This is a genomic window from Brevibacillus sp. FIR094 (genome assembly GCF_050477165.1).
Classification (GTDB): Bacteria; Bacillota; Bacilli; order Brevibacillales; family Brevibacillaceae; genus Brevibacillus.
The window spans coordinates 1-57671 of the sequence record NZ_JBEAES010000018.1; the positions used below are offsets into that span (position 1 = coordinate 1).

The 57671-nt window shown below is 47.1% G+C and carries 54 protein-coding genes (1 of these 54 running past the window's edge); 1 reads left to right on the top strand and 53 read right to left on the bottom strand.

What is annotated here, in order from left to right:
* Nucleotides 1-95: 95 nt before the first annotated feature.
* From ACQ5DJ_RS17160 to ACQ5DJ_RS17170, 3 genes are all read right to left on the bottom strand, one after another.
* Nucleotides 96-1196 (bottom strand): YheC/YheD family protein, encoded by a 1101-nt coding sequence (locus tag ACQ5DJ_RS17160; protein WP_429843550.1) that lies wholly within the window; start codon nucleotides 1194-1196, stop codon nucleotides 96-98.
* A 165-nt stretch (nucleotides 1197-1361) separates the two neighbouring features.
* Nucleotides 1362-1922, bottom strand: coding sequence for a class I SAM-dependent methyltransferase (locus ACQ5DJ_RS17165; RefSeq protein WP_429843551.1), 561 nt, complete (start codon nucleotides 1920-1922; stop codon nucleotides 1362-1364).
* A gap of 33 nt (nucleotides 1923-1955) precedes the next feature.
* Nucleotides 1956-2705, bottom strand: coding sequence for an MBL fold metallo-hydrolase (locus ACQ5DJ_RS17170; RefSeq protein WP_429843552.1), 750 nt, complete (start codon nucleotides 2703-2705; stop codon nucleotides 1956-1958).
* 53 nt (nucleotides 2706-2758) lie between these two features.
* Between ACQ5DJ_RS17170 and ACQ5DJ_RS17175 the strand changes: the two genes are divergently transcribed.
* On the top strand, nucleotides 2759-3793 hold the full coding sequence (locus ACQ5DJ_RS17175; RefSeq protein WP_429843553.1) for a YkvI family membrane protein: 1035 nt from the start codon (nucleotides 2759-2761) through the stop codon (nucleotides 3791-3793).
* Between the two features lie 46 nt (nucleotides 3794-3839).
* Here the strand turns inward: ACQ5DJ_RS17175 and ACQ5DJ_RS17180 are convergent, their stop codons facing one another.
* The 50 genes from ACQ5DJ_RS17180 to ACQ5DJ_RS17425 form a co-directional block, all read right to left on the bottom strand.
* Nucleotides 3840-4706 carry a 2-oxoacid:ferredoxin oxidoreductase subunit beta gene (locus ACQ5DJ_RS17180; protein WP_392427139.1) on the bottom strand — a complete coding sequence of 289 codons (867 nt, stop codon included), beginning with the start codon at nucleotides 4704-4706 and terminating at the stop codon, nucleotides 3840-3842.
* Nucleotides 4678-6456 carry a 2-oxoacid:acceptor oxidoreductase subunit alpha gene (locus ACQ5DJ_RS17185; RefSeq protein ID WP_429843554.1) on the bottom strand — a complete coding sequence of 593 codons (1779 nt, stop codon included), beginning with the start codon at nucleotides 6454-6456 and terminating at the stop codon, nucleotides 4678-4680. The genes ACQ5DJ_RS17180 and ACQ5DJ_RS17185 overlap by 29 nt, the downstream gene beginning before the upstream one ends.
* A gap of 193 nt (nucleotides 6457-6649) precedes the next feature.
* The gene (locus ACQ5DJ_RS17190) at nucleotides 6650-7588 is read right to left on the bottom strand and encodes a dipeptidase (RefSeq protein ID WP_429843555.1); all 939 of its coding nucleotides are present in this window, start codon (nucleotides 7586-7588) and stop codon (nucleotides 6650-6652) included.
* 108 nt (nucleotides 7589-7696) lie between these two features.
* Nucleotides 7697-7957, bottom strand: a complete 261-nt coding sequence (gene spoVS / locus ACQ5DJ_RS17195) for a stage V sporulation protein SpoVS (RefSeq protein ID WP_003385776.1) — start codon at nucleotides 7955-7957, stop codon at nucleotides 7697-7699.
* A 118-nt stretch (nucleotides 7958-8075) separates the two neighbouring features.
* On the bottom strand, nucleotides 8076-8870 hold the full coding sequence (locus ACQ5DJ_RS17200; RefSeq protein WP_429843556.1) for a TIGR00282 family metallophosphoesterase: 795 nt from the start codon (nucleotides 8868-8870) through the stop codon (nucleotides 8076-8078).
* Nucleotides 8871-8991: 121 nt separating this feature from the next.
* A complete protein-coding gene (gene rny, locus ACQ5DJ_RS17205) occupies nucleotides 8992-10533 on the bottom strand; it encodes a ribonuclease Y (RefSeq protein ID WP_409174269.1) in 1542 nt (513 codons plus the stop codon).
* 273 nt (nucleotides 10534-10806) lie between these two features.
* On the bottom strand, nucleotides 10807-11448 hold the full coding sequence (locus ACQ5DJ_RS17210) for a RecX family transcriptional regulator (protein WP_429843633.1): 642 nt from the start codon (nucleotides 11446-11448) through the stop codon (nucleotides 10807-10809).
* 71 nt (nucleotides 11449-11519) lie between these two features.
* Nucleotides 11520-12578, bottom strand: coding sequence for a recombinase RecA (gene recA, locus ACQ5DJ_RS17215; RefSeq protein ID WP_007719158.1), 1059 nt, complete (start codon nucleotides 12576-12578; stop codon nucleotides 11520-11522).
* Nucleotides 12579-12743: 165 nt separating this feature from the next.
* Nucleotides 12744-14333, bottom strand: coding sequence for a DEAD/DEAH box helicase (locus tag ACQ5DJ_RS17220; protein WP_429843557.1), 1590 nt, complete (start codon nucleotides 14331-14333; stop codon nucleotides 12744-12746).
* Between the two features lie 8 nt (nucleotides 14334-14341).
* A complete protein-coding gene (locus ACQ5DJ_RS17225) occupies nucleotides 14342-15586 on the bottom strand; it encodes a competence/damage-inducible protein A (protein WP_429843558.1) in 1245 nt (414 codons plus the stop codon).
* A gap of 107 nt (nucleotides 15587-15693) precedes the next feature.
* The gene (gene pgsA, locus ACQ5DJ_RS17230) at nucleotides 15694-16269 is read right to left on the bottom strand and encodes a CDP-diacylglycerol--glycerol-3-phosphate 3-phosphatidyltransferase (protein ID WP_017249262.1); all 576 of its coding nucleotides are present in this window, start codon (nucleotides 16267-16269) and stop codon (nucleotides 15694-15696) included.
* Nucleotides 16270-17616 (bottom strand): 30S ribosomal protein S12 methylthiotransferase RimO, encoded by a 1347-nt coding sequence (gene rimO / locus ACQ5DJ_RS17235; protein ID WP_429843559.1) that lies wholly within the window; start codon nucleotides 17614-17616, stop codon nucleotides 16270-16272.
* A 111-nt stretch (nucleotides 17617-17727) separates the two neighbouring features.
* Complete coding sequence (locus tag ACQ5DJ_RS17240) at nucleotides 17728-18627, bottom strand: RodZ domain-containing protein (RefSeq protein ID WP_429843560.1); 900 nt, start codon at nucleotides 18625-18627, stop codon at nucleotides 17728-17730.
* A 12-nt stretch (nucleotides 18628-18639) separates the two neighbouring features.
* Complete coding sequence (locus ACQ5DJ_RS17245) at nucleotides 18640-19419, bottom strand: YmfK family protein (RefSeq protein WP_016743377.1); 780 nt, start codon at nucleotides 19417-19419, stop codon at nucleotides 18640-18642.
* Between the two features lie 108 nt (nucleotides 19420-19527).
* Nucleotides 19528-19797, bottom strand: a complete 270-nt coding sequence (locus ACQ5DJ_RS17250; protein ID WP_429843561.1) for a DUF3243 domain-containing protein — start codon at nucleotides 19795-19797, stop codon at nucleotides 19528-19530.
* Nucleotides 19798-19897: 100 nt separating this feature from the next.
* Nucleotides 19898-20635, bottom strand: a complete 738-nt coding sequence (gene ymfI, locus ACQ5DJ_RS17255) for an elongation factor P 5-aminopentanone reductase (RefSeq protein WP_429843562.1) — start codon at nucleotides 20633-20635, stop codon at nucleotides 19898-19900.
* A gap of 7 nt (nucleotides 20636-20642) precedes the next feature.
* Entirely contained in the window at nucleotides 20643-21935 is a 1293-nt protein-coding gene (gene yfmH / locus ACQ5DJ_RS17260) for an EF-P 5-aminopentanol modification-associated protein YfmH (RefSeq protein WP_429843563.1), read from the bottom strand.
* Nucleotide 21936: 1 nt separating this feature from the next.
* Entirely contained in the window at nucleotides 21937-23232 is a 1296-nt protein-coding gene (gene yfmF / locus ACQ5DJ_RS17265; protein WP_429843564.1) for an EF-P 5-aminopentanol modification-associated protein YfmF, read from the bottom strand.
* A gap of 208 nt (nucleotides 23233-23440) precedes the next feature.
* A complete protein-coding gene (locus tag ACQ5DJ_RS17270; RefSeq protein ID WP_007719195.1) occupies nucleotides 23441-23596 on the bottom strand; it encodes a hypothetical protein in 156 nt (51 codons plus the stop codon).
* A gap of 53 nt (nucleotides 23597-23649) precedes the next feature.
* Nucleotides 23650-24828: a stalk domain-containing protein gene (locus ACQ5DJ_RS17275; protein WP_429843565.1), complete on the bottom strand. Its 1179-nt coding sequence runs from the start codon at nucleotides 24826-24828 to the stop codon at nucleotides 23650-23652.
* A 128-nt stretch (nucleotides 24829-24956) separates the two neighbouring features.
* Nucleotides 24957-25916, bottom strand: a complete 960-nt coding sequence (locus ACQ5DJ_RS17280; protein WP_429843566.1) for an ABC transporter permease — start codon at nucleotides 25914-25916, stop codon at nucleotides 24957-24959.
* Nucleotides 25916-26989 (bottom strand): ABC transporter permease, encoded by a 1074-nt coding sequence (locus ACQ5DJ_RS17285; RefSeq protein ID WP_429843567.1) that lies wholly within the window; start codon nucleotides 26987-26989, stop codon nucleotides 25916-25918. The genes ACQ5DJ_RS17280 and ACQ5DJ_RS17285 overlap by 1 nt, the downstream gene beginning before the upstream one ends.
* Nucleotides 26982-28523 carry an ABC transporter ATP-binding protein gene (locus ACQ5DJ_RS17290; RefSeq protein WP_429843568.1) on the bottom strand — a complete coding sequence of 514 codons (1542 nt, stop codon included), beginning with the start codon at nucleotides 28521-28523 and terminating at the stop codon, nucleotides 26982-26984. Before ACQ5DJ_RS17290 ends, ACQ5DJ_RS17285 begins: the two co-directional genes overlap by 8 nt.
* 93 nt (nucleotides 28524-28616) lie before the next feature.
* Nucleotides 28617-29663: a BMP family ABC transporter substrate-binding protein gene (locus tag ACQ5DJ_RS17295; protein WP_429843569.1), complete on the bottom strand. Its 1047-nt coding sequence runs from the start codon at nucleotides 29661-29663 to the stop codon at nucleotides 28617-28619.
* Between the two features lie 57 nt (nucleotides 29664-29720).
* Entirely contained in the window at nucleotides 29721-30446 is a 726-nt protein-coding gene (locus ACQ5DJ_RS17300) for a GntR family transcriptional regulator (RefSeq protein ID WP_017249274.1), read from the bottom strand.
* A gap of 239 nt (nucleotides 30447-30685) precedes the next feature.
* Nucleotides 30686-33064 carry a DNA translocase FtsK gene (locus tag ACQ5DJ_RS17305; protein ID WP_429843570.1) on the bottom strand — a complete coding sequence of 793 codons (2379 nt, stop codon included), beginning with the start codon at nucleotides 33062-33064 and terminating at the stop codon, nucleotides 30686-30688.
* Between the two features lie 123 nt (nucleotides 33065-33187).
* Nucleotides 33188-33418: a YlzJ-like family protein gene (locus ACQ5DJ_RS17310; RefSeq protein WP_429843571.1), complete on the bottom strand. Its 231-nt coding sequence runs from the start codon at nucleotides 33416-33418 to the stop codon at nucleotides 33188-33190.
* Entirely contained in the window at nucleotides 33415-34224 is an 810-nt protein-coding gene (locus ACQ5DJ_RS17315) for a ClpP family protease (protein ID WP_429843572.1), read from the bottom strand. Before ACQ5DJ_RS17315 ends, ACQ5DJ_RS17310 begins: the two co-directional genes overlap by 4 nt.
* Nucleotides 34225-34347: 123 nt before the next feature.
* Nucleotides 34348-36024: a ribonuclease J gene (locus ACQ5DJ_RS17320; protein WP_429843573.1), complete on the bottom strand. Its 1677-nt coding sequence runs from the start codon at nucleotides 36022-36024 to the stop codon at nucleotides 34348-34350.
* A gap of 145 nt (nucleotides 36025-36169) precedes the next feature.
* The gene (gene dapA / locus ACQ5DJ_RS17325) at nucleotides 36170-37036 is read right to left on the bottom strand and encodes a 4-hydroxy-tetrahydrodipicolinate synthase (protein WP_429843574.1); all 867 of its coding nucleotides are present in this window, start codon (nucleotides 37034-37036) and stop codon (nucleotides 36170-36172) included.
* Between the two features lie 55 nt (nucleotides 37037-37091).
* Nucleotides 37092-38318 carry an aspartate kinase gene (gene dapG / locus ACQ5DJ_RS17330; RefSeq protein ID WP_144614614.1) on the bottom strand — a complete coding sequence of 409 codons (1227 nt, stop codon included), beginning with the start codon at nucleotides 38316-38318 and terminating at the stop codon, nucleotides 37092-37094.
* Nucleotides 38319-38329: 11 nt separating this feature from the next.
* Nucleotides 38330-39370 (bottom strand): aspartate-semialdehyde dehydrogenase, encoded by a 1041-nt coding sequence (locus ACQ5DJ_RS17335; protein WP_429843575.1) that lies wholly within the window; start codon nucleotides 39368-39370, stop codon nucleotides 38330-38332.
* 57 nt (nucleotides 39371-39427) lie between these two features.
* The gene (locus tag ACQ5DJ_RS17340; RefSeq protein ID WP_007719213.1) at nucleotides 39428-40024 is read right to left on the bottom strand and encodes a dipicolinate synthase subunit B; all 597 of its coding nucleotides are present in this window, start codon (nucleotides 40022-40024) and stop codon (nucleotides 39428-39430) included.
* Nucleotides 40021-40923 (bottom strand): dipicolinate synthase subunit DpsA, encoded by a 903-nt coding sequence (gene dpsA / locus ACQ5DJ_RS17345; RefSeq protein WP_429843576.1) that lies wholly within the window; start codon nucleotides 40921-40923, stop codon nucleotides 40021-40023. The genes ACQ5DJ_RS17340 and dpsA overlap by 4 nt, the downstream gene beginning before the upstream one ends.
* Before the next feature lie 137 nt (nucleotides 40924-41060).
* Nucleotides 41061-41321, bottom strand: a complete 261-nt coding sequence (locus ACQ5DJ_RS17350) for a YlmC/YmxH family sporulation protein (RefSeq protein WP_429843577.1) — start codon at nucleotides 41319-41321, stop codon at nucleotides 41061-41063.
* A gap of 72 nt (nucleotides 41322-41393) precedes the next feature.
* Nucleotides 41394-42647: a M16 family metallopeptidase gene (locus ACQ5DJ_RS17355; protein WP_429843578.1), complete on the bottom strand. Its 1254-nt coding sequence runs from the start codon at nucleotides 42645-42647 to the stop codon at nucleotides 41394-41396.
* 112 nt (nucleotides 42648-42759) lie between these two features.
* Nucleotides 42760-43737 carry a polysaccharide deacetylase family protein gene (locus ACQ5DJ_RS17360; RefSeq protein WP_429843579.1) on the bottom strand — a complete coding sequence of 326 codons (978 nt, stop codon included), beginning with the start codon at nucleotides 43735-43737 and terminating at the stop codon, nucleotides 42760-42762.
* 158 nt (nucleotides 43738-43895) lie between these two features.
* The gene (pnp, locus tag ACQ5DJ_RS17365) at nucleotides 43896-46043 is read right to left on the bottom strand and encodes a polyribonucleotide nucleotidyltransferase (protein ID WP_429843580.1); all 2148 of its coding nucleotides are present in this window, start codon (nucleotides 46041-46043) and stop codon (nucleotides 43896-43898) included.
* A gap of 266 nt (nucleotides 46044-46309) precedes the next feature.
* Nucleotides 46310-46579 carry a 30S ribosomal protein S15 gene (gene rpsO / locus ACQ5DJ_RS17370; RefSeq protein WP_015891708.1) on the bottom strand — a complete coding sequence of 90 codons (270 nt, stop codon included), beginning with the start codon at nucleotides 46577-46579 and terminating at the stop codon, nucleotides 46310-46312.
* A 133-nt stretch (nucleotides 46580-46712) separates the two neighbouring features.
* Nucleotides 46713-47654, bottom strand: coding sequence for a bifunctional riboflavin kinase/FAD synthetase (locus ACQ5DJ_RS17375; RefSeq protein ID WP_429843581.1), 942 nt, complete (start codon nucleotides 47652-47654; stop codon nucleotides 46713-46715).
* Nucleotides 47655-47657: 3 nt separating this feature from the next.
* Nucleotides 47658-48584, bottom strand: coding sequence for a tRNA pseudouridine(55) synthase TruB (gene truB / locus ACQ5DJ_RS17380; protein WP_429843582.1), 927 nt, complete (start codon nucleotides 48582-48584; stop codon nucleotides 47658-47660).
* Complete coding sequence (locus ACQ5DJ_RS17385) at nucleotides 48577-49572, bottom strand: DHH family phosphoesterase (protein ID WP_429843583.1); 996 nt, start codon at nucleotides 49570-49572, stop codon at nucleotides 48577-48579. The genes truB and ACQ5DJ_RS17385 overlap by 8 nt, the downstream gene beginning before the upstream one ends.
* Nucleotides 49562-49927 (bottom strand): 30S ribosome-binding factor RbfA, encoded by a 366-nt coding sequence (gene rbfA / locus ACQ5DJ_RS17390; protein WP_007719226.1) that lies wholly within the window; start codon nucleotides 49925-49927, stop codon nucleotides 49562-49564. Before rbfA ends, ACQ5DJ_RS17385 begins: the two co-directional genes overlap by 11 nt.
* Before the next feature lie 26 nt (nucleotides 49928-49953).
* Nucleotides 49954-50235, bottom strand: a complete 282-nt coding sequence (locus ACQ5DJ_RS17395) for a DUF503 domain-containing protein (protein WP_007719228.1) — start codon at nucleotides 50233-50235, stop codon at nucleotides 49954-49956.
* Complete coding sequence (infB, locus tag ACQ5DJ_RS17400; protein WP_429843584.1) at nucleotides 50235-52844, bottom strand: translation initiation factor IF-2; 2610 nt, start codon at nucleotides 52842-52844, stop codon at nucleotides 50235-50237. The genes ACQ5DJ_RS17395 and infB overlap by 1 nt, the downstream gene beginning before the upstream one ends.
* Before the next feature lie 21 nt (nucleotides 52845-52865).
* Nucleotides 52866-53165 (bottom strand): YlxQ family RNA-binding protein, encoded by a 300-nt coding sequence (locus ACQ5DJ_RS17405; protein WP_007719232.1) that lies wholly within the window; start codon nucleotides 53163-53165, stop codon nucleotides 52866-52868.
* Nucleotides 53162-53452 carry an RNase P modulator RnpM gene (rnpM, locus tag ACQ5DJ_RS17410; RefSeq protein WP_429843585.1) on the bottom strand — a complete coding sequence of 97 codons (291 nt, stop codon included), beginning with the start codon at nucleotides 53450-53452 and terminating at the stop codon, nucleotides 53162-53164. Before rnpM ends, ACQ5DJ_RS17405 begins: the two co-directional genes overlap by 4 nt.
* Nucleotides 53453-53454: 2 nt before the next feature.
* Nucleotides 53455-54546: a transcription termination factor NusA gene (gene nusA / locus ACQ5DJ_RS17415; RefSeq protein WP_017249293.1), complete on the bottom strand. Its 1092-nt coding sequence runs from the start codon at nucleotides 54544-54546 to the stop codon at nucleotides 53455-53457.
* A gap of 54 nt (nucleotides 54547-54600) precedes the next feature.
* Nucleotides 54601-55059 carry a ribosome maturation factor RimP gene (gene rimP / locus ACQ5DJ_RS17420; protein ID WP_429843586.1) on the bottom strand — a complete coding sequence of 153 codons (459 nt, stop codon included), beginning with the start codon at nucleotides 55057-55059 and terminating at the stop codon, nucleotides 54601-54603.
* Between the two features lie 167 nt (nucleotides 55060-55226).
* A protein-coding gene (locus ACQ5DJ_RS17425) for a PolC-type DNA polymerase III (protein WP_429843587.1) crosses the window boundary here: on the bottom strand, nucleotides 55227-57671 show its 3' portion. 1860 nt of this gene lie beyond the right edge of the window; the window shows 2445 of its 4305 coding nt (coding positions 1861-4305); its start codon lies off the right edge, out of view — the gene reads right to left on this strand; the stop codon is at nucleotides 55227-55229.

The following is a 57671-nucleotide window of genomic DNA, read 5'->3' on the forward strand; positions in this document are numbered from 1 at the left end:
TTCTTAACGTTGCCTAGACTTTTTTAAAAGTGTCCTTTACAAAGGGGACAGTTTAAAATGCCACCGTCTTTTTCATATTCTTCTACGTTACTTCTTTAGAGTAAATTGCTTGGCGATAGAAGATGCTGCTTCCGTTTCTTTTTTTCAGCGAGTAATGTCTGCGCATATTCTAGTGGATGACGGTACGTTTGTTTAAACATCGCCTTCTCTCCAGCCTTGAAAAAAGAATAGCGTTGATCACGCACATTGACTTCAATTAAATACGGATTGCCTCTCTCGTCAATTCCCATATCCATGCCTAAATCTGCTAATGATGAAAAATGCCGACCATACTGCTTCGCAATTTCCACCGCCGCTATGCCAACTCTTTCGATGACCGCTTGTTGTTGTATCACCTCAGGAAAGATGGGTACCAAAGCTTCCGAAAACGGCACTGCTGTCCCTCCTCGAGAGAGATTGCTCAGCTTGTTCTTCTGATTGGCGACCTTGGCAACCATTCCGCTGACAGTCCACTGTTTTTCTTTGTTTTTCTGCACCGAAACACGAATATCAAACGTTTTGCCTCCATAGCGCGCCAAAGGAATTCCTCGCTGGATCAAAAATCTTTTGTTACCGACCCAACGTCGCACCGTGGAGAGTATCTTCGAATGAGATAAAATTTGCCGTTTTTTCGATGCAATGAAGTGATACTTGCCTCCGTGCCGTTCAATACGTGCTACCCCAATTCCGACTGATCCAATAGAAGGCTTGACGTACACCACCTGGTACTTATCCAAGAACTGCCGCAACTGCTCTATGGAATAAGGAACTGTATGTGGCAGATAGCTACGGATGTGTTCGTTTTTCCAGAGCATCTGGTGTACTCTTCTCTTATCCCGTACAACCAAGCCATTGAACACCGTCTTCTTTTGGCTCAATCTTCGAATCACATTCCTTGCTTTTGTATCCCCTGTCAACACACGATTGTGGATGACGCGCGGGACTGAAACCAGCTGTGAGACGAGTCGGTTTCCGTTCCAAAAATATCCCTTGACCCTTTCATCTCCCGGCTTCACATGCATCGGATGGAAAAAAACAGGCTCCAATCCAAGCTCTTTTCCGATTTCGACATAATAAGGCAAACGCTCATATGACTTGAGGCCATGAATTCCTTTCTCCATAAGGGCCCAATCCAACATTATCCCGATTCTGTCCACGTAGATCCCCCTTGCCACATTGCTCTACATAGGGTATGTGCCAGAAAGGGCAAGAGCGTGCCTATTTTTGTACACCTCTTTCGCGACCTGACAAAATAATTACTTTCCCATAGGAATGATGTCGGATGTTGCGCTTGCCCGGGAAAGGATCTCGTTTCGTTCTTTTTATTGTCCCCTGCGTTCGATGGCCAGTAAAAATGGAGCTTGGTTTTTCTGATTGAGATATTGGTATTTTAAAACCAAATAATCCAATTGACTTAGCTCGTGGCAAAATGCTTCCACTGCCTCTTTTTCCGTCTCTCCCGCCGGATGCCCCCAATAAATCATGACTGTCATGATTCCACCTGGTCTGAGCACCCTCAACCCTGATTGAATCGCCTGAATGGTACTACTCGCTTGTGTTGTGATTTCTTTGTCTCCACCCGGTAAATAGCCCAAATTAAACATGATCGCCGCGGCACTAATCTCCAGCTTGTCAATTTCCTCATGACTGGCGAGCATCATTTCTACCCTGTTCGCTAGACCTTCTCTTTCGAGTCTCTCTCGCGTTTTCTCGATTGCCTGCGGCTGGATATCGAAGGCGATTACTTTCCCTCCTTCTTGCACCAATTGCGCAAGAAATAAGGTGTCATTTCCATTCCCCATCGTGGCATCTACCACAGTTTCTCCTACTTGTACCCGTTCACGGATTAATTTACGTGCAACTTCTAATACATTTGGAAACACAGTCATCTCTCCTCTCTATGTACACAAACAACGTTATAAATCTATTTGCAGGCCGATACGCGCCGCATAAACTGGACCTGCAACAAAGGCATTGGCCTCCGCGATTACTTGAGACTCATCATAGCCGTAATACAAATGCGTGACTAATAAAGAACGGCAGGATAAGGATTGTGCCAGTTCTGCAGCTTGGCGAACAGACAGGTGCCCATTTGGCTTCGCTGGTAAATTGTAATCCAGATAGGTCCCCTCGCAAATAAACAAATCCGCTTGATTTGCAAAGCCCTCCCAGCCTGTCCTTGGTCCACTGTCAGCTCCGTATATGAGGACACGTCCGTTTGCTTCCAAACGCATCGCGTAGCATGGATCTCCATCACCATGGTCTGTCCGTAAGAAAGTGATCGAGACGTCCCCAATAGTAACAGACGTTTCTTCGGAGATTGGGGTAAATGTGGTCGCATCTCGATACACCAATGTCTGAGCATTGGCCATTGGCAACGCAGGAGCATGAATCGGAAGCGGCTTGTCAGCAGGTCTTTGGCCAAATAGCTGATGAACCATCAAACCGTACTGCATCACTCCTACATCCGCAACATGATCATGATGATAGTGAGATAAGAGTATGGCATCCAGCTCATAAATGGGTAAATGCTTGCCTAGCTGCGCAAGAACACCACTCCCGCAGTCGAGAAGAATATTGACACGGTCTGTCTCAATTAAGTAACCGGGAGTAGCCCCCCCAGGGCCAGGATAAGGAGATTGATAGCCTAACACGGTAACGCGCATATTCGGTTCACTCCCTCTCATAGGATGGAATAAGGTGGGACAGGAGGTCTGAGATGCAAGGAACATGGAGAGCCGCATGGCAGATCGCTTTTACGTATATTGGGACAGTCGTAGGAGCTGGTTTTGCCTCAGGCAAAGAAATTGTAGAGTTCTTTGTTCAATATGGAACACAAGGCTTAGTTGGCATCATTCTGGCGACGACGCTGTTTATTTGGGCAGGCATACGCGTCATGCTGATTGCCTATCGGATTCAGGCCGATTCCTATCAAGAAGTCAGCACCTATTTATTTGGGCATCCGTTTGGCACTGTATTTAATACCTTGCTCTTAACCGTATTGCTAGGCACTACTTCCGTCATGCTTGCTGCTACCGGCGCAATTTTTTGGGAGTCTTTTCGATTATCTCCCCAAATCGGCATTTGGTTTAGCATGATTTTGATTTTTTTCGTGACGAAAAAAGGGCTGTTTGCCATCCATCACGTGAACAGCATTTTTGTTCCGATGCTCATTGGCTTTACTGTACTTGTCTTCCTTTATACGAAGCCATGGTTAGATACGAATGTCGTCGTTGAATCGTTACGGCCATGGGCGTGGATTAGTTCTCCCTTTTATTATGTTGCCTTAAATGTCACGCTTACACAAGCGGTTTTGATTCCGATGGGTAGACAGAGTACTAGCGAGAAGCCTCTCATTCTGGGGGGAATCATAGGAGGGTTGGGAATTGGCCTTTTGCTCTTGCTCGCCTATGCTTCTCTCTCTGTAAAAATGCCGGGAATCCATCACGCGGAAATGCCTATGATTGCTGTGCTGCAAGGCTTGGGGCCAACCATTCCTTTTCTATTCTCCCTATTAGTGTATGCGGAAATCTTCTCGACTCTTGTGGCCAACGTTTTTGGTCTAGCCCAACAAATTAGACAAGTTACCCCCCTTCGAGGTCCAACTATTTTACTCGGGATTTTGCTGATTTGCTATTTGATCAGTTTTATCGGGTTTAGCTCGCTTCTCCGCTTCCTATATCCACTCTTTGGTCAATTGGTTGTCTTTTTCCTTGTCATGCTCGTGTACAGGCAGTGGCGCGAACGCATGTAACAAAAAAACCTCTCCCGTTAAGGAGAGGTTTTTCACTCTATCAAACTTAAGCAAATTCTTTAACCAATTTTTCGAAGTCTTCTTCAGACAAACGAATGTCTTGGTTAACCAGACCTTCTTCTTTGAAGCCACTTACGAGAGCTTCGTAAGGTTTTTGCTCAGTGTTTTGGTAGATCAGACCTGTAATCAGGCCTTTGTATTGCATAGAAGTAGACATTGCTTTGATACGGTCATGTGCATCGTATCCTTCGATCGTGTCTACTGGTACGATGTTCTCTTTGAACCAGTCGTACGTATTTACCTTGTTGTAGGTTACACAAGGGCTGAATACGTTGATCAAGGAGAAGCCTTCGTGTTGGATACCTTTTTCGATCAGTTCAGTCAAGCCCTTCAGATCGCTGGAGAAGGATTGAGCAACGAAAGTCGCACCTACAGACAGCGCCAGTTCAACTGGAGAAATGGAGGACTCGATGGAACCTGCCGGTGTAGACTTGGTCACGAAACCAGTCGCGGAACGCGGGGAGGTTTGACCTTTTGTCAGACCGTAGATTTGGTTATCCATTACGATGTACGTAACGTTCATATTACGACGGATAGCGTGTACAGTATGGCCCATACCGATCGCGAAACCATCCCCGTCACCACCTGCTGCGATAACTGTCAGCTCGCGGTTCGCCATTTTCACACCTTGTGCGATTGGCAGGGAACGTCCGTGAATACCGTGGAAACCATAACAGTTGATGTAGCCGGAAATACGACCAGAGCAACCGATACCGGAAACAACCGCCAGATTTTCAGGTTCCAGACCTACGTTCGCTGCAGCGCGTTGAATAGCCGCTTGGATGGAGAAGTCTCCACAGCCTGGGCACCAGTTTGGCTTTACGTTATTTCGAAACTCTTTCATAGTCGCCATGTTTTACCAGCTCCTTCACTTCAGCATAGATTTCCTTCGGCAGGAATGGGTTACCGTCATATTTAAGCACGGATTCGATTTTTTCAGCGTTTCCAACGTGTTGTTTGATCAAGCTTGTTACTTGCGCTTGAGCGTTGTGCTCAACAACAACAACTTTCTTCGCTTTATCTACCAGTGCTTTGATTTCTTCAGTTGGGAACGGATGCAGCAAACGGATTTGTGCATGGTTTACTTTCATTCCCTCTTGTTCCAGACGGCCTTTTGCTTCTTGAATGGTACCGATTGTGGAGTTGATACCTACAACCAGAACATCCGCGTCAGCGTGAGGAGCATCTGCTGATACAGCGCCTTTGAAGTTTTTCAGGACGCCTTCCATTTTGCGCATACGTTTATCCATTTGTTGAATACGGTTTGCAGCATTCTCAGACGGACGACCAGTTTGATCATGCTCAACACCAGTTACGTGGTGCAGACCGTATTTTTGACCAGGAATAACACGAGGAGAAACGCCGTCTTCTGTTACTTCATATCGTTTGAACAGGTCGTTTTGCTCTTTTTCTGGCAATTCTTGTCCAGCAAGCAGTTTTCCGCGACGGATTTCTACTTTGCTGTAGTCAAATGGAACAACGGTTTGTTTACCCAAGGACAGTGTCAAGTCTGTCATCAGGATAACAGGGAGTTGGTATTCTTCCGCAATGTTAAACGCTTCAACTGCATCGTAGAAGCACTCTTCTACTGTGCTTGGCGCGATAACTACTTTTGGAATGTCGCCATGTGTACCATAGATCATAGCATTCACATCGGATTGCTCGATTTTGGTAGGCATACCAGTAGATGGGCCACCACGCTGCGTGTTCACGATAACAACTGGTTGTTCCGTGATACCAGCAAGACCAATTGCTTCCATCATGAGGGACAGACCAGGACCTGCAGAAGCAGTCAAGGAACGAGCACCCGCGAAGTTAGCACCGATTGCCATCGTAATAGCAGCAATCTCATCTTCTGTTTGGATAACAGTACCGCCCAATTTAGGCAGCTTTTTAATCAAGTATTCCATTACCTCGGAAGCAGGTGTGATCGGGTAAGCTGGCATGAAACGGCAGCCTGCTGCTACAGCACCCAGAGCGATCGCATCGTTACCGATGAGGAACAGTTGTTTTTGTGGATCAGCCTTTTCCATTTGGAACTCAGGCAGTTGACCACCAGTCAATTCATTTACAAAATCAAAACCGCGGCGAATGGCATCCATGTTCTTTTCAACCACTTTTTCGCCCTTGCGGAGGAACATATCTTCAACGATAGGACGGTAGCTTTCCACTGAAATGCCGAGGATGGCACTAGATGCACCAATCGACACCATGTTTTTCATCAGGGAAGTTCCCAACTCATCAGCGATCTCAGTCAGTGGTACAGTGAAGAAGCGAACTGGCTTCAAGCCGTCCGGCAATTTTGGATTAAATTTCGCATCCGCGATAATGATACCGCCTTCACGAAGCTCATGCGCATTGAAATCGATCGTCTCTTGGTCAAACGCTACGAGAATGTCCAGATCGTCAGAGATCGCACGCATTGGCGTTGTGCTCACGCGAATTTTATTGTTCGTGTGTCCACCCTTAATACGGGAAGAGAAGTGACGGTAGCTATACAGATGGTATCCCATCCGGTTCATCGCCATCGAGAAAATCTCACCAGTACTCTCGATGCCCTCCCCTTGCTGTCCTCCAACTTTCCAGGAAAGTTGACTAATCATTCAGATTCCACCCTTTCAGTGACTGTGAGAAAAGCTGCCTATCACACCTTGAAAATACTGATAAGATGTGACATTTCTGTGCATAGACAGTAACAATTGTAGTCCTGTCCATGTCAAATTGCAAGTGCTTTTACTCAACTTACTTTTGACCTGAATTTTAATGTTGAACTTGGTACATTAATATCCTCATGCTTTATTGTAGCACGTTTCCGAAAACACGCAACCAATTTCCTTGCACAAATTTCAATACTTCCGCCTCTTTATAACGTTTTAACAAACTTTCTAGTAACTGGGAGTAATCTGCCGCAGATGCCATGTCTCCAAACGTCTCGGTAATCCCATCGAAATCGGAGCCAAAACCTACGTGCTCTACGCCACCCAACGCGCAGATGTGATCCAAATGGCGCAGCAAGTCATCGATCCAAACCGTGCGCTTCTCGGGTACGGTAAAGAAGTCTACAAACGTCAAGCCGATCGCGCCATCACTGGCGATTAACGCTCGAATTTGCTCGTCCGTCAAATTGCGAGAGTGATTGCATATGCTTCTCACGTTCGAGTGTGAAGCAATCACTGGTGCTTTCGAGCATTCTAGTACATCCCAGAATCCTGGATCGGCCAAATGCGAGACATCAATGATCATCCCCAGCCGATTCATTTCTTCTATGACTTCTCGTCCAAATGAAGTAAGTCCACCTGGATTCGGCTCTCCATTTCCACTCGCTAGGGCATTGCCATGATTCCAGGTCAGTGTCATTCCTCTTACCCCAAGCCGGAACCACGTACGTAGCTGAACCAGACTCTCTTCTAATGCATGCGCGCCTTCTACAAACAGAATAGCCCCTTTCTGTCTCTTTAATACGCATTCAGCCAAATCTGCCTTTGTGAAAATGGGCCGGAATTTATCACTGGCCACCTCTTGATAAAAAATATCGATCATTTCTAGTACCGTATGAAAACGACGTCCAAACGGCACCTGAGAAGGGACGAAACAGGCAAGCACTTGTATGTCTACATTCCCTTTTTCAAGGGCGGTAAAACCCGCTTGCAAGAGCTTGTCTTCTTTATAAAAGTCCAAATCGGGGTTCTGCCATAGTTTGCATAATACATCGCTGTGCGCATCAAAGATTTTCATATGGAAACGCTCCTTCTCTTCGATAACTTCGGAGGTTATACTTCTGGACAAACGAAAAAACCTGTTCATTCTTCGAACAAACAGGCAGGTGAAGCATTTGCAGTTGTATCATCTGGGTTCTACGATTAATTTGATTGCAGTTCGTTCTTCTCCATCAATCACGATGTCGGTAAAGGCTGGAATACAAATGAGGTCAACTCCACTCGGCGCTACGAACCCTCGTGCGATTGCTACTGCCTTCACAGCTTGATTAAGCGCCCCAGCGCCAATGGCTTGGATCTCAGCCGCGCCTCGTTCACGAAGAACTCCGGCAAGGGCACCAGCAACGGAATTGGGGTTAGACTTTGCTGAAACTTTTAATACTTCCATCCTTTTTGAACCTCCCGTCTGATAGGAATCCTGTCATCATTAGAATGATATTCGCATAACCCCCAAAAATTCCTGCTAACTTGCTTGAAAGATTCAAAAAATTCTAATCTTATTCCCATTATTCCATAAACGGATGGTCAGAGTCAATTCTGATTCGTTCCATTTTTTTCGCATGCCCTGTCGTTTTATCTAGAGTAATCAGCACTGCATTCAATTGCGCGGGATCCGGAGCTACCTCAAAGCGAACAGGAAGCTGCGTCAAAAACTTCTTAATAACTGCTTCGCGTTCCATCCCCAAAATGCCGTTACTTGGGCCACACATTCCGACATCACACAAAAATCCGGTTCCTTGAGGCAAAATACGTTCATCAGCGGTTTGCACATGGGTATGTGTCCCCACGACCGCTGTTACCTTCCCATCTAGGTACCATGACATTGCTTGCTTTTCCGATGTGGCTTCCGCATGAAAGTCTACAAAAATGAACTTCGTACGCTTCCGAGCTTGCTCTACGAGCTTGTCAGCCATTTGGAAAGGACAGTCAAGCGGTGGCAAGAACGTACGCCCCATCAAATTAATGACGGCTAGTTCCCCTTCAGGTTGCTTGATGTATGTAATCCCTTTTCCAGGAGTCCCTGCTGGAAAATTCGCGGGTCTAATCATCCGCGGCTCATCATCAATAAAATCGAAAATTTCTCTTTGGTCCCACGTATGATTTCCGAGCGTAATCGCGTGAACGCCCCATTCGAAAAGCTCCTTGGTAATTTTCTCTGTGATCCCGCGACCATGCGCAGCATTCTCTCCATTTGCTACGATAAAGGTAGGGTTGTATTTTCGTTTCAGTAACGGCAAATATGTTTTCACGATATCTCTGCCAGGCGAGCCCATAATATCTCCAATGAATAACAACTTCATTACCAAATCACCTCATTGCTAGTATACACAATTCCTCTGCTCATTAGAAAACTTGACTTCGTCAAGCATTTGGTGTGTCCTTCGTTGCGCTACAAAAAAAGTAAAGTGGCACGCAGCCACTTTACTTTGCATACTCAACTGCCCGTGTTTCACGGATAACCGTTACTTTAATATGACCTGGGTAGTCAAGTTCATTTTCAATTCGTTTCGTGATATCCCGTGCCAGACGGGTAGCTTCCGCATCGTCAATCTTATCAGGTTGAACCATCACGCGAATTTCGCGTCCTGCTTGAATCGCATAAGACTTTTCTACGCCATCGAACGACTCAGAGATTTCTTCCAGTTTCTCCAAACGTCTGATATATGTTTCCAATGTCTCACGGCGTGCACCTGGGCGTGCGGCAGACAGAGCGTCAGCAGCTCCCACGAGCATAGCAATGACGGAAGTTGGTTCGGTATCACCGTGATGAGACGCAATACTGTTCACTACTACGTGATGCTCATTGTACTTCTTAGCCAGTTCAACACCGATTTCAACGTGTGAACCTTCTACTTCATGGTCAATCGCTTTTCCGATATCATGCAGCAAACCTGCACGTTTGGCCAGCTTCACATCTTCTTTCAGTTCTGCCGCCATTAAACCGGCGAGATGTGCCACTTCCATAGAGTGCTTCAGTACGTTTTGACCGTAGCTTGTACGATAACGCAAACGTCCGAGAATCTTGATCAGATCTGGATGCAAGCCGTGAACGCCTGTTTCGAACGTTGCTTGCTCACCGTATTCACGGATTCGCTCGTCTACTTCGCGACGCGCTTTTTCCACCATTTCCTCGATGCGAGCTGGGTGAATGCGACCATCTGCGACCAGTTTATCCAACGCTGTCTTGGCGATTTCCCGACGAATCGGGTCGAAGCCGGACAGGATGACTGCTTCTGGAGTATCGTCAATAATCAGATCGATACCAGTCAACGTTTCCAGGGCACGAATGTTACGTCCTTCGCGTCCGATAATACGTCCCTTCATCTCATCATTTGGCAGCGTAACCACAGAAACGGTTGTTTCTGCTACGTGGTCTGCTGCACAACGTTGAATGGAGGTCGTAATGATCTCACGAGCACGCTTGTCCGCTTCTTCCTTGGCCTGAGTCTCAATCTCCTTGATCATCACAGCCATTTCGTGACGGACGGTATTCTCTACATCAGTGAGAATGATCGTCTTCGCCTCATCCTGCGTCAAGCCGGAGATTCGTTCTAGCTCTGATACTTGTTCTTTATATAAGTGCTCTACCTTGCTTTGCAGTTCTGCGATGGCACGGTCACGCTCAGACAATTCTTCTTCTTTGCGCTCCAACTGTTCCATCTTGCGGTCCAACGATTCTTCTTTTTGTAGAATTCGTCGTTCCTGACGCTGGATCTCATTGCGTCTCTCACGCAATTCAGTTTCTGCTTCGGATCGAAGCTTGAACACTTCATCCTTTGCCTCCAGCACCTTTTCCTTCTTAACGGCTTCGGCGTCCCGTTTGGCTTCCTCCACGATCTGTCGTGCAGCTTCTTCTGCACTGGAGATCTTCGCTTCCGCAATGGATTTACGAGTGAAGTAGCCTGCACCCAAGCCGATCAGCAGGGCAACGAGCACAATGACAACAGTAAGTATAGGATCCATAGGCTTTTTCGTTTCACCTCCTTATTGTAAGACATCTCCCCGCTTTCCAAGCATTCGTTTTTCATGGAGTGCTCTCACATTTGAACATTCGGCTAAAAAACAAGACCGATTTTACTCGGTCCGCTGAATCCGTACAGCTTTCGCACGGTTTTTCAGTTGTTCCATAGGCAACGAGTGAGCAAATCACAAAAAGATATGATACACCAAGTAAATACAAACCTATTTTATTATTTGTGAACAAGAATTGTCAAGATCATGCAAATAGAGTTGGCCCTAACTATCGCTTCTATGACGCAATTCTTCACGCATTTGTTGAATGATCGCATGTGAGAATCCCTTGCGCATCAGCATGGACAGCAACTTGCGTTCTTCATCGGGGTTCGGTGCACCCTCTATGCGCCGCGCCTTCTTCTCTATCAATGCTCGAGCAGCATCTAGTTCAGCCTGCCTAGACACGCCACGTACTGCGTCCTCTACAATCGCTCTATCCACTCCACGCTGGGTAAGCTCCATACGCAGCATATACGGGCTCCTCGGCTTCAATCGCAATCGCTCGTCTACCCATTGCTTCGCAAATGCTTCATCATCGATGTAGCGTTGATCCTTGCAGCGCTGGCATATCTCTTCGGCAATCTGCGTAGAAAATCCCTTCTCTATCAAATAGGAATGTAGCTGACTGCTTGTCCGCGGGCGTATGCCGAGATATCGCAGGGCACCTAAATACGCCTTGTGCTTCTCTTCTGCTACCAGGACTTCTCTGTAAAATGCTTCATCTAATTCTGTTCCTTTAAACAGGTTGTACTTTACCAGTATGTCTTCATGTACGGTAAATGCATACTCGCCTTCTACATCGATATGGTAACGGTGCTTTTGTTTGGTGTCCCGGTGGACGGCGGTAATAAGCCCGCTCTTCATCATTCTTCACTCCTTTCGCAAAAGCTAAAATAACAGCCTGTCTTATCGACAGGCTGCTGTTTACCTTCCCATTACTCCAAATCAAATGCAGGCTCTTCATCTTGCTCTGGGTCATTTACAGCTTCACCTTCTGGAACAGAACCAGGGTTTAGGCTAAAGTATTCGCGCACTTTTGTTTCAATCTGCGATGCGATGTGCGGATTTTCCTTCAGGAAGACCTTCGAATTCTCTCTACCTTGGCCGAGTCGCTCTTCGTTGAAGGAATACCAAGCACCACTCTTTTGCACGACATCAATCTCAGAACCGATGTCGAGAATGCTACCTTCTCTGGAAATACCTTCGCCGTACATGATATCCACTTCAGCAACCTTGAATGGTGGTGCTACTTTATTTTTCACGACCTTAATCTTCGTCTTGCTACCCAAAATGTCGTTGCCGACTTTGATAGATTCCGCTTTACGAACATCCAAGCGAACACTCGCGTAGAACTTCAAAGCGCGTCCACCTGGAGTTGTTTCTGGGTTACCGAACATAACTCCCACTTTTTCACGAAGCTGGTTGATGAAGATTGCAATCGTTTTGGACTTGTTGATGGCACCAGATAGTTTGCGGAGTGCTTGGGACATCAAGCGTGCTTGCAAACCTACGTGGGAATCTCCCATCTCGCCTTCGATCTCTGCTTTTGGCACGAGTGCCGCAACGGAGTCGACTACGATAATGTCTACTGCACCAGAGCGCACCAGTGCTTCCGCGATCTCCAAAGCTTGCTCACCAGTGTCTGGTTGGGACAACAGCAATTCATCGATGTTCACACCCAGCTTAGCAGCGTAAACCGGATCCAGGGCATGCTCAGCATCGATAAAAGCAGCTTGTCCACCCTGTCTTTGCACTTCTGCGATGGCATGAAGCGCTACTGTTGTTTTACCAGAAGACTCTGGTCCGTAAATCTCAACAATCCGTCCGCGTGGGAACCCACCCACACCAAGTGCGATATCTAGAGCAAGTGCACCGCTAGAAGCCGTAGAAATCTGGATGTTGGATACTTCCCCCAACTTCATAATGGAACCTTTTCCGAATTGCTTTTCTATTTGACGCAATGCACTCTCCAAAGCTGCGCGACGATCTGACAAATGGTACACACCCTTTCAATTTTCGCATCTCTTTTGCTTGTCTTCATCATACCTCGAGACAGAAGTGTTTGCCAAGTATTTTTTGCGAACAAATATTCGCATCGATAAAAAGCAGCCATTTCCTGGTTGCTCCCAGCGAAATGGCTGCTTCTCATTTCTATCGAATTAGGAACGCTTTGCTCCGCGAGGCTTTGCAGGCTCCAGATTGATTCGTTTTCCGTTGATACGCGTTTGACGCAGTGACTCATATACGAATGCCGCTACCTCTTCTGGAACCTCAACAAACGTGAAGTTCTCGAAAATGTCGATGCGACCTACTGATTTTCCTGGGATACCCACAGATTCAGAGATCTCTCGTACCAGATCCTGTGGCTTCATGTTCGCATTGCGGCCTACGTTCAGGAAGAAGCGAACCATACCTTTTGCTGCGCCTGTCTCACCAAAGTTGTACGCTTCTGCTTCCTGCCCTTGTCCCGCTTCGGTATGGAATGCCAGGTGCAATGCAGCAGCTGCTACTTTTTCAGCCGGGTATTGACCTACGAGAGCATCCGCTACTTTTTGATACATATCCGCGATTGCATCGCTTTCCAAAAGGCTAGTCAACTGTTCACGCAATTGCTCTTGTTTGCGCTCAGCCACTTCCTCCAAGGAAGGAACATTGCGAGAGAGCACTTGTGCTTTTGTCTGCTTTTGGATAAACATCATTTGTCTTACTTCACGAGGCGTAACCAGCGTCATCGCAATTCCTTTGCGACCTGCGCGACCAGTACGACCAATACGGTGTACGTAGCTCTCAGAGTCTTGTGGAATATCGTAGTTGATTACGTGAGAGACGTTTCCTACGTCGATACCGCGTGCTGCTACGTCAGTTGCGATCAAGAATTCAATCGAGCCCTCACGGAACGCATTCATGACCTTGTCACGTTGTGCCTGTGACAAGTCGCCATGCAATCCGTCCGCAAGGTATCCGCGGGATTGCAGCACTTCGGACAGCTCATCTACACCGCGCTTGGTGCGGCAGAAAATGATACCCAGCTCGACATCCTCACTGTCCAAGATGCGGCAAAGGCTCTCTACTTTGTTACGGTCAAACACTTTGTAGTATACCTGTTCGATCAATGGCGCCGTTACTTCTTCACGGCTAACCGCGATCGTTTGCGGCTGTTTCATGTAACGGGTAGCCAAACGCTTGATTTCTGGCGGCATCGTCGCAGAGAACAGCAAGGTTTGACGCTCTTCCGGCATATCTGTGATGATCGTCTCGATATCTTCGATGAAGCCCATGTCCAGCATTTCATCCGCTTCATCCAAAACGAGTGTATGCACGTGATCCAGCTTCAATGTTTTACGGCGCAAGTGGTCCATAACACGGCCAGGAGTACCTACAACGATTTGTACACCTTGACGCAGTGCACGAATTTGATGTCCGATCGATTGTCCGCCATAGATTGGCAGCGTACGAACTTTGTTGTATTTCGAGATGCGCAAGAGCTCTCCCGCAACCTGTATAGCCAGCTCACGAGTTGGGGTCAGCACAATCGCTTGTACACGATTGGCAGGCGTAATCTTTTCTACAAGTGGAATCCCGAATGCAGCAGTCTTACCAGTACCTGTCTGTGCTTGACCAATCAGGTCTCCGCCATCCAGAACTTTTGGAATGCAAGCTGCCTGAATCGGTGATGGCTCCTCGAAGCCCATATCGTGAATCGCTTGCAGAATAGATTTATGTAAAGGAAAATCGGAAAAAATCGTCATGAAAAAAATCACCTTTCTTTTTGCATTTGCAGCGCATAAAACAACGCGTATTTAGCGGCACGCCCAACGATTGCATGCCTTCTTCCGGCAAGGCGCAGTTCTTTTACAACTGTAGGTATTCCTTCTGCCGCAATCCCTACGTAAACAAGGCCAACAGGCTTGCCCTCGGAAGGATCGGGTCCAGCCACTCCCGTAACAGAAATCCCGTAAGTAGCTCCCAGCTTTTCTCTTACATGTTCAGCCAGCAATTGAGCTGTTTTCTCACTGACTGCCCCATCAGTTTGCAAAATGGAATCAGGTACTTCGAGTAGCTGATTTTTCACTTCATTGGTGTAGCAGACTACCCCGCCACGAAACACTTGCGAGCTTCCCGGCACAGAGGTAATCAACGAGGCAATTGCTCCTCCTGTGCAGCTTTCTGCACAAGCAATCGTCTCATTTCTCATTTTTAGCTCAGAAACCAGTACATCATGCAACGACGATTTCTCGCCAATCCCGTACATATACTGGCCAACACGGCTGAGAATTTCTTTTTCTACAGGCAAGATTAGGGCTTCCCCTTCTTCGACTGTAGCAGCTTTTGCCGTAATCCGTAGCGTTACTTCGAATTCTTTGGCGTATGGCGCGATCGTCGGATTGTCCTGCTTTTCGATCAGATCGAGCAGTTTTTCCTCCAAGGCGGATTCGCCTATTCCATAGAACCGGAGTACATGAGAATGAAACACTTGCTTTTCGGGGAGCAAGTCGGTCAAGTAAGGCATCACGTAATTCTCCACCATTGGATACAGCTCGCTTGGTGGTCCAGGCAACAGCACGAACGTACTACTGTCATGACGGATCGCCATCCCCGGCGCCATCCCGAAATCGTTGGAGAATACATGGCTACCTGAAAGCACCAGCGCCTGCTTACGATTGTTCTCCGTCATGACAATCCCACGTTGCGAAAAGAATTTTTCAATTCTCTCCATGGCCTCTGAATTCGTTTCCAATTCAATGCCTACATGCCCCGCCAAGGTTTCTTTCGTCAAATCATCTTGAGTCGGCCCTAGCCCACCCGTGAAAATGACGAGGTCAGATCGCCTTGATGCCAATCGAATCACTTGTAGCAATCGCTCCGTGTTGTCTCCCACAACCGTATGAAAATAAACTCCCACGCCAATTTCCGCCAGCTTCTGAGAAAGAAACTGTGCGTTGGTGTTAGCGATCTGGCCTAACAAAAGTTCGGTACCTACCGCGATAATCTCCGCTCTCATCTTCCTCATCCATTCTCTTTGAGAGTAGAAAAGCCTCTAAACTAATAGTTTATCACTTGCAAACGCTCAAGAGAAGAGTCTTGTGAAAAAAGAGACCAATACCCGCATTACGAGTATTGGATCACGTTACGATTTTTCGCAAAGTAGTCGTACCCGGAGTAAATCGTGATGATCACCATCGCCCAAGTAGCTACTTCGTCGAACGGAATGCCGAAGAACTCAAATGGGAAGTTGCGAATCATGACAGCCGTAATCGCTACGATCTGCACCCATGTTTTCAGTTTACCCAATGCACTCGCAGCAATTACCTGTCCTTCTGCCGCAGCAACTAACCGTAGACCCGTTACCGCAAACTCCCGGCTGATAATGACAATCGCAATCCACGCTTCCAGACGCTGCATCTCTACGAGTGAAATGAGTGCTGCAGAAATCAACAGCTTATCAGCAAGCGGGTCCAGGAACTTCCCCAAGTTCGTCACGATTTTATTTTTCCGTGCAATATAACCGTCGAGTCCGTCCGTACTGGCTGCTAGGATAAACACCAAAGCCGCAATCAGCTCGTTATACGTCATCGTCAGGCTGCCGATCGAAAATGTCCCGATGTTGTAACGCACCAGCATAAAAAACATGACTACCGGAACCAGAAAAATCCTGGCGAGGGTGATGCGGTTGGCGAGATTCAACTAGACTACCTCCCCGGCTAAATCGTATTCATAGGAGTGTGTAATTTTCACTTTTACGATGGTACCCAGTTCGCCTTTAAAACCAGTGACGAATACTTCACCATCGATTTCCGGAGCGTCATACTGTGTTCGACCTACATAAATATCGTTGCGTCCCTCGTAACGTTCAATCAAAACATCCAAGACTTGACCAACAAAGCGTCCGTTGCGATCTCCGGCTACTTCACGCTGAATTTCCATCAGCATGTTCGCACGTTTTTCCTTAACCTCTTCGTCAACGTGGTCAGGCAGACGGGAAGCTGGAGTGTCATCCTCGTTGGAGTAAGTAAACACACCCAGTCGATCAAAGCGAATATCCTTCACAAACTCGCTCAGGCGCTCGAAGTCTTCCTCTGTTTCCCCCGGGAACCCTACGATCAAAGAGGTACGCAGTGCAACATCTGGAACCTGCGCGCGAATTTTTGCTACCAGCGCACGAATGTCCGTCTGTCTTCCAGGGCGACGCATCCTTTTCAGAATATGGTCTTCGGAGTGCTGCAAAGGCATATCCACGTATTTGCACACTTTTGGATTGGTAGCAAAAGTGTGGATCAATTCATCCGTGAAAAATCCAGGGTATGCATAGTGAAGACGAATCCACTTGATGCCCTCAACTTCTGCCAGACGGTTTAAAAGTTCAGGAAGCATCAGTTTTCCATCGTAAATATCCGTTCCGTAGTTCGTAGAATCTTGTGCGATCAGACTTACTTCTACGATACCTTGAGCAGCCAAATGACGCGCTTCTTCCACGATGGACTCGATGGTACGACTGCGGAATCCCCCACGCATTAAAGGAATCGAGCAGAACGTACAGGCGTTGTCACAACCCTCGGCAATTTTAATATATGCAGTGTATGTGCCTTCTTTTACTTTCCGCTTCACTACATCTTCGTACGTAAAAATGGGATTTCCAACAAAAATCGGTCGCTTACCCTCTAGAGATTCTTCGATAATACCTGTAATCGACATAAAATCGCCTGTTCCGACAATGCCGTCCACCTCAGGAATCTCATTCAAGATATCCTCTTTGTAACGTTGTGTGAGACAGCCTGCCACCACAAGCGATTTCAGTTTGCCGGATTCCTTCAATTCACCCATTTCCAGAATCTTGTTTACGGATTCTTCCTTGGCTGCATCGATGAAACCGCAGGTATTGACGATGACCACAGTTGCTTCTTCCGGGTTATCAACCAGTTCATAACCTTTTTCATCTATCAGATGGGCCATCATGTCCGAATCAACGAGATTCTTTTCACAGCCCAGCGTAACAATCGCTACTTTTTCACGCGTGCCTACCTTCTCTGTCATCTTTTTTCCTCCAATTGGTCACACCAACCCATATTACACCTATCCAGTATAATATAAGCCTAAAGGAAGTGTCAAAACAGAGAAAAGTACAAAAGGCAAGCATATGCTTGCCTACTGGGTGACCGCCTCTTTTACTTTCATCGTAATATTGGACGGCATTGACTTCATTTTTGACGTGTCTACCAAGACTCCGTTAACCTTTAACTCCACTACTGTCGGTTTGCCTAAACGAATATAAGCGGATTTTCCCAGCTCAATCGTTTTTTCCTGATCTTTCTTGAGCGTTCCCTGCTCAACATAAGTTTTGCCTTTTCCTTCCGAAATACCAAACCAGCTTGTTTCTGCTTTCACCTTCAGATAAACCGTGATTTTTTCTCCACCTTGCAAGGAATAGTTATACATCGATCCTTGCTGCGATTCGAATGTGATGGTTGCCTGAGGAGTTTCTGTAACGGTCTCAGGTGGGGTTGTTCCTGTTTCAGGACTCGGTGTGGTAATAGAAGGAGGCTTCGGTTGTTGAGCAATCGGGGATGTTCCCGCTCCACCACCATTGCCAGGCGTGACAAATTCCGCTCCAGGATTAACTGCTCCACCCGGCACTGGCTGAGTCAACTGACCTCCGTTGTTGTTGACGACAGCGAAATAAATAACCCCGATAATCAAGGCAATAAACAAGACGAGCAAGGTTTTGGTAACCCATCGCCCCGCTTGTAATGGATTGTTCGCTGAAGCAACTCGTCTGCGACGCAGTCGTTCTACTTGCTCAGTAGGTGGCTGGGCCGGCAAATCGGACTGAAAGTGAGTCAGGATGTGGTTCGGGTCTAGACCGACAGCTTCCGCATAACTCTTTATAAAAGCACGCGCGTAAAAGTGGCCAGGAAGTACGTGAAAATGACCCCTTTCAATGGCTTCCAAATATCGCCGCTGTATCTTGGTGATACGTTGGATGTCGTCGAGCGTGATTCCTTTTTCTTCGCGGGCCCTTTGCAGGACTTGACCTAGCTCAGACACAGCTGCCCCTCCTTAATTCATTTCGAAATTATCAAAGCCGCGATTGTTGATAAGCTCATATGTAATCTCTTCATCCGGATGATGACGCAGCTCAATAATGTAATGGAAATCATCAAGTTGGTACTCTGATTCCCTTACGAATATATCCGGATGCTCAATGATTTTTGCGGCAGGAAAGTTCATAATCTCCCGAAGCAAGGTGAAGTGCTTTTCTGTCGATCGCAGCGTTGAGACAATTCCATCTATCAAATATACATGATCAGTAGACATTTCATCAATGGCTAAGGAACTACGCACCGTTTGGCGCAACAAAGTAGAGGAAATGAATGTCCAACGTTTATTGGCGGATACGCTGGCAGCAATCATGGATTCAGTCTTCCCTACGCGAGGCATGCCACGAATCCCAATGAGCTGGTGACCTTCCTTCTTCAGTATTTCTGCCATGAAATCGACCAGCAAGCCCAGCTCCTCACGAACAAAGCGAAACGTTTTTTTGTCCTCGCTATCCCGTTCAATATAGCGACCGTGACGCACAGCCAATCGATCCAGCATTGTCGGGGGACGTAACCTCGTTATGGTTATGTTGTCCATTTTTTGCACAACGTTGCGCAAAACCTCCATTTTTTCATCATCATCGGTCAAGAGCAGCATACCTCGACGCATGGTATCCACACCATTGATCGTCACGATATTGATGTTCAACATCCCCAGAATAGAAGATACGTCCCCTAAGAGACCGGGACGGTTACGGGCAATCTCATACTCCATGTACCATTCTTTCTTCGCTTCCATATGCAATCCTCTCCGCCAACCAGAATTCTCTTCTTATGTAGTATATCACGTTCGTTTCATTCGACAATCGCGAAAAGAAAAATCCCCAAAAGTAGGGGATTTGAATGGCTAGCTGCCAGCGTTCGCGTTATTGCGATTCTGAACAAGCTTCACCATGAGTGATGCCAAAGCTTGTTGCTGCTGTTGATCACCCGCGTCCCACAGCTGTTTCAACAGACGCTCCTGATCGTTTTTCGGGTCTACTTGCTCAGACAGATAGCTACCGATTTGATAAGCTACATTTTGAAGCGTTTCGCTTTCCATCCCGGCTTGTTTCGCTTGGTCTACCCGATCTCCGAGAAACGCTTTCCAGTCGCTGAAATTGTCAAGAATCGACATAGGGAAATTCCCTCCTTTTGTACGTTGCGAACAGATTTGCTGCCCACACAAAAGGTAGAATTCCATCATTTCTCCTATTTTATTCATGCATACTTCTCTTCTACGTGTACCATCCACCGTTTGGACTAATCACTTGCCCCGTCACATAACTGGCATCCGCCGAAAGCAAAAAGCGCACGACTGCCGCTACCTCGTATGGTTGTCCAAGACGGTTGGCTGGTATTTCTTCCGCGATCATTTCCATTTCATCCGGAGCAAAGCGCTCCATCATGCCACCTGCAATAGCTCCAGGAGCGACTGCATTTACCGTGATTCCGTTTGGGGCCATTTCCTTTGCCAGAGCTTTGGTGAACGTATTGACTGCTCCTTTGGTCATGGAATACAGCACCTCACATGACCCACCTGTCAGTCCCCAAATGGAAGAAATGTTAACGATACGCCCATACCTTGCGCGCAGCATGGCCGGAACAGCCGCTTGGCAGACCAAAAAAGAGGAACGAACATTAAGGGCGATGAGCTCATCAAATTTCTCGACAGTCACATCCGTAAACAAGCCGACATCGTCCACTGAGGCGTTGTTTACGATCAATAGTGGTGCAACCTGCATCTGAGCAAACATCGCCGCAATTTGCTGTGGGTCCCGTAGATCAGCTTGGAGGATGACGTATGGAACACCCCGCTCCTGGCATTTTTGGACCAAGGGCTCCAATTTGTCTTTATTTCGGTTGTAATGCAGATAAAGGGGAACCCCCGCATCAATCAGGTAGGCACCGATCGCCTGCCCGATCTCCCCGGAAGCTCCCGTAATTAACGCCCACGGCGTCTCTTGCTTGAACATGAATACATTACTCCTGTGGCGAAGCAGAACGAACGATGGAAACAGCAATCTGCTCGATTAAAAAATGCTCCTTCAAACGTTTTTCCACATCTTCGCGTGTGATCGACTCCAAAGTCGGCACTACGGAAAACAGATCATTTCCGTTAAATTTGAAGCTGGTAAACTGGTTAGCGATAAACTCCACGGAGTTTAGAGAACGCAGGAAGTTTCCGATTTTTTTACGCTTCGCACGCTCAAAATCATCCTGGGCTATACCGTTTTGCTTCAACTGTTCGATTTCCGCTTTGATCGTTTCCACTAAACGCTCTGGATCAGGTGTATCTCCACCAATGATCGTATACGCATAATCCTGCTCGCTGCTGTAGTCAAAATCAAAGCTTTCCGTAATCAGCTCACTGTCATACAAACGCTCATAGACAGCGGAGCTTGTGCCGAACGCGATGTCCAATACCAGTTTAGTAGTCAACTCGCGTTTTAACAAGGCTTCCTTGGTTAGACCGTTTTCCTTTTCCTTGATTCCGATCATGCATTTGGGCAAGCCAACTGTTAGAAATGCTTCTACTTTCGCTTCCGCTGGAGCTGATGGCTCTTCTGGAAAAACGCGCGTGATTTGTGGCGCAGGAGCAAACTCCTTTGCTCCCTGATTTTCACGAATGAGCTTCATGATCGCTTCTGGCTCGAAGGAACCCACGACCAATAGGAGCATATTGGCAGGATGATAAAACGTTTCATAGCACTGATACAAATATTCTTTTGTAATATGAGAGATCGTCTCGATCGTACCCGCAATCTCAATGTTAATCGGATACTTTTGGTACATGGCCTTCAAGAGGTTCATGTACACCTTCCAGTCAGGATTGTCATCGTACATGGTGATTTCCTGGCCGATGATTCCTTTTTCCTTTTCTACACTGGCATCTGTAAAATACGGATCCTGCACATAATCGAGCAGCAGATTCAGATTGTCATCTAACTTATCTGTGCACGAGAACAAATACGCCGTACGATTGAAGCTCGTGAACGCATTGCAGCTCGCCCCGTTTTTACTGAATTCGTGCATGACATCCCGATCTTTTTTCTCAAACATTTTGTGCTCAAGAAAATGCGCAATGCCGTCGGGAACATTGATTTCTTCCCCGCTTCGGGTGCGGAAGTGGCTATCAATGGAGCCGTAGCGCGTAGTGAACACAGCGTATGTTTTGCTGAAGCCCTGTTTGGGAACCAGATAAACTTGCAACCCATTTTGGAGAGTTTCATGATATACCGTTTCATTTACTTGATCAAAGACAGTGCTCTGCATCTTATGCCTCTCCCTTCTTGTCCCGCAGCAGATAAATCGTGTCGATCGTCACCTTGCTTGCTACCTTCTTGATATCCTCAATGGTCGCTTCGTTGATCCCAGCCAAAAGCTCTTCGATTTTCCGAGGACGTCCACTAATCACACCATTGTACGTAAATTCAATCATCCCGCGTGCACTGTCCAACAGCTCACGGAACTGGTTAGACAAGGTCGCACGCGTCTGGCTCATTTCCTCATCCGATATGGTTCCTTGTTGCATCAGATCAAGCTGCTGCTTAATAATCTCAACCGCACGCTGATATTTGCTAACATCAATCCCAGACATAATCATGAGAATCCCTTTGTGGCTCTCTAGCCTGGAAACGGCATAGTAAGCGAGACTTTCTTTCTCACGGACGTTGACAAACAGCTTGGAGTGAGGAAATCCGCCTAAAATTCCGTTGAACAAGAGCAGGGTCGGGTAATCGTCATCCTTATAAGTGATCTGCGTACGGCAGCCGATGTTGAGCTTTGCTTGGTTGACATCGAGTCGATCGATCACTTCTCGTTCATCTGATACATCCTTCGCCGTCGATGCTATCTGCAGTTCTCCTACTTGGGAGCGATCCAATGGGATATGCTTGCGAATAGCCTCGCTTACTTCCTGCTGATCAACATCGCCCACCACGAACATATTGATCGGATTCGTCGTCGTTACTTCTTTAAAATATTGATACAACTCCTGACCAGTAATCTTTGGCAAATCTGCCACACGGCCTTGGACGAGAAGAGAGAATGGTTCACCTTTACACATTTCTTCTGTCACGCGTTGGTTCGCATACTTCATTTTGTCGTCGATCAAACTCTCCATCCGTTTTCGTAGCGTCTCTTTTTCCTGTGTCATGTATTTTTCGGAAAAAGCGTTGTCCTGTACATACGGTCTGACGAGCATATCTCCTACGAATTCGATGGCCTGCTCCAAAAGTGAAGCTTCATTGGACAAATATTTTTCATTTGGTACTTCCATATAAATTTGCAGGATTTGCCGCTCGCCTTTTTTCATGACATCGACATCAAAAATGGCACCATACAGGAAATCCAAATGTGCTCGCAATAGCTTCGTTTCTGGAAAACGAGCGCTGGCACGTTTCATGACCATCGCAAGCAATGCTGTTTTCGTTACGTGCTCCTCCGATAGCGCCTGTTCAATCATCGTCACGATCGTCGTTGTCTTGAACTTTTCGGTTGGAAGGATATGTACGTTCATCCCATTGATTTGGGAGCTTTGAAATGCAATTCCGGTTGTAGAAGCAGTCATAGTCCAATCTCCCTTCTCCATCAGCTTACTCAGACTCTTCTCTATTGTAACCAATTGTCAGGGCATCAAGCATCAGAATCTTCCATTATAAATCCCAGTGCTTCATCCTATGCGCTCACGCAAGTCCCGTAATACGCAAATCACAGCGCTTCCATTATATAAAAAAAGAGTGAATGCACCTTTTTACGAAGGGCGTTCACTCTTTTCCTTACATATCCATTGCATCCCAGTCTCGAGGATCATCCGATGTGCTATGCTCTTCAACAAATCGACCGCAATCAGACGAGAGACAGAGCATGCCATCCAACTGCTCATCATGAAAGGGTAAGCCGTGGCTTCCCCCACAGTACGGACAAGTCCACATACGAAGGGCCTCCTTTTAATTATGAAGGTACTCCGTAGTAGTTTGTCCAAATATTAGAGGGGACTCTCCACTTTATTTTGCTCCCAAATCCGCAAGTAATCATACGGATCGATCGCTTTCCCCGTACTGTTACGATAGAGGCCAAAATGCAGGTGAGGTTCAAACATTCCCACTGTACCAGTTCCACCGTAGCCTGTATCTCCAACAAAACCGATCAGCTGTCCAGCTTTTATCGTTTTCCCTACATGCAATCCTGGTGCATACGCCTGCAAATGAGCGTAATACATCCGATATTGGCCATTCTCATCCGTAATGTTTACTCTCCAGCCACCATACGTATTCCAGCCCACTTTGTTGATCGTCCCATTGGATACCGAGTAAATCGGCGTTCCTTTCGGTGCCATAATGTCGATGCCCTCGTGACTGCGGACACTGCCGCTATTCGACTCGGTCCACTCTCGATCGGACCCGAAGCTATCCCCATACGGCTCATACCAACTATTATCGTGGAAAGGAAACCGAAATTGTTTCCCACTCAATTGATCATTCGCAACTTTTGTGGCAATGGGATGTTCAGCTTTTTGTGCACCTTCTGGCAAAAATAAAATTTGGCCCACCAGTAACTCATCAGAAGAGAGAGGGTTATTTTTCTGAATCGCACTCATGTTCGTGTCATGGCGAGCTGCAATTTTTGATAAGGTATCTCCCTGTTGAACGACATATGGATTCAAGGAGTATTTCACACTCGCAGCCTTGTCTTCCACGGTTTTGGACTGTATGTATGCAACAGCCGACGTCTCATCCCATTGAACTTGATAGCCAAATGCCTCGGAGATAAATCGGATCGGAACAAGTGTCCGCTTATTCACAATGATTGGAGAAACATCCATCTTCAAACGTTTTCCATCTACGTACGCAGTCTGGCTTCCAATTGTTAGGGTGATATGCTTGCCTTTTTTGTTGAGCAATACTTTTTGCGTATCGGCATCGTAGCTGACTTCTGATCCTGTTGCCTCCGCTACTACCCGTATCGGAACAAGCATGCGCCCATTTCGATGGATTGGCGATACATCCGATTGGACTCCCATTCCATCGACAACGACAGAAATGATCGGTCCTGGCTCATTTGCTGAAACCATTCCACCAGATACTGCTATCATCAGGCAAAAAACAAAAGCGCCTAGAATCCTGTTCCATCGATAACTGCTGTACTGATGTAGACAGCGGTTCATCTTTTTCCCTCCCCACAGACAATTTGCAAAAACGGATAGGACCGTTTTTGGCGGACCGCAAGCAGTCACAAAAATTATCGCACAGGGGAAGTGACAGGTTCTAGACGCTAAATTTTGTCAACGAAAGATTAACGTGATCCCGTATCGTAAGGTTTGCCGAGAGCCGCTGGAGCACTGGATCGTCCTACCAGACCAGCCATCACGAGAATCGTCAGTACGTACGGAAGCATGAAGATAAATTCAGTAGGAATGTAATTGGTCAATCCGAAGATTTGCACCAAAGACTTGATCGCTTGAGCGACACCAAAGAATAATGCTGCTCCCATCACACCCATTGGATGCCATTTACCAAAGATCAAGGCCGCAATCGCGATAAAACCTTGTCCGGAAACCGTGTTATGGGAAAAGTTACTGGTCGTCGTCAAAGAAATGGTAGCTCCACCCAATGCAGCCAGCATACCACTGATCATAACAGCCGTGTAGCGCATTCTCTTCACATTGATCCCTACTGTATCAGCAGCACGCGGATGCTCACCAACTGAACGCAAGCGCAAACCAAATGGTGTCTTAAATACAACATACCAAGTTACGAAAACAGCGATGAAAGCCAAATAGCTAGTAGGATAAGCCTCAAAAATGGCATGTCCGATATACGGAATTTCACTCAATCCAGGAATACTGAATTTGTTAAACACTGAGTTCAATGTCGTTGTCTGACCTGCTCCGTTAAAAATAATTTTGGTCAGGTAGATGGAAAGTCCAGCTGCTAAGAAGTTCAGAGCCACACCGCTGACGGTCTGGTCCGCTTTAAACGTTACCGAAGCAACAGCGTGCGGGAGTGCAAAAATAGAACCAGCAATCCCTGCCGCAATAAATCCGACCCACGGTGCCCAAGCACCAAGTGAATCTTGGAAAGCATAGGTCATTACGGCACCAGTAAAAGCACCGATAATCATCATACCTTCTAGCGCAATGTTTACGACACCAGAACGCTCGGAATATAGTCCACCCAATGCAGCAAAAATCAAGGCCGTGGAAAACACGATGGTATCATGAACGAGGTTGCTGAGAATTAATCCCCAATCCATCAGTTTCCACCTTCCTTTTTCTTCATCAAGATCGGCTTAATAAACATTTTCACGATGCCATGTGCAGCAACGAAGAAAATAACAGAAGCAATCACGACACGAATCAACTCAAACGGTACACCCGCACTAAACTGCATACCGCTCGCACCGAATGTGAGAACCCCAAACAATATGGCAGCAAGGATAACCCCGAATGGTGTATTTCCGCCAATCAATGCTACCGCGATTCCATCAAAGCCATAGCCCGTATGCTGCGTCATAATCGCTTGATAGTGGAATACGCCCAAAATCTCAGTAGCTCCACCAATTCCTGCAAACATACCACCAATGAACATAGCCTTTACAACATTTCGATTCACGTTCATACCAGCATACTCAGAAGCATGCGGGTTCAAACCAACGGAACGCAATTCAAAACCAGATTTTGTTTTCCAAAGGATGATATAGAAGAAAATAGCTGCGAGTACGGCAATCAGTGTACCCCAGTGCAGACGAGCATTGTCAAACATTTCAGCGAGCCATCCAATGGTAATGATCGCAGAATCCTTTACCTCTTCAGATGTTTGTTTGCCTGCTGGAATGAAGAAAGCATTCATGACCCAGTTTGCAAAGTAAAGAGCAACCCAGTTCAACATGATGCTCGTAATAACCTCATTGACACCACGGGCTGCTTTCAAATAACCGGCAATGGCACCCCACAAACCACCTGCTACAGCACCTGCAATGATAGCAAGTGGAGCATGAATGATAGCAGGAAGGTCAAAAGAAACACCTACGACAGTAGAAGCAATCATCCCTACGATAAATTGACCCTCTGCCCCGATGTTAAAGAGACCTGTACGGAAAGCAAACGCTACAGCCAAACCTGTAAAGATCAAAGGCGTAATTTGGCGAATCGTTTCACCAAAGTTATACGCGCTACCAAATACTTTTTTAATCAAAGCCGCATAGGCATCGATTGGATTAAATCCACCTGCCAACATTGCGATTGCCCCAGTCAAAAGACCCAGAATGATCGCTACGGCAGGAACGAGAAACGATTCTTTCGTGAAGACCGCTATAACTCTATTCATCGTTTCCCCCTCCTTGCATTACTTTTCCGCCGGACATCATCAAGCCGAGCTCTTGCTCCGTTGTCGATTTTGCATCGACAATCCCCACAATCGCTCCCTCATAAATAACCGCAATCCGGTCAGACAAATTGATAACCTCATCCAATTCTAAGGAAAGCAAGAGAACCGCTTTTCCCTGATCGCGTTGATCAATCAGTCTGCGATGAATGAATTCGATAGCCCCTACGTCCAAGCCACGAGTAGGTTGAGCCGCAATCAGCAAATCCGGGTTCTTGTCCACTTCGCGGGCAATAATTGCCTTCTGTTGGTTTCCTCCCGAAAGCGCACGTGCTGGCGTGTAAATACTCGGAGTCCGAACGTCGAATTCTTCGATAAGCTTGGCCGCATGCTTGTCAATGGCGCCATAATCAAGAAAACCGCTTTTACAAAACGTTGGATGGAAATATGTTTCCAATACCATATTTTCACTCATGGTGAAATCAAGAACCAATCCTCGTTTGTGTCGGTCTTCAGGAATATGTGACAACCCTGATTCCGAGATGTTGCGCGGACTTTGATTCGTAATTTCTTTGCCATTAAGAAGGACACGCCCACTTGTTGCTTTACGCAAGCCAGTTAATGCTTCAATCAGTTCACTTTGGCCATTTCCGTCGACTCCTGCAATTCCAAGAATTTCGCCGGCGCGAACCTCTAAGCTGAGATTGTTCAGTGCATTCACACCGCGGTTACCCATCGCAGTCAAGTTCTCTACGGCCAGGATCGTTTCTTTGGGTTTTGCTTCCGTTTTATCCACGCGGAAGTTCACTTCACGACCAACCATTTTTGCAGCCAAGTCGTCTGGATTCGTATCTTTTACCAGTACGGAGTCAATGACTTTTCCTCGACGAATGATCGTAACCGCGTCACATACAGCCATAATTTCTTTCAGCTTGTGTGTGATCAGGATAATCGTCTTACCTTCTTTTACTAAGTTATGCATGATCTCGATAAGTTCATGGATTTCCTGCGGCGTCAATACAGCCGTAGGCTCATCAAAAATTAAGATGTCCGCACCGCGATAAAGCGTTTTCAAAATCTCTACACGCTGCTGCATCCCTACTGAGATATCCTGAATTTTTGCTCTCGGATCAACTTTGAGCCCGTATTGATTCGACAGTTTTTCTACCGCTTTCTCAGCGCTTTGAATATCTATCTTCAACCCGTTTTTCGGTTCATTTCCTAGCACAATGTTTTCCGTGACTGTAAATGTTTCTACGAGCATAAAATGTTGGTGAACCATTCCGATACCAAGGTCGTTCGCAATCTTTGGACTGGTGATCTGTACAACTTTCTCGTTAATCAGAATTTCGCCTTCATCCGGCTGATATAGACCGAACAAGATATTCATGAGTGTGGACTTACCCGCGCCATTCTCTCCGAGCAGCGCATGAATTTCACCTTTACCTACGGACAGTGTAATACTGTCATTCGCAACAATGCCTGGGAACCGTTTTGTGATCCCTCTCATTTCAACCACTTTTTTTACCGAGTTCATGCATGCTCACCCCATTTTTCGGGTCTATTGTGAAGGTAAAGGACAAGGCCAGTAGCTCGAACCAGCCTTGTCCATTTGCAGCTTCCTTAGTTTTTACTTGTCAGGAACTGTGATTTCGCCTTTAACGATTTTTTGCTTGTATTCTTCAACCAGCTTCAGTACGTCTTCAGGAACGTTCTTCGTGGAAGTGTCAGCCAGACCTACACCGTTTTCAGCCAGTCCGAGCCATTGTACTCCACCTTTGAATTTATCCTCAGACAGGTCTTTTGCTACACGAATAACTGCTTCGTCTACACGTTTTACCATGGAAGTCAATGTGATCTCGTCGCCAAAAGTCAGGGATTGGTCTTTGTCAACACCGATTACCCATACGTTTTCGCCTTTAGCTTTACGGTCTTTTGCTTCGTTGAACACACCGTCGCCTGTACCGCCGGAAGCGTGGAAGATGATGTCCACACCTTGACCGTACATGGAGGAAGCCGTAGATTTACCCATGTCTGGTTTGTCAAATGCACCAGTGTATACTTTGATTACTTGGATGCTAGGATCAACAGCTTTTACACCTGCTTCGAAGCCAAGATCAAAGCGTTTGATTACCGGGATGTCAACGCCACCAACGAAACCAACTTTTTTCGTTTTGGTCATCTTCGCTGCAACTACACCAGCGAGGAAGGAGCCTTCATGCTCTTTAAAGAGTACAGATGTTACGTTAGGAGCATCTACTTCAGCGTCGATGATCGCCAATTTTGCGTTTTTGTTTTCATCTGCTACTTTTTTCAGGTGGTCACCCATCAGGAAGCCGATACCCCAAGTCAGATCCCAACCGTCTTTTACGAATTGAGTCAGGTTTGGTACATAGTCAGCATCTGATTTTGATTGCAGATAGTTTACGTTTTCTTTCGGGAGATTCAAATCGGTTTGGAGTTTTTGCAGCCCTTCCCAAGCACTCTGGTTAAAGGAGTTGTCGTTTACACCGCCAACGTCTGTAACCATACCTACTTTGATAGCTTTAGCAGCTGGAGCGCCACCATTGCTACCAGTTTGGCCTTGAGGCTGTGCTTCTGGTTTGCTTCCGCACCCAGCGAGAACGAGCGACAGGCTGAGTGTTGCCACAGAAAGCACGGATAGAACTTTCTTCATCTGAGATTACCCCCTGTTTTTAGTTGATGAAATTGTTGAGTGAGGTTACCCCCACAGTTACAACCGTCTCCGTACGACATGAAAGTGAATTTTGTCAGCCCTGAAGTAATTATGGGAGTATAGCACTGGCTTTTCACTTTCGTCGTAATGAATCTGTTTGAGCAAGAGCATGGGAGCAGATTTATCGCAATGCAGCAGGTTGGAAACCTTTTCATTGTAGCCCATGGGTTCAATATCAGCTACTGCGTATGCGATCCTTACCCCTGTTACGCTCTCCAGCCATTTGAAGATAGACTCTCCACTTGCCGCATAGCCCCCGGGCACCAGATGTGCAGGAATGCGGTCCACACAATAAACCACAGGCTCACCGTCAGCCGTGCGAATTCGCTCTACTATGAGAACGCCTTCACCCGGATTTAAGGCTAGCCGCTTCCTCTCTTCTTCAGCAGATTCGCCAAAGGATGTTTTCAGGATCAAGGTTCCTGCTGTATATCCCTGACGCTCGATTGCATCCGTCACACTAAAGAGTTCCCCAATCCCGCCTGAAAAAACAGGCTTTGAATTAATAAAGGTACCTACACCGTGTCTACGAATGACAATCTTCTCTTCCTCAAGAAGTCGGAGTGCCTCGCGAAGCGTCGCCCTGCTTACACCAAGCTGTTTAGATAGTTCGGCTTCAGAAGGGAGGCGTTCACCAGGACGAAGAAGTCCGGTTTCGATATCACTCTTGATCTTGTCCATTACCAAGAGAAACAGTGATCGAACATTCCCTTTGATGCTCATCATCATTCACTCCTGCTGTCCTTCAGCCATCCCAACAGGTAGGACGTCAGACCTCTGATTCGTATGAGACTTAATAACAACAATTTCCGTCAATCTCTTAAAAAGTTTACATGAGGGGCGAGTATCATGCAAGCCAAATATTTATGAATAATAATGCAAAATGATTAATTTCGACAGGGATTTTTCTCCTAAAATAGGAAAAAAGACCCTGCCAGTACAAATGCTGGTAGGGTCTCTCTCTATGAAATATTGCTTTCTATGGACGGACGTGGCAGACGAACCTCACGAGGCTTGCTTCCCTCATAAGGACCGACTATTCCTTGAGCTTCCATCATATCAATCAATCGTGCCGCTCGCGTATAACCGACACGGAGGCGACGCTGCAACAAAGATGCCGATGCTGTCTGGGCTTCTGAAACAATTTGAACTGCTTGATCGTACAGTTCATCATCCACGACTGGCTGCTGTTCCTCTTGCACGTCACCCGGGATCATCTCTTCATTGTAGCGAACCTCTTGCTGTTCTTTCACAAAACGAACGACCTCTTCTACTTCCTTGTCGGATACAAAGGCTCCTTGAACACGAGTCGGCTTGGATGCCCCCATCGGCAGCGAAAGCATGTCCCCTCTACCAAGAAGCTTTTCCGCTCCTCCCATATCCAGAATCGTTCTGGAGTCAGCCATCGAAGATACCCCAAAGGCAATGCGGGAAGGGATGTTCGCCTTGATCACACCCGTAATGACATCTACGGAAGGACGTTGTGTCGCGATGATGAGATGAATGCCGGAAGCACGAGCCATTTGCGCGAGTCGACAAATCGCATCCTCTACTTCTCCTGGAGCTACCATCATCAAGTCCGCAAGCTCATCGACGATGACGACAATATAGGGAAGTGGCGTCCCTTCCACTTGCGCATTGTACATTTCAATATTGCGGCTCCCTGTTTTGGCAAACAAATTATAACGCCGCTCCATCTCGGCCACGACCTTTTTCAATGCAACAGAAGCCCTTCTCGGGTCAGTAACAACAGGAGCCAACAAATGCGGAATTCCGTTGTACACATTCAATTCCACCATTTTCGGGTCAACCATCATCAGCTTGACTTCTTCTGGTTTGGCCTTGAACAAAATACTCATGATCAATCCGTTAATGCACACTGATTTTCCACTTCCCGTCGCACCTGCTACGAGCAAATGGGGCATTTTCGTCAAATCTGCTACGATCGGCTCTCCGGAAATATCCCGGCCAAGAGCAACAGTAAGCTTCCCCGCCGCATCTTGATACTCGGAAGCTTCTAACACTTCTCGTAGTGATACGACCGCTACCTCTGAGTTGGGAACCTCGATGCCAATGGCCGATTTCCCTGGGATTGGTGCCTCAATCCGGATATCTTTTGCCGCCAATGCCAAAGCAAGGTCATCCGTCAAGCTAACAATCCTGCTTACTTTTACCCCTGTAGCAGGCTGAACTTCATAGCGTGTAACAGCTGGTCCGCGATGTACTTCGGAAACCGTTGCATTGACCCCAAAGCTCTTTAGTGTCTGCACTAATTTCGCCGCATTTGAGGTATGATCAACGTCTTTTCCTGTGGAACTCGCTTTGGGCCTTGCCAGCATTTGCAGACTTGGAAGCTCATACGGGATGGTGTTCTGTTCTTCTTTGGTATCTAGTGTACCGAAGATTTCTTCTTCTCCTTCGAGCGCAAACGTAATTTCCTGATTCGTTTTCGGTTGGGAAACTCTCGCTTGATGGCTAGGATCAACTGGTTCCTCATCCTCATCCAACGCAATGCGATCCGTAAAATCACGAATTAACGGGGCGTTCGGTTGCTGGACTTCATTCTCCTGAATAGCAGGCTGTGGATATGATTTTTGCTCTTTCAACGCAGTAACCGCGATGGCCTCGTTCTCTTCCTCCGATTGCTTTTGCTTACGAGCCGCTTCGGATTCCTTTGCTTCTTTCTTTCGTTTCTCGCTCTCTTCCTGTAAAAGCTGTACAGAGTCCTTCACTGTATCCTTCGCCTTTCCATAAAACAAAGCGAGCTTGTCCTTGGCAAACATCAAAATGTTTACATAAGAAAGATTGAACAGAAACATCAGTCCCACAAGGAAAAGGAAAACAATCACGAGACCCGTACCAATTGTTCCAACAAGACCATTTGTCACCGCAAAAAACAGGGCACCGATCATTCCTCCGCCTACCCCGGTGGTGGACACTTTCTGACCATGATCGAGCCAAATTCTGTCCCATGTAACCTTAATAATGCTTTGCTCTGCAAATTTTCCATCAGCGGTAATTTGTTTGTACAGAATCATGTGATCCCAGGTCAAAATCGCCACACCAATGAGCGCTATCCCTAAGACGCGGTAAGTAAGCTTCGGTGACTTTCTCGTAAACATCATATGTATGGCCATACCGATTAGCAGAACAGGAATGATGAAATCCCATGAGCCCGCAATAAACCGAAATAGAAGTGCCAGTACATTTTTGCCCAGCCATCCACTCTCCAAAAGCCCGATCAAGGACAGCACGATGATGAGAAGTCCCAGCAGCTCTATTTTGACAACTGAGGCCAATGCCGCTTGTGAACGCTCTTTTTTTCTCCTACTCAATGGCACGCCTCCTCCTCGTCATTACACTCGTTATGTACCGTAATGGTAAAAAAGGCAGCCGTCGCGTGTTCGGCTGCTGTTCGTACATCCCTAGTATAACACAGGAAATTCATAGAAATACAGGACTTCTTAGGCGAGCCATTCAGGATGAAACTGAATTTTTTGTCCCGGTGCGAACTGCTCCTTGAGGTAGTCTTGCGGATCTGGACTAATCAGCCTGACGATTTTTCCTTCAAACGGTCCGGTTTGCTCAATGAGCATCGTGGCGTGACCCACTGCGATCTCTTTCAACTCTTGTTTCTCCACTTGCTCCATGTTCTCAAAAACCGTTTCCATCGGAATGATGGAGTATAAGATCATTGGAGTACACTCTCCTCGCCTTTTTGCGCTTTGATCAGTTCGTTCAGTTTTTTCAGCGCACTTCCAAGGCCGCCGACTTCATCAATCAAACCGTATTTAACCGCATCTACGCCAATGACATTGGTTCCGATATCTCGTGTCAATTCACCGGTTCGGGTCATGAGCTCACGGAACTTTTCTTCTGAGACATTGGAGTGACGGGAAATGAAGCTAACTACACGATCTTGCATTTTGTCCAAGTACTCAAACGTTTGCGGTACACCAATTACAAGGCCCGTCAAGCGGATCGGGTGGATCGTCATCGTGGCAGTTTCTGCAATAAATGAATACGATCCTGCTACAGCGATTGGCACACCGATACTATGACCACCGCCGAGTACGAGTGTGACTACCGGTTTGGATAAGGACGATACCATTTCCGCAATCGCCAAGCCCGCTTCCACATCCCCACCAACCGTATTCAAAATAACGAGCACGCCCTCTATTTTGCTGTTTTGTTCAGCCGCAACCAATTGAGGGATGAGGTGCTCGTATTTGGTCGTCTTATTTTGAGGAGGCAACTGAATATGTCCTTCTACTTGTCCGATGATAGTCATACAATAAATATTGCTTTCGAGCTGTGGGACGTTTGTCTGACCCAGTTGCGTAATGGAATCGAGCAGTTTTTTCTTCGGATCTTCTTGTGCAGGTGCTTCTGACGGCGGCGAATCATCAGTTGGAGATTGTGGCTGGGATTCCTTACTATTTACCGCTGTGCTTGCAAATGGCGGCCTATTTAAAAAATCGTTAAATTGTTGATTCGGCATGGATGATCCTCCCTCACTTTCCTCTGTAGTATGGATAAGGGGAGGGAAAATCATGCGCCCCCAAAGCCAAAAAAAGCCAGAAACCCTTCCTCAAAAGGGTTTCCAGCTCTTTATCAAGTGATCCTACACTTCCATGATAATCGGCAAGATCATCGGACGTCTGCGCGTTTGCTCATACAGATAACGGCCTAATGACTCTTTTACGTTATTTTTCAGTGAAGACCATTCATTCACATTTTCTTCCATGCATTTGACAAGTGTTTGGGTCACTATGCGATTTGCCTCATCCAGCAATTCTTCGGATTCACGCACGTAGACGAAACCGCGAGAAATGATGTCTGGACCTGACAATATCGTGCCATTTTGTTTGCTGAGTGTAACGACAACTACCAGTATGCCATCTTGTGACAGTAATTTACGATCTCTAAGCACGATGTTTCCTACATCACCAACGCCCAAGCCGTCAATCAAAACGTTGCCAGCATGGACTTTGCCACCGTAACGGGCCTTGCCCCCTAAGAATTCAACTGTATCGCCGTTATCCAGCAAGAACGTGTTTTCTTCAGGAATGCCAACCTGTTCAGCAAGTATGGCATGCGTTTTCAACATGCGATATTCACCGTGAACAGGAATAAAATACTTAGGCTTCATTAGGTTAAGCATCAGGCGCAATTCTTCTTGGCTACCATGACCGGAGACGTGGACGGTTCCGTTAGGTCCATGGCCACCATAAATGACATCTGCACCAATGCGCGATAATTGATCGATCGTACGCGCCACATATTTTTCATTCCCTGGAATGGGCGTGGCTGCAATAATAACGGTATCCCCTGGAAGGATGTCAATTTTCCGATGGGCGGATCGGGCCATCCGAGTGAGCGCGGACATAGGCTCTCCTTGGCTTCCAGTTGATAAAATAACGACTTGTTCAGCAGGCAATTTGTTGATTTCATCGATCTCAACAATCAAGCCCTCAGGAACCAACAAGTACCCTAAGTCTCTGCTGATATTAATGACATTTTGCATGCTCCGGCCGACAACCGTCAATTTACGGTTGAACTGTGCTGCAGCGTCCACCACTTGTTGAATGCGGTGAACATTTGATGCAAACGTAGAAACAACAATACGTCCAGACGCTTTGCTGAAAACATCCATGAGTGCTTTGCCCACTGAGCGTTCCGATCCGGTAAATCCAGGCCGTTCTGCATTCGTACTGTCAGAGAGCAAGCACAAAACGCCTCTGTCACCGATCATCGCCATTTTTGCCAGATCAGCTACCTGATTGTTAACAGGTGTTTGATCGAACTTGAAGTCTCCTGTATGAACGATGTAACCTTCTGGCGTATCCAGGCATACCCCTACACAATCCGGGATGCTGTGGTTTACGCGGAAAAAGGTCGCCTTCATCTTTCCGAGAACGACTTCCGAGTCGCTGTTGATCAATACGCGTTTTGTTTCGTTTAGGATGCCCGCTTCTTTTAACTTTGCATCAATTAAACCAAGGGTAAGTTTTGTCGCATAAACCGGGACTTTCAAATGCTTCAGCACGTAGCTGAGGCCGCCGATGTGGTCTTCGTGTCCATGCGTAATAATAATACCCCGAACCTTGTCGCGATGTTCCTCCAAGTAGGTGATATCCGGAATAACCATATCAATCCCCAGCATTTCCTCTTCTGGAAACTTCAATCCGGCATCAATCACTACGATGTCCTCACCGCTTTGTACCACGTACATATTCTTCCCAATTTCGCCGACTCCGCCCAGGGCGAAAACGAGAACAGAGTGATTCGACTTTGCCAAAACGTGTAACCTCCTATATTTAGTTGTCATGTCCACTCAAAAAAACCGCCCCAAATCACTTGTTCTTATTATACCCGAAGTGAAATCATGAACACAAGGAAAAAGAGCCATCCCGGGCAGGAATGGCTCTTGATCTTCTATGGAGTTAAACAAGCAGGGAATGAACGAATGCTTTTTCTTGTTCGTTCAGCTCGACTAGAGGCAGTCGAACGCCCCCAACTTGAACGCCGAGCTTTTCTAAAGCGACCTTTGTCGGTCCTGGACTCGGGTAGGCAAACAGGCCTTCAAAAATCGGCAACAGCTTGCGATGGAGTCTTGCTGCATCGGCATAATTACCCGCAAAATAAGCGTCCATCATGTCTGTCATTGGGCGGCCCACTACGTGACTCGCCACACTGACAATGCCCACACCGCCGATAGACAGGATCGGCAAGGTTAAGCCATCATCACCACTGTACAGCTCAAAGCCTTCCGGAGCATGTTCAATGATTTGCGACATCTGCGACAAGTTGCCGGAGGCTTCCTTCACGCAAACGACATTTGGCAATTGAGCCAAACGAAGAGTCGTTTCGGCTGTCATATTGACAACAGTACGTCCTGGCACATTGTAGAGCATGATTGGCAACTCGGTAGAATCAGCCAATGCCTTAAAGTGTGCGTAAAGCCCTTCTTGAGATGGCTTGCTGTAATAGGGTGCCACGAGCATTACAGCGTCTACACCAATGGATTGTACAGCTTGAGTGAACTCAATGCTTGATGCTGTATCATTGCTACCTGTTCCAGCAATGATGTGGACTCTTCCTTTTGCGTAGGAAACCACGTGACGGAACAGATCAAGCTTTTCGGTACGAGACAAAGTCGGAGATTCGCCAGTCGTTCCACTGACGACAATCCCCGTCGTGCCATTTGCGATCAAATGATCAATCAAACGTTCTGTTTTATCGTAATCGATTTGAAGTTGATCATTAAAAGGCGTTACCATTGCGGTAAGCAGTCTACCAAAACGTGCCACTCACTCTCCAACTCCTCTTATCGTGATCAGTAGGTATTTAAGTCAGGATATGCTCTTACATATGTTGAACATGCAGGTTGAACTGCTGATGAAGCGCACGAACGGCCTTCACCATATCCATTTCATGCACAAGTACCCAGATGGTCGTATGGGAGTCTGCCGATTGAAGAATTTGAATGTCTTCTTGCGTAAGTGCCTCCACGATTCGCGCCATCACACCCGGCACGCCCGTCATCCCTGCACCAATCACAGATACTTTTGCGCAGTGCGGTAACAGCTGCGGCTCGTATCCCATTTCCGTTAACAGACGAGCAGCTTTTTCTCCCATTTCATCATGCACCGTGTAAGCAACACCCATTGGGTTCACATTGATGAAATCTACACTGATGTTATTGGTTGCCATCGTTTTGAAGACTTGTAGCTGTGTATCGTAAGACCCTTCTTTGTTGGCTACCTTGATCTGTGTAATGTTAGGTACGTGAGCAATTCCCATGACGACTCTGTCGTGGACAGTGTAGCCCATTTTCCCGATCTCCAGCATGGTCGTAACAAGTGTACCGGGGTCGTCCGAAAACGTAGAGCGAACACGAATCGGCACGTTTGCGTGCATCGCGATCTCCACCGCTCTAGGATGAATGACTTTTGCACCCAGGTGAGCCATGTTGCAAATTTCCGTGTAGGTCACCATTCCGAGTCGCTGCGCTTCCTCAACGATGCGCGGGTCCGCCGTCATAATGCCTTCCACGTCGGTGAAAATATCCACCGTTTCAGCCTTCAAGGCGACACCGAGAGCGGTTGCAGTTGTATCGCTTCCGCCCCGTCCCAGTGTCGTAATTTCCCATTCGGCTGTACGTCCCTGAAACCCTGGAACGATCACAACTTGACTTTCCTCCAGGTCTTGCAAAATGCGACTTGGATCGATCGACATGATTTGTGCATTCGTAAAGTCGTCGCTCGTCACAATATTTGCCTGACCGCCTGTCAAAATCGTTGCTTTAATTCCTCGTGCATTCAGCATGCTGCACATGATTGTAGCAGAGATGATTTCTCCGGTATGCATAAGCATATCCATTTCTCGACTTGGCAGTTGGTTCCCATTCGTACGAACCAACTGCAAAAGTGTATCGGTTGCGTATGGATCACCCTTGCGACCCATCGCCGATACGACAACGACGAGGGCATAGCCCTCATCAATTGCTTTTTCCATATGGTAGATTGCCCGCATCCGGCAATCCTCCGTCGTCAAGGAAGAACCACCGAACTTCTGGACGAGAATCTTCACTAACCTCTCCCCTATACTCTTGCTTTTATGAGTTCTTCAGCGATTTGTACTGTATTCCATGCTGCACCCTTGAGAAGATTGTCAGAAACGATCCACATATGCAGTCCACGAGGATGATGGAGATCACGACGCACCCGGCCCACGAATACTTCCAGTTTACCTGTTGCATCAGTAGCAAGTGGGTACTGCTGTTCCCCTGGCACATCTACTAACACGATTCCAGGAGCGTTTTCCAGCAGGGCCTTTACTTCTGCCAGATCGTAATCCTGTTTCAGCTCTACATATACCGACTCGCTATGGCCATAGACCACTGGAATACGTACGCAAGTAGCTGAAACAAGTACAGTGTCATCACCGAAGATTTTTTTGGTCTCATTGACCATTTTCATTTCTTCATAAGTAAAACCATTGTCGGTGAACACATCAATCTGCGGAATCGCGTTGTACGCAATCTGATGGTGTACAGGCAATTTGCCTACGGGAAGTACGTTACACTGCGGTTCTTTACCATCCAAAATGTCTCGACTTTGGTCGAGCAATTCATTGATCGCAGATTGACCTGCACCAGATACTGCCTGGTAAGTAGAAACGATGATTCGGTCTATACCAAAACGATCATATAGGGGTTTTAGAGCGGCAACCATCTGAATCGTAGAGCAATTCGGATTCGCAATGATTCCATTATGAGCGAGCGCAACATCCATGTTTACTTCTGGCACAACGAGAGGAACATCTGGATCCATACGGAATGCGCTGGTATTGTCAATGACAACTGCACCGTGACGCACTGCGTGATGAGCCAGTTCCTTGCTGACCGATCCGCCAGCACTAAACAAGGCAAAATCAACTCCTGCAAAACTGTCTGGAGTCGCCTCTTCCAGTACAATTTCTTGCCCCTTGAAGGTGACTGTTTTTCCTGCAGAACGTCCAGAAGCAAGCAGCTTAAGCTGTTTGATTGGGAAGTTGCGCTTTTCTAATAGTTGAATCATCTGCTGTCCGACTGCACCAGTCGCACCGACTACAGCAACATTGAAAGTCAGTTGGTTTGCCATCTCTTACTCTCCTCCTAATCGCGAAAAAGCAGGTTAATTGTTTATTCTGTAGTCTTATTAGTAGTTAAATCTTTCGATGAGCAAGGGCTGCAATTGTCGACCTTCCAAAGCTGCTTCGCATGTTTCCAAAAGGAGATCCATACGCGCTACAAGCGAGTTCGGTTTTTTATCCGGGGCATCCTGCCCGAACGGCACGAAATACATATTTTTCGCGGCCAATAGCTTGGCAATATTGGCTGCATTTAATCCCAGACCATCATTGGTGGAAATGGCAATCACAATAGGTCGCAGATTACGCATCGTCGCTTTAGCCGCCATCAGTACGGCACTATCCGTAATGGCATTCGCCAATCGACTCGTCGTACTGCCTGTGCAAGGCGCAATCAGCATGACATCTAACAACTTGGAAGGTCCTAACGGTTCAGCCTGAGGAATCGTCGAAATAAGCTCCTCACCTGTCAGTTCCTTGATTTGTTGCTGCCAGCTTTGAGAAGTACCGAAGCGTGTATCCGTGGTCATAATCGTATTCGATACGATCGGTACCACCCGTGCTCCAGCATCCACAAATCGCTTAATTTGCGGCATGGTTTCCTCAAAGGTGCAATGCGATCCAGACAATCCAAATCCAATGGTCTTTCCCTGAAGCTTACTCATGTTGCATCCCCTCCTGGCGCTTTCCTTTGATCCGCAATAAGACGAGACAATGTTTGGGCTAAAATTTGTCCAGCGGTTTTCGGTGCAACGATTCCAGGTAATCCGGGAGCAAGAAGAGCTTTGATACCTCGTCTTTCAGCGTAGCGAAAATCCGTTCCCCCTGGTTTGGAGGCAAGATCAAGAATAAACGCCGATTGAGGCATTTGAGCAATCACTTCTGCCGTGAGTAATAATTGCGGGATGGTATTAAAAATGAAATCAGCATTCGTAACCTGTTGCCTTACTTCGCTTATATGGAAGGGAGTCAATCCCATCTCATAAATGCGTGCCAAGTGTTCCTGACGTCTCGCCCCAACTCTTACGCGTGCCCCCAACGAATGCAATGCTCGAGCCATGGACAAACCTGTTCGGCCCAATCCCAAAACAATTGACTGTGATCCATGAATCGTAATATCCGTATGTTGAATCGCCATCATTAACGCTCCCTCTACAGTAGGGATAGAGTTATAGATAGCTACGTCATCACGATCCAAGAGTTCCACGAGCGGAAGCTGGGTGGAAGCCAACAGCTTTTTCAGATAGGGTTTTGCCATTCCCGTGTAAACCACGCAATGACTCGGCAGACTCGCCACATGTTCGTCTAGCAACTGCAGTTGTTTGGAGCAGAAAATACTTTCCACGTATCCTTGGTCATCGGTCCCTACGATGGGTAGGATGAGGGCGTCCACGTCTTTCAACACATCGCATGTTAATGGTTTCTTCGTTGCCCCTGTAAAATTACTTTCCAGGTTGTCGAAGCCAACTAACGTGACGCTAGCATCCAGTTGTATGCATCGCTTAATGACTTCCAACTGGCGAGCGTCTCCGCCGATGAAGGCAACATGTATGCCCGTTAGCATGCTGCGTTCCCCTTTCCACACATTTTACTGCATTAAATGATCGAAACGCAAAGGTTTTCCATTTGGAAAAGTTGACGGAAATCCATGCGGTCTACCCCCATCCTATTCCGCTCCTGCTACTTCGGTGACAGAAGCGCCTACTTTTGAGAAGCTTGTGCCTCAGGTGCTTGAAGCTGGATGATGACCATATCTGGCCCAATTTTCACGATGGAGTTCCATGGGATCACGAGGTCCTCACGCTTCTTTCCGAACCCAAAGAAACTTCCTCCTGGCAAAATAATGGATTGAATCGTACCGTTTTCGGGATGGATGACTAAATCGGAATCACTGATGACCCCCATTTTCTCCCCGTTGTCCAGTCCGATAATCTCCTTCCCACCCAACTCGCTTAAGCGCATGGAGAAGCCCCCTTTGTCCTTTTATTTACTGTTGATATACGCAAAAAAATCCGGGCTATGCCGGATTTTTGCTTACAACAAAATATCGTTTTTCACGTTTTCAGGGAAGCCATCGAGTGGACTCACCATCGCCATAGACATCTTGGAACGGAACAGTTGCTGCGCCACAGCCAAAACAGATTCATGGGAAACACGGTCAATTTTGGCGATGATCTCGTCTAAACTAAGGTGACGGCTCAGCAGGAGTTCATTTTTGCCAAGTCGACTCATACGGCTATTCGTGCTTTCCAAGCTGAGCATCAGGCTGCCTTTCAGCTGCTCTTTTCCTTTGTTCAGCTCTTTGTCCGTAATTCCATGATCAGCGACATCGCGTAGGACGCGCGAGACGATGTCAAAAACCTGTCCTACTTGCTCTGGTGCCGTTCCTGTATACACGTGGAACGTACCCGCTTCTTTGTAGGACGAATGATAGGAATAAACAGAGTATGCCAAGCCGCGCTCTTCACGAATTTCTTGGAACAGACGCGAGCTCATGCTGCCACCCAGCACGTTGTTCAGCAAAATCAAGGAGTAGACGTCAGGATGCCCTACCTTAAAGCCAGGTAGTGACAAGCACAGATGCGCTTGCTCTGTCGCCTTATGATGCGCAATCACATTTCCAGCAAAATCAGGAGTAGACAAGGTCGGCATACTGCCTGGACGCGATAAAGTCTGAAAGCGCTTTTGAATATCTTCAATCAAACTGTCTTCAAAATTTCCTGCTACTGTAATCACCGTATTCGTTGGCAGGTAATGCTGATCAATATAAGCGAGCAAATCGTCACGTTTCAAGCTACGCAAGACATCTTCTGTACCCAAAATTGAATACCCCAGTGGGTGTGTGCTGTACGAAGCTCGCGCAATTAAATCATGCACCATATCATCTGGCGCGTCTTCATACATGCTAATTTCTTCAATAACGACGTTCTTTTCCTTTTCCAACTCATCTGCATCAAACACCGAGTTGAAATACATATCAGAAAGAACATCGAGGGCGATTGGCGCGTGTTGGTCGAGCACCCTTGCGTAATAGCAGGTATACTCCTTCGAGGTAAAGGCGTTCACGTTTCCGCCAATCTCATCAAAGGTTTCCGCAATTTCCTTTGCCGAACGAGTTGTCGTGCCTTTGAAAAACATATGCTCGAGAAAATGGGAAATCCCGTTGTTTTTCTCGTTTTCATATTTCGAACCAGTCCCTACCCAGATGCCTAAGGCAACGGAGCGAACGGACGGAATCCGTTCCGTCACGATTCGAAGACCGTTATCACACGTATGACGTTGTATCACGTAAATCCTCCTCGGTTGTTCATCTGTCTCTACCCGAAACCTCGGGGAATTTCTTGTAAACACGTCTAACTATAGCAAACTTCCTTTGTCTCCACAATAAATGAACATGTATTTACGGTGACGGGAGTCTACGACTCGATATTACCTCCGAAACAGTCGTCGGCTGCAGCCCCTTCTTTTTGGCAATCGTCAGAAGTTGATCTAAACTGGCCTCGGAGGTAGAAGTAGGGTGCATGAGTACGAGGACACCATTCTCCATTTTCCGGCTTATTTTATTGATCACATAAGCAGGCGAAGGTTTCTGCCAGTCAATCGTATCTGCCGTCCATAGAATCGTCTTCATTTGATAAGAAGCATGCGCGATTTGTACAACGCGTTGGTTAAAAGCACCAGATGGAGGTGCAAACAAGGAAGGCTTCACTTCCAGCGTTTTATAAATAACATCTTGCGTACGACTTATCTCTTGATGAATTCTCTGTGTCCCCAGTGTGTTCATATCGGGGTGGGAATACGCATGATTACCAATCTCATGGCCACGTGCCAAGATCTTTTTTGCTTCTTCTGGGTAACGTTTTGCCCAAGAGCCATCCAAAAAGAAGGTTGTTTTTACCTTGTGTTTATCGAGTGTATCGAGCATCGAATCGAGATACTCATTTCCCCAAGCCACGTTGATCATGAAAGAAATCGCTGGTTTATTCGGATTTCCTCGATAGATGGGATGTGCTCCCAATTGTTCAAGCGAAACCACTGGAGGTACTTCCTTGTATACCAGCAAATCTGGACTGGACACACCCGCAGCCAGCATTTTATTGATTGATTCTTCTACATCCACTACACGACCATTATATCCCGGAATCGCCTTCCACGTCTGATCGACGACGGCATCTATCGGCTGTTCCTCTCTGCCCTCTTTCCACTTTTCAATCTGCGCCCGTAAACGCGCTTTTTCGTTTTCGTTATGATCTCCATTCACTACTTGGACATGTTTGATCGTACTGATGTAATGATGAATAGGCTGATAATTCAAGAGAACAATCAGCGCTGCTCCATATATAAAGATGAACAAAAGTCTCCTGGTCCTATTCGTCATTAGGGCGTCGCCCTCCTCTATCGATCATACGAGTCTCTCTTGTCCAATGTATGAGAGGAAGGAACGACTTAGACATACGAAACAGAAGCATCTGGCACATAAAAGAAAAAAGCTTCCGTACACGAATTTCTTCGAGTGACGAAGCCTTTTGTTTTTCTTTATTCTGCTTTTGTTGGCGTTTCAGTAGCTTGTGCCGCAGCAGCTTGCTCTTTCAAAACTACTTTGCGAGAGAGATTCACACGACCTTGGTCGTCGATCTCCGTCACTTTCACTTGTACTTTATCACCAACTGCGACAACATCTTCTGTTTTGGCTACACGCTCTTCAGCCAGTTGAGAGATGTGGCACAAGCCTTCTTTACCTGCGAACAATTCGATGAACGCACCGTACTTCTCTACGCGTTTTACTGTTCCCAGGTACACCTGACCAACAGCTACTTCACGAACCAGATCTTCAATGATTTGTTTCGCGCGCAGATTCGCTTCATGGTTGATGGATGCGATGAAGACTCGTCCATCTTGCTCGATATCGATTTTCACGCCGGTTTCTTCGATAATCTTATTGATGACACGACCTTGTGGACCGATTACATCGCGAATTTTCTCCGGATTGATCGTCATGGTCATGATTTTTGGAGCATAAGGAGACAGTTCTTTACGCGGTTCGGAAATCGTGCTCATCATATGGTTCAGGATGTGCAAACGACCAACACGCGCTTGCTCCAAGGCCAGCTCTAAAATCTCACGGTTGATACCGGAAATTTTGATGTCCATTTGGATAGCTGTTACACCAGCCTCTGTACCCGCTACTTTGAAATCCATGTCTCCCAAATGATCTTCCATACCTTGAATATCAGTCAGGATCGAGAAAGATTTCTCATCTTTGCTCATGATCAAGCCCATCGCAATACCTGCTACCGGTGCTTTGATCGGTACACCTGCATCCATCAAGGCAAGTACGCTCGCGCAAATCGACGCTTGCGATGTGGAACCGTTGGATTCAATTACTTCGGATACAAGACGAATCGTGTATGGGAACTCTACCTCAGATGGAATGATCGGCTCAATTGCACGCTCACCCAACGCACCGTGTCCGATTTCACGACGCCCTGGAGGACGCAGCGGACGTGCTTCACCCACGCTATACGGCGGGAAGTTGTAGTGGTGCATGAAACGCTTCGATTCTTCCAAACCGAGTCCATCGAGAATTTGAACATCTCCCAGCGCGCCCAATGTGCAAACGCTCAGCGCTTGCGTCTGACCGCGGGTAAACATAGCCGAGCCATGTGTACGGGAAAGAATGGTTGTCTCACTGGACAGCGGGCGGATTTCGTTCAGAGCGCGTCCATCAGGCCGAACTTTCTCATCCGTAATCAGACGGCGAACCTCATCCTTGACAATATTGCCAAGTACTTCGCTAATCATCTTTTCCTGTACTGGGTATGCCTCAGGATCCTTGGCTGCAAAATGTTCTTTGGTTTCTGCCTTGATATCGTCAATAGCATCGTAGCGTGCTTGTTTTTCTTCGATGCGAACAGCTTCTTTCAAGCGAGCTTCCGCATATTCACGCACAGCTTGATCGATTTCAGGATCCACCTCATGCAAGATGACTTCCATCTTTTGCTTGCCAATTTCGGACACGATCATGTTCTGGAATTCTACCAGTTGCCTAATAACGTCATGACCAGCCATGATCGCTTCGAGCATTACTGCTTCCGGTACTTGGTTCGCAGCTGCTTCCACCATGTTAATCGCTTTGTGCGTACCTGCGACAGTCAGGTGAATATCGCTTTTCTCTGCTTGAGCTACCGTAGGGTTAATGACGAACTCCCCGTCAATTCGTCCTACGATCACTCCTGCAATCGGACCTTCAAAAGGAATTTCCGAAACGGATAGCGCTGCGGAAGTACCGATCATCGCAGCGATTTCAGGTGAGCAGTCTTGATCCACAGACAAAACAGTATTTACGATTTGTACATCGTTACGGAATCCTTCTGCAAAAAGAGGGCGGACAGGGCGGTCAATCAAGCGGCTAGCCAAAATTGCCTTTTCGCTTGGACGTCCTTCTCTTTTAATAAAGCCGCCAGGAATTTTCCCAACCGCGTAGAGACGCTCCTCATAGTTGACAGTCAATGGAAAGAAATCAAGTGGTTTTGGTTCCTTCGAGACTGTAACTGCGGACAGGATTGCTGTATCGCCGTAACGAACCAAGACCGAACCATGCGCCTGTTTAGCCATTTTGCCAAATTCCAGGGTCAGTTTTCGGCCTGCCAGTTCGAAGTCATATGTACGGTATTGTTGCTCCATGATGCTAGCAGTCCTCCTTCACAACAATGTGCATTTCACACTTTGTTTTCTACCTATATGTATTATTTCCTGCCATGATAAAAATTAAATGGCTACCTTTGGCAGTCTTTCTAGATAATAAAAAAAGCTTCTTTTGAAGCTAATTAAATCTACCCGATAGGTCACAAGCTTTTTTACTCGTTTCGGATGGGCTTAGCGCATTTCTACGCTAAACCCTCCTACACGATAGAAAAAGCGGGCAGAACCCGCTTTTTACAAGACGCTGATTAGCGGCGCAGACCCAGGCGGTCTACAACCGAACGATAGCGTTGAACATCTGCTTCACGCAGGTATGTCAACAGGTTACGACGTTGACCAACCATTTTCAAGAGACCACGACGGCTGTGGTGATCTTTCTTGTGCGTACGCAAGTGTCCGTTCAGATTGTTAATGTTTTCGGTCAAGATAGCGATTTGCACTTCCGGTGAACCGGTGTCGTTCTCATGAGTACGGAACTCTTGAATCAGTTGAGTTTTACGTTCTTGAGTCAATGCCATCATGACTCACCTCCTCATTTTTTATACCGTTCGCCGAGTCTGCCGTCGGTGAGAATCGGACAGCCAAGCTACGGTTATCTGTACAACGTTTTGAATTATAGCATACCATTTTGTGAAAAGCAAAGAGAATCCTTTACGAGATTCCTTCTGCGAATTTCTGCTTCGCTGTTTGTACATCTCGTCCAATTTGCGCGATGAGTGCATCGACTCCGGCAAATTTCTGTTCTTCCCGAATGTAGAACAGGAACTCTACTTCTACTTCTTTGTCATAGATTTCACCAGAGAACTCAAAAATGTGCACTTCTAGTGACTTTTCTTTTTTCTCCAGTTCAAATGTCGGCTTTATGCCTACGTTCATGACGCCATAGTAGCTTTGTTCATCCACGGTGAAGCGAACACCGTAGACCCCATTCTTTCCGATCAAGTACAGCTGATTCACTTGGACATTCGCTGTAGGGAAGCCAATAGTTCGACCGCGTTTGTCGCCATGTACGACTGTCCCACGCACTTTGTAGGAGCGACCTAGCAAATGGCGAACCTGCTCGACATCCCCATGATGAAGATATTCACGGATGATTGTACTGCTCACTTTTTCACCCAAGCGATTAACCGGACCCACTATGTCGAGCCCATAGCGACCTTTGCTCATTTCTTGCAGAGTATGGGCAGTCCCCATCCCGCGATAACCAAAAGTGTAGTCGAAGCCAACGACAATATGGCGGCATTCCAATGGGAGAAGGCACTCTGCGATGAAATCTTCTGGATAAATAGCGGCAAAGCTAATATCAAACTTCATCACATAAGTGGTGTCAACGCCCATCTTTTCGAATTGCTCGAGCTTGTCGGCAAGTGGTGTCAAATAGCGGGTATAACCGCTTTGCCCCAATACTTCTCGAGGATGCGGATCAAAGGTCACTACCGTACTTTGCCATCCGTTTGCTTTCGCTGTATCAATCGCCTTTTGGATTACACGGCGATGCCCAATATGTACACCATCAAAGTACCCCAGTGCAATCGCACAAGGATTCGCTTGCAGGTCAGACGGAAACGGGTATGTCAGGTAGATCGTTTTCACGGATTACACCTCGGCTGGAAAGACTTTTTCTGGTTTGGCGAAAAGTCCTTTGTCTCCACGGCATACGCGATGGATGCCAAGTAATTCTTCCCCCGCAAACAAGCAAATCAAACTTCCTTCTTCCATAGTGACGCCCGGAAGCGCAGTCGCAAGTCCATTGCGTACTGCTTTGATCCGTTCTGGCTTAACCTGAAACGACGGTAAGAACGAGATTGCCTGAGGGATGGAGACCAAGTAGCGGGAAATGTCTTCCCCGTTCGCTGCCTGTTCCTCAATTTGCTGGAGGGGGATTGCCTCTTGCTCCTGGAACGGGCCGCTTTTTATTCGCCGCAACAGCTTCATATGGGCAGGATAACCCAGAGCGCGTCCGAGGTCAACACATAAGGTGCGCATGTATGTGCCTTTGGAGCACGTGCACGTGAATGCAACATCGACAGTGTCGCCATCCACGCTGATCTTATGAAGTGTCAGCTCATACAGCGTCACTTTCCGTGCCTGCCGCTCGATCACAGTGCCTTCACGAGCCAGGTCGTACAGCCTCTTGCCGTTTACCTTTACCGCAGAGAACATCGGAGGTACCTGCTCCATTTCACCCAAAAAGGATTCGAACAGCGCTTGAATACGCTCCGTCGTTATCGATGCTGCATCTACGCTAGCTTGCTCCACCACTTCTCCGGAAGCATCTTCTGTCGTGGTCGTAGAACCGAGGCGCATGACTACATCATAGCGCTTAGGCAGCTCTTGCAAATATTCAACTAGCCTCGTTGCGTGTCCCACACAAATGGGGAGCACACCCGTTACATCTGGATCCAGTGTACCTGTATGCCCCACTTTTTTCGTTCCATACAATCGACGAATACGTGCTACACAATCATGGGAGGTCATACCAGCTGGCTTGTCGATAACCAGCACGCCGTTCACGTTACTCATCGAATTTCACTCCTACTGCATCGTCCAGCACAGTCCATACTTTTTGCTGTACTTCTGAAAGTGGTCCTTTGATCGTGCATCCTGCTGCTTTTGCGTGTCCACCGCCACCGAGCTGCTTAGCAATGACAGCTACGTCAACCCGATCGCGAGCGCGCATGCTCACCTTGACCACTCCTGGTTCCGCTTCCACAAAAGAAACGCCGACCTCGACTCCCTCAATGTTGCGGCAGTAATTCACCAATCCACCAGCATCTTCCCGCTCGGCACCCACTTCGGCAAAATCTGCGACTGAAACAGTGATGGAGGCAACCAATTTTTGATGGGACAGTTGCAAGGTTTGGAGCGCACGTCGCAAAACTTTCACATGGGCAAAAGTGATTTCCTCCAGGCAGCGCTCTGCTACGTCTCCTGGTTTCACACCATATCCGAGCAATCGAGCAGCGATTTCCATGACACGCGGCGATGTATTGGAATAGCGGAAACCGCCTGTATCCGTCAGAAGACCAGTATAGATGCACAGCGCAAGCTCTTCATTGAATGAAACCCCAGCTGCTTCTGCAACATCAAACAAAATCTCTGCTGTTGCGGCTGCATCTGACCGAACCAGATTTACAGTTCCAAAATGATCGTTGGTCGGATGATGATCGATATTCAGCAAAGCAGCGCCAGACGCAAATAAAGACCGTATATCGCCCATCCGCGACTCATCCGCGCAGTCTACAGCGATTACGGCCCCGAACGTCTCGTTCAGTGGTTGCTTGCGCAGGTTATAAAGACGGTCAAACCGCGGCAAGAAATTAAACTTGATCGGTGTTTCCCCTTCGTTTACAACCACATACTCTTTTCCCAATTGCTCTAGCATGAGCACAACTCCCAAAGCAGATCCTGTAGCATCTCCGTCAGGACTTACATGAGAGAGAACCAGGAAGCGGTCGTGCTCCTGCATAAACCGCGCCGCTTCCTGTACTGCCATTTGATTAAGACTCATCCTGTTTCTCTCCCTCTGTGGAGATTTCCCGCAGGATTGATTCAATTTTGCTGCCGTAGTCAATAGACTCGTCCAGCTTGAATACAAAATCAGGAATGTGACGCAGCTTTACGCGTTTCCCGATCTCCGTACGCAAATAACCTTTTGCTTTTGTCAAACCTGCAAGAGAAGCTTTACGCTCTTCCTCACTGCCAAAAATGCTGACAAAAACCTTTGCCAATTGCAGGTCACTGCTTACCTCTACATCTGTTACTGTTACAAAACCGACACGAGGATCTTTGAGTCCACGCTGCAATACCAGGCTCAGCTCTTTTTTGATTTCTTCACCTACGCGGCTAATCCGTGTTTTATTCATCGATTTTCACCTCCGCTGACTGTTCATTAATCGTAGTATTCCGTATCCACACGAATCAACTCTACGTCTGGATGGTTCTCTACAAATCGGACGACAGTCTGCATTTCTTGTTGTAAAAAAGAGATCTCATTAGCAACGGCAGCGATACCCAACACGGTACGCTGCCATTGCTCGAGATAAGCCACCTCTGCCGCGGAGACGTTAAATCGGCTCCGCAGCTTGCCGATCAGACTTTTGACGATGGCCCGTTTTTCTTTCAGGTTTTGGCTAGCGGGCAGAAACAGTTCAATCTGCACACCTGCTATCATTATTGTTTCACTTCAACCATGACGAATGCTTCGATGACATCGCCGATTTTCAGGTCATTGAAGCGTTCCAAAGTCAGACCGCACTCATAGCCAGCTGCAACGTCTTTCGCATCATCTTTGAAGCGCTTGAGGGTATCAAGTTTGCCTTCATAAATCACAATGCCTTCACGGATCAAACGCGCACCAGCATCGCGGCTCAATTTACCTTCAGTCACATAGCAACCAGCGATGTTTCCGACTTTGGATACTTTGAACACTTCACGAATCTCAGCTTGACCGATAATATTTTCTTTGAAGACTGGATCAAGCATACCTTTGAGAGCAGACTCGATCTCTTCGATTACAGTGTAGATGACACGGTGCAGGCGAATGTCGATCTTCTCTTGTTCAGCCATGCTGCGTGCATTCGGTTCAGGACGCACGTTGAAGCCAATGATGATCGCATTCGATGCATTTGCCAACGTAACATCAGATTCCGTAATCGCCCCAGCACCTGTATGAATGATTTTCACACGTGTACCGTTGACATCGATTTTTTCCAAAGAACCGCGCAGAGCTTCTACAGAACCTTGTACGTCACCTTTTACAATCAGGTTCAGTTCTTTGATATCGCCCTCTTGGATGTGTTGGAACAAGTCATCCAAAGAAACACGGGAGCTCTCACGACGCTCGGATTCACGCTGTTTGGAAGCACGTGCTTCCCCGATCGCGCGGGCTTTTTTCTCGTCTTCAAAAACACGGAACTGGTCGCCTGCTTGTGGAACATCATTCAGACCCGTGATTTCAACTGGTGTAGATGGGCCAGCTTCTTTCAGACGGCGTCCTTTGTCGTTAACCATGGCACGCACACGACCGAAAGCAGAACCTACGACGATAGGGTCACCAACGCGCAGTGTACCTTGTTGAACCAGAATGGTTGCGACTGGACCGCGTCCTTTGTCAAGCTCTGCTTCCACTACAGTACCACGAGCACGCTTATCTGGGTTTGCTTTCAGTTCTTGTACTTCGGATACGAGCAAGATGTACTCAAGCAGCTCTTCAATACCTGTACGTTGCTTTGCAGACAATGGGGAGAAAATCGTCTCGCCGCCCCACTCTTCGGCAACCAGTTCATACTCGGTCAATTCTTGCTTGATACGGTCCATATTTGCTTCTGGTTTGTCAATCTTGTTGACCGCTACGATGATTGGCACATTCGCTGCCTTCGCATGGCTGATCGCTTCAATCGTTTGCGGCATGACACCATCATCTGCTGCAACAACGAGAATCGTGATATCCGTAATTTGCGCACCACGTGCACGCATGGTTGTGAAGGCCGCGTGACCTGGCGTATCAAGGAAAGTAATTTTCTTTCCTTTGATCTCTACTTGGTACGCACCAATGTGCTGCGTAATTCCGCCTGCTTCGCCTGCTACAACGTTTGTAGAGCGAATCGCATCCAGCAAAGTCGTTTTCCCGTGGTCAACGTGACCCATGATGGTGACAACTGCTGGGCGCTCCAAGAGGCTTTCTGGTGCATCTACTTCTTCTAATGTTTCGAAGTTGGTCTCATCGATGATGATTTTTTCTTCGACTTCAATGCCATAATCTGCGCAAATAAGTTCGATGGCTTCACGATCGAGGTACTGGTTAATCGTTGCCATGATCCCCAAATTAAACAACTTTTTGATGACTTCTGCTGGTTCTTTGCGTAGTTTTACAGCCAATTCGTTAACGGTCAAAGACTCGGTAAAGGTAATTTTTGTTGGTGGGTCAAATACTGGACGTGGAGCCTTTTGGCCACCACGATTGTTATTGCCACGGCGATTATTTTGATTATAGCGGTTATTACCACCGCCACGGAAAGGCTGACTCTTCTTGTTATCTTCAAAAGTCTTTTGAGTCTGTGGACCCTTTTTGATTTTCTCACGTTTTTCTGTACCCACATTGGATGGGAGATTTACTTTATCTTCAAATTCTTCCCCTGTACGTCCCTCTGTTTGATTTGCAACAGGTTGTTGTGCAGGACGCTGTTGGTTTTGTGGGCGTTGCTGATTGTTCTGTGGTCTTTGACCCTGTGGTCTTTGTTGGCCTTGGCCTTGGCCTTGTGGTCTTTGCTGATTACCTTGTGGTCTTTGCTGATTACCTTGTGGCTTGCGGTCATTCGGCTTTGCAGGTTGACTTCTCATATTGTTTGGTTTTCTCTCCTGATTCTTCCCCTGATTTTTTCCATGCTGAGGACTTTGCTGATCGGAATTGGCACTCGCACTGTTGTTAGCTGGACGATTGCTGTTTGATGCGCTTTCTCCACGATCGCTGTTTGGTCTGTCATTTCTAACCGTTTGAGCTTGCCCCGCTTGTTGCTGGGGTTTGTTCTGTTGTCCTCTGGAGTCGTTGGGGCGTCGTTGATCTTCCGTTTGTTTGGATCTTGCATCACTTGGCGTATTGCGCTGCTCTGGCTTGGCACCAGAACGCAATTTGGCCATGTGATCCTCGATCCTTTTGATCGTCCCTTCTTCCATGATACTCATATGATTTGCAACTTCTATATTCAATCGTTTTAGCAAATTGAGGATTTCCTTACTGCTCATGTTGTGCTGTTTGGCATATTCATACACACGTGTCTTCAAATATACTTCACCCTTTCTAAGTTAGGTGAGCAGACGCTGAATGCTTTCGGCCAATTTCCCATCGGTTACCGCCACGGTAACGCGCCCATCTTTTCCGATTGCGTGTCCCAATGAATGTCGGTCGCCAGTGGTTACACATGAGACACCGTAATAGGAACATTTATCCTTTACTTTCTTAGCGGTATTGTCTGATGCATCTGATGCGAGCAAAACTAGGCGAGCCTGACCATTACGAATAGCGGTAATAACCAGTTCCTCTCCAGTAACAATCTTCCTCGCACGCATCGCCAATCCGAGTAATTGTGCTGCTTTTGGGATCATTTTCCCATCATCTCCAGCCATTTCTCACGGAAAGCATCATACTTTTCTTGGGAGATGGATATATTGAGGGCACGTTCCAGCACTTTTTTCCATTTTCCCGATGCGAACGCATCCGGCTTCAGACAGCTTTCCTGCCGACACACATAGGTACCGCGTCCCGCCGCCCTTCCAGTAAGATCAATGACGATCTCTTCTTCTGGCGTCCGGACGACGCGGACTAATTCCTTTTTCGGAAACATTCCTTGGCAAACAATGCACTTACGCAACGGGATCTTTTTTTGCTTCATGATTATTCGTTGTCCGTCCCTTCATCGCTCTCTACTTCTTTTGGATAAGCGATGCCTTCTTGGTCGGCTTGGGACTCGCTCTTGATATCGATCTTCCAGCCAGTCAGCTTAGCTGCCAGACGTGCGTTTTGGCCGCGCTTACCAATCGCCAGAGACAATTGATAATCAGGAACGATCACACGTGTAACCTTCTCCGCTACGTTAACCTCAACATGCAGCACTTTTGCAGGGCTGAGTGCATTGGCTACATACTCGGCAGGATCTTCAGACCAACGAACAATGTCGATCTTTTCGCCTTTCAGCTCCGTAACGATCGTTTGAACGCGCATGCCCTTTGGACCTACACAAGCACCTACTGGATCAACATCTGCGTTGATGGAATGCACAGCGATCTTCGAGCGATCGCCCGCTTCACGCGCAACAGATTTGATTTCAACCACGCCGTCATATATTTCTGGCACTTCTAATTCGAAGAGACGCTTCAAAAGCCCCGGGTGAGTACGAGAAACGACGATTTGCGGTCCTTTAGTGGTTTTCTCTACTTTGATGATGTATGCCTTCACGCGATCTTGTGATTTAAAATCTTCGGATGGCATTTTTTCGGTGATCGGCATAACGGCTTCCGCCTTACCCAGATCAATGTAATAATTGCGAGCGTCCATACGTTGAACGACACCTGTTACGATATCGTCTTCACGCTCAATAAACTCGCTGTAGATCAAACCGCGCTCCGCTTCGCGAATGCGCTGCGTAACCACTTGCTTCGCTGTCTGAGCAGCAATACGACCGAAATCACGAGGCGTTACCTCGATTTCGACGATGTCCTCCAGACGGAAGTTAGGATCGATTTCTTGTGCTGCTTCTTGAGAGATCTCTAGGCGCGTATCCAATACCTCTTCTACTACGTTCTTCCGCGCAAACACACGCACCATACCTGAATGACGATTTACATCCACCCGCACATTTTGGGCCGAGTTGAAGTTACGTTTGTATCCAGAGATAAGAGCCGCTTCGATGGCCTCAATCAGTACGTCTTTGGTGATGCCTTTCTCTCTCTCAATGGCTTCTAAAGCCTCGATAAAATCGCCGTTCATGACTTTCGTTGCCTCCTCCTTTACTTACCACGGGCTACCACAAGCTACTGACAATTAAAAAACAATCGCCAATCTGGCTGTGTCAATTTGCTCTTGGGAAATTACATACGTTTTCTTTGCCTCTTTCACTGTCAGCTTGCCATCTTCAAAGGATATCAGTTCGCCTTCGAACTGGCTTGATCCTTCTACTGGCTCATTTGTTGTGATATGAACATGTCTGCCAACAGCTTTCGTGAAATCCTTATCCTTACGCAAAGGGCGCTCAGCACCCGGCGAAGATACTTCTAAAAAGTATGCAGTAGGGATGGGATCTACTTCGTCTAGTTTTTCGCTCAGCTTCTCGCTGACAAGGCGGCAGTCATCAATATCGATGTTGCCAGTTTCATTGTCGATAAACACGCGCAGAAACCAGTTGCTGCCTTCCTTTTTGTACTCGATGTCAACCAGCTCCAGGCCCACTTCTTCAACGATGGGCGTGACGAGTTCAGTGACGATGCCCGTTACCTTGCTCAAGCAAGTACCTCCTTCTCATTTGAACCATGAGGTGTAGCCAGAAAGAAAGAGTGGGTTTCCCCACTCTCGATCAGCCATGCGTATAAAACCAGTATTTCCAAAAAAATTATAGCATAACAGCCCTCCGCTGACAACCTTTGGATGACCGTCTGCCTTGACAGCAAGCCTTAGAACAAAGATAGCTGATTGGATTCCGGCAGTCCTTTCAACGCACCCTGTTCGTCCAAGAACTCCAAAATGGTCTTGGAGATGCGGGAACGGGATAAGAGGTCTTCCTTGGACAAAAACTCCCCTTGTTCTCTCGCCGCAACGATACTGATCGCTGCGTTCGTTCCTAAACCAGGCAGAGCATTGAATGGAGCGATCAGAGAATCACCCTCGATTAAGAAGCGCGTAGCGTCAGATTTATACAAATCAACGTTCGTAAAACGGTAACCGCGTTCTATCATCTCCAGGGCCATCTCCAAGACAGTCAGCAATGCCTTTTCTTTTGGCTGTGCATCGTGTCCTTTACCCTCGATCTCCTCAATCTTTTGCTTGATCGCAGCTGAGCCTTTGACCATCAGCGGAATGTCAAAGTCATCTGCGCGAACCGTAAAGTACGTAGCGTAAAACTCCAATGGACGATGGACCTTAAAGTATGCAATCCGCACAGCCATCATGACGTAAGCAGTCGCGTGCGCCTTCGGGAACATGTACTTGATCCGCTGACACGATTGAATATACCATTCTGGCACATTGTTATTGCGCATTTCTTCTTGGTCGTCTTCAGGAACCCCTTTACCTTTACGTACAGACTCCATGATCTTAAAGGCACGAGAAGGCTCTAGCCCTTTATAAATCAAGTACACCATGATATCGTCACGACAACCAATTACGTCCGGCAGCTTACATGTACCGTTTCGAATCAAGTCCTGTGCGTTATTCAGCCAAACGTCCGTACCGTGTGAAAGTCCAGAAATCTGAACAAGCTCCGCAAACGTAGTCGGTTTAGTGTCTTCTAACATCTGACGTACGAATTTGGTTCCAAACTCAGGAATGCCAAGTGTCCCCATATTCGTACCGATTTGTTCTGGTGTGACTCCCAACGCTTCGGTGGTACTGAAGATGGACATGGTCTTTTTATCATCCAGTGGGATCGTCTTCGGGTCCATTCCCGTCAAGTCTTGTAGCATACGGATGACGGTCGGATCGTCGTGTCCCAGAATATCGAGTTTTAACAAGTTGTCATGAATGGAGTGGAAGTCGAAATGGGTTGTGCGCCATTCTGACTCATTATCATCAGCCGGGAACTGAATCGGACAGAAATCCTCAATCTCCATGTAGTCTGGAACTACAATAATTCCGCCTGGATGCTGTCCTGTCGTTCTTTTTACACCTGTGCACCCGTTCACGATCCGAGAGATCTCCGCATTACGCAAGGTCATGCCTCGCTCATCGGCATATTTTCGCACGTATCCATACGCTGTTTTTTCCGCTACAGTACCTATCGTTCCGGCACGATAAACGTATTCTGGTCCGAACAGCTCTTGTGTGTACTTGTGAGCACGTGGCTGATAGTCACCGGAAAAGTTCAAGTCAATATCCGGTACCTTGTCCCCTTTAAACCCAAGGAACGTTTCGAACGGAATATCTTGTCCATCCTTGGCATAGCTGGTACCACATTCTGTGCATGCCTTGTCCTCCAAGTCAAAACCAGAGGCAATTGAACCATCTGTGATGAATTCACTGTGCTTGCAGCTCGGGCAGCGGTAGTGTGGCGGTAATGGGTTTACCTCAGTAATCTCAGACATCGTCGCAACAAAAGACGAGCCTACAGATCCACGTGAACCTACCAGGTAACCGTCATTCAACGATTTCGTTACCAAACGCTGCGAAATCAAATAAATCACACCGAAACCGTGCTTGATGATACTGGTCAATTCTTTTTCCAATCGATGCTCGACCAGCTCAGGCAATGGATCGCCATACAGTAACCTCGCTTTGTCATAGCACATTTGACGAAGCTCGTCGTCCGCCCCTTCAATGATCGGCGTGTACAGCTTGTCTGGAATTGGACTAATATCCTCAATCATATCCGCAATCGCATTCGTATTTGTTACGACAATTTCTTTTGCGGTCTCTTCCCCCAAAAAGGAGAACGCCTCTAGCATCTCTTCCGTTGTATGAAAGTAAAGTGGCGGCTGATTGCCTGCGGTTGGATCCCCTTTTGACAATAAGAAAACATCGCGGAAGATTTCATCTTGCGGATTGAGAAAATGCACATCTCCTGTGGCTACGACCAGCTTGCCGAGCTCTTTTCCCATATCCACAATCTTTTGATGATAGCCCTTCATCGTCTCCAATGATGGAATTTCTTCATTACGCAAAAGTGGTGAGTATTGAGCAACCGGCTGTATTTCCAAAAAGTCGTAATAACTAGCAACTTCCTTCAGCTCTTCTGGTGACTTACCACGCAGAATTGACTGCATCAGTTCGCCATCCTTACATGCTGTCCCGATTAACAAACCTTCGCGGTATTTGGTCAGCTGACTGCGCTGGATACGAGGCCAACGGAAGAATGTTTCCACATGGGAACGACTTACGAGCTTGTACAAATTTTTGAGGCCTTC

Bases quoted from the DNA above. Each gene is read 5' to 3' on its own strand.
- ACQ5DJ_RS17170 (WP_429843552.1), bottom strand. From the start codon at position 2,705: ATGCGCGTTACCGTGTTAGGCTATCAATCTCCTTATCCTGGCCCTGGG.
- ACQ5DJ_RS17175 (WP_429843553.1), top strand. From the start codon at position 2,759: ATGCAAGGAACATGGAGAGCCGCATGGCAGATCGCTTTTACGTATATT.
- ACQ5DJ_RS17180 (WP_392427139.1), bottom strand. From the start codon at position 4,706: ATGGCGACTATGAAAGAGTTTCGAAATAACGTAAAGCCAAACTGGTGC.
- ACQ5DJ_RS17185 (WP_429843554.1), bottom strand. From the start codon at position 6,456: ATGATTAGTCAACTTTCCTGGAAAGTTGGAGGACAGCAAGGGGAGGGC.
- ACQ5DJ_RS17190 (WP_429843555.1), bottom strand. From the start codon at position 7,588: ATGAAAATCTTTGATGCGCACAGCGATGTATTATGCAAACTATGGCAG.
- spoVS (WP_003385776.1), bottom strand. From the start codon at position 7,957: ATGGAAGTATTAAAAGTTTCAGCAAAGTCTAACCCCAATTCCGTTGCT.
- ACQ5DJ_RS17200 (WP_429843556.1), bottom strand. From the start codon at position 8,870: ATGAAGTTGTTATTCATTGGAGATATTATGGGCTCGCCTGGCAGAGAT.
- rny (WP_409174269.1), bottom strand. From the start codon at position 10,533: ATGGATCCTATACTTACTGTTGTCATTGTGCTCGTTGCCCTGCTGATC.
- ACQ5DJ_RS17210 (WP_429843633.1), bottom strand. From the start codon at position 11,448: ATGAAGAGCGGGCTTATTACCGCCGTCCACCGGGACACCAAACAAAAG.
- ACQ5DJ_RS17220 (WP_429843557.1), bottom strand. From the start codon at position 14,333: ATGACGATTTTTTCCGATTTTCCTTTACATAAATCTATTCTGCAAGCG.
- ACQ5DJ_RS17225 (WP_429843558.1), bottom strand. From the start codon at position 15,586: ATGAGAGCGGAGATTATCGCGGTAGGTACCGAACTTTTGTTAGGCCAG.
- rimO (WP_429843559.1), bottom strand. From the start codon at position 17,616: ATGACAGAGAAGGTAGGCACGCGTGAAAAAGTAGCGATTGTTACGCTG.
- ACQ5DJ_RS17245 (WP_016743377.1), bottom strand. From the start codon at position 19,419: ATGGAAGCGAAGAAAGAATGGTACATGGAGTATGAGATTGCCCGTAAC.
- ACQ5DJ_RS17250 (WP_429843561.1), bottom strand. From the start codon at position 19,797: ATGTCGATTCTTGACAATTTCAGCGACTGGAAAGCGTTTCTCGGAGAT.
- ymfI (WP_429843562.1), bottom strand. From the start codon at position 20,635: ATGTTCAAGCAAGAGACGCCGTGGGCGTTAATTACGGGAGCTTCCGGG.
- yfmH (WP_429843563.1), bottom strand. From the start codon at position 21,935: ATGCAGAGCACTGTCTTTGATCAAGTAAATGAAACGGTATATCATGAA.
- yfmF (WP_429843564.1), bottom strand. From the start codon at position 23,232: ATGACTGCTTCTACAACCGGAATTGCATTTCAAAGCTCCCAAATCAAT.
- ACQ5DJ_RS17270 (WP_007719195.1), bottom strand. From the start codon at position 23,596: ATGTGGACTTGTCCGTACTGTGGGGGAAGCCACGGCTTACCCTTTCAT.
- ACQ5DJ_RS17275 (WP_429843565.1), bottom strand. From the start codon at position 24,828: ATGAACCGCTGTCTACATCAGTACAGCAGTTATCGATGGAACAGGATT.
- ACQ5DJ_RS17280 (WP_429843566.1), bottom strand. From the start codon at position 25,916: ATGGATTGGGGATTAATTCTCAGCAACCTCGTTCATGATACCATCGTG.
- ACQ5DJ_RS17285 (WP_429843567.1), bottom strand. From the start codon at position 26,989: ATGAATAGAGTTATAGCGGTCTTCACGAAAGAATCGTTTCTCGTTCCT.
- ACQ5DJ_RS17290 (WP_429843568.1), bottom strand. From the start codon at position 28,523: ATGAACTCGGTAAAAAAAGTGGTTGAAATGAGAGGGATCACAAAACGG.
- ACQ5DJ_RS17295 (WP_429843569.1), bottom strand. From the start codon at position 29,663: ATGAAGAAAGTTCTATCCGTGCTTTCTGTGGCAACACTCAGCCTGTCG.
- ACQ5DJ_RS17300 (WP_017249274.1), bottom strand. From the start codon at position 30,446: ATGAGCATCAAAGGGAATGTTCGATCACTGTTTCTCTTGGTAATGGAC.
- ACQ5DJ_RS17310 (WP_429843571.1), bottom strand. From the start codon at position 33,418: ATGATCTTATACTCCATCATTCCGATGGAAACGGTTTTTGAGAACATG.
- ACQ5DJ_RS17315 (WP_429843572.1), bottom strand. From the start codon at position 34,224: ATGCCGAATCAACAATTTAACGATTTTTTAAATAGGCCGCCATTTGCA.
- ACQ5DJ_RS17335 (WP_429843575.1), bottom strand. From the start codon at position 39,370: ATGGCAAACCAACTGACTTTCAATGTTGCTGTAGTCGGTGCGACTGGT.
- ACQ5DJ_RS17340 (WP_007719213.1), bottom strand. From the start codon at position 40,024: ATGAGTAAGCTTCAGGGAAAGACCATTGGATTTGGATTGTCTGGATCG.
- dpsA (WP_429843576.1), bottom strand. From the start codon at position 40,923: ATGCTAACGGGCATACATGTTGCCTTCATCGGCGGAGACGCTCGCCAG.
- ACQ5DJ_RS17350 (WP_429843577.1), bottom strand. From the start codon at position 41,321: ATGCGCTTAAGCGAGTTGGGTGGGAAGGAGATTATCGGACTGGACAAC.
- ACQ5DJ_RS17360 (WP_429843579.1), bottom strand. From the start codon at position 43,737: ATGACGAATAGGACCAGGAGACTTTTGTTCATCTTTATATATGGAGCA.
- pnp (WP_429843580.1), bottom strand. From the start codon at position 46,043: ATGGAGCAACAATACCGTACATATGACTTCGAACTGGCAGGCCGAAAA.
- rpsO (WP_015891708.1), bottom strand. From the start codon at position 46,579: ATGGCATTGACTCAAGAACGTAAAACTCAACTGATTCAAGAGTTCCGT.
- truB (WP_429843582.1), bottom strand. From the start codon at position 48,584: ATGAGTAACGTGAACGGCGTGCTGGTTATCGACAAGCCAGCTGGTATG.
- ACQ5DJ_RS17385 (WP_429843583.1), bottom strand. From the start codon at position 49,572: ATGAGTCTTAATCAAATGGCAGTACAGGAAGCGGCGCGGTTTATGCAG.
- rbfA (WP_007719226.1), bottom strand. From the start codon at position 49,927: ATGAATAAAACACGGATTAGCCGCGTAGGTGAAGAAATCAAAAAAGAG.
- ACQ5DJ_RS17395 (WP_007719228.1), bottom strand. From the start codon at position 50,235: ATGATAGCAGGTGTGCAGATTGAACTGTTTCTGCCCGCTAGCCAAAAC.
- ACQ5DJ_RS17405 (WP_007719232.1), bottom strand. From the start codon at position 53,165: ATGATCCCAAAAGCAGCACAATTACTCGGATTGGCGATGCGTGCGAGG.
- rnpM (WP_429843585.1), bottom strand. From the start codon at position 53,452: ATGAAGCAAAAAAAGATCCCGTTGCGTAAGTGCATTGTTTGCCAAGGA.
- nusA (WP_017249293.1), bottom strand. From the start codon at position 54,546: ATGAACGGCGATTTTATCGAGGCTTTAGAAGCCATTGAGAGAGAGAAA.